Raw genomic sequence first — 55,289 nt, 5'->3', positions numbered from 1 at the left:
TCGGGGTTGATGCCCGACAGAAGCGCGAGGTCCTCGTTGTCGGAATAGGCCCGCATCGACTTGCCGGTCCGGGTGTGGTTCAGGAACCAGAAGAGCGCCGCCACGACGACGATGGCGGTGAGCACCGTGATGCCCTGGCTCGTGCGGATCGCGAGCCCCTCGTCGAGGCCCGTCATGTCGCGGAAGTCGCGCGCCGAGATGATGAAACGCGCCCCGTCGGCGAAGCGCTGGTCGTCGGGGCCGATGACGAAGCGGGTGAGCCCGTTGTAGACGAACATCACCCCCATGGAGACGATCACGAGGATCACCGGCGTCACGCGCTGCGCCCGGTAGAAGCGGTAGATCACCCGGTCCGTGGCGAGCACCAGCGCCGCGCAGGCGGCGATGCCGAAGGGCAGGGCCAGAAGCGCCGTGGGCAGCGGGCCAAGGCTCACGCCCAGCCCCTGCAGCCACCAGGTGGCAAGGATCACCCCCATCGTGCCGAAGGCCATGGTGTCGCCATGGGCGAAGTTCGAGAAGCGCAGGATGCCGTAGATCAGCGTCACCCCCAGCGCGCCCAGGGCGAGCTGGCTGCCATAGGCGATGGCGGGCACCAGGACGAAGTTGGAGAGCGCCACGAGCGCGTTCAGCAAGTCCATCGTTCAGCCCCCCAGGAAACTGCGCCGCACCTCGGGATCGGCGAGAAGCTCCTCGCCGGTCCCGGTATAGGCGTTCCGGCCCTGCACCAGCACGTAGCCGCGATCGGCGATGGCGAGCGCCTGGCGGGCGTTCTGCTCCACCATCAGGATGCTGATGCCGGTGCGCGCCACCTCGATGATGCGGTCGAAAAGCTCGTCCATCACGATGGGCGAGACGCCCGCCGTGGGCTCGTCGAGCATCAGCACCTTGGGCTCGGTCATGAGCGCGCGGCCCACCGCGACCTGCTGGCGCTGCCCGCCCGAGAGCTCTCCGGCGGGCTGGCGGCGCTTCTCCTTCAGGATGGGGAAAAGCTCGTAGACCTGTTCCATGGTGCCCGAATAGTCGTCCGTGCGGATGAAGGCACCCATCTCCAGGTTCTCTTCCACGGTCATCGAGGTGAAGATGTTGGCGTTCTGCGGCACGAAGCCCATGCCCCGGCGCACCCGCGCCTGCGGCGTCAGCCGCGTGATGTCCTCGCCGTCGAGCCGGACGGAGCCCGTGTGGATGTCAAGCATCCCGAAGACGGCCTTCATCGCGGTGGACTTGCCCGCGCCGTTGGGGCCCACGATCACCGCGATCTGGCCCTTGTCCACGGAGATGGTGCAGTCGTGCAGGATGTCCGCGCCGCGCCCGTAGCCGCCGGTCATCCCGTCCCCGATCAGGAAGGCGTCGCGGCTGTGGACCGGGGTGGCGCCACGGTTGTCGGCCACGTCCGAACCGACGGGCTCGGCAGTCTTCGTGATCGAGCGGTCGCGGTTGCCGCGTCCGTCATAGCCCGCGCCGCTCATGCCTGCGCCCCCGCGGCGGCCTTGTTCTTGAGGCCGGTGCCCAGGTAGGCCTCGATCACCCGCTCGTCGGCCTTGATCTCGTCAAGCGTGCCCTCTGCCAGCACCTTGCCCTCTGCCATGCAGATGACCGGCTCGCAGATGCGGCCGATGAAATCCATGTCGTGCTCGATCACCACGAAGGTATAGCCGCGCTCGGCGTTCAGCCGCTCGATCGCGTCGGCGATGGTGTTGAGAAGCGTGCGGTTCACGCCGGCCCCCACCTCGTCGAGGAAGACGACCTTCGCCTCCACCATCATCGTGCGGCCGAGCTCGAGAAGCTTCTTCTGCCCGCCGGACAGGTTGCCCGCGCGCTCGTCGGCGAGGTGGTCGATCGTCAGGAAGGCGAGCACCTCGTCGGCCTTTTCGCGCAGCGCATGCTCTTCCGCGGCGATGCGGCCGCGACGGAACCAGGTGTTCCAGAGCGCCTCGCCCGACTGCCCGCCCGGCACCATCATCAGGTTCTCGCGCACGGTCATGGAATGGAACTCGTGGGCGATCTGGAAGGTGCGCAGAAGCCCTTTGTGGAAAAGGACATGCGGCGGCAGCCCGGTGATGTCCTCGCCGTCCATCGTCACGCGCCCGGACGTCGGGGAAAGAACGCCCGCGATCACATTGAAAAGCGTGGTCTTTCCGGCCCCGTTCGGCCCGATGAGCCCGGTGATGGACCCCGGGCGGATCCCCAGCGACGCGCCGTCGACGGCGTGAAAGCCGCCGAAGTGCTTGTGCAGGTTCTCGACCTTGATCATGGGAGGTGCCCCTCCGGCCGCGCGGTCGCGGCTCTCGCGTTATTGGAACAGCCCGGAAGCGCAGGCTCCCGGGCTGTCCGTCCGGTTATCAGGCTTTTCGGCTCAGCGGAACTGTACCGTTTCGTAATCGCCGTCGGTCACGGTGTATTCGCGGTAGGTGCCCGCGGCCTCGCCGGGGCCGATCAGCTCCACCGCCGACGCGCCGACATAGTCCACCTCGCCGCCGTCGGCCAGGATCTGCAGACCCTTGGCCAGCTCGCCGGGCAGGATCGGCTCGCCCGGTGCGTTGGCCACATCCATCAGGTTCGCGGCCACGGCCTCGGCGGTCGCCGCGCCGCCGGCCTGCATGGCCAGCGCGATGAGCGCCGCGGCGTCGTAGGATTCGCGGGTGAAGGAGCTTTCGCCGTTGATGCCCGCGGCCTCGGTGATCGCGTTGAAGGCTTCGGTGCCCTCGCCCTCGGCCCACGGCACCGCGCCGAAGGAACCTTCCATGTCCCGGCCGAGATCGTCCATCAGGCTGTCGGCGAACATGCCGTCGCCCATCATGAAGGTGTCGAAGGCACCCGAGTCGAGCGCGGCCTGGATCACGCCCTTGCCGCCCTGGTCGGCGTAGCCCAGCACCGCGAGCACCTCGCCGCCCGCGGAGGCGAGCGCCCCCACTTCGGCCGAGTAGTCGGCCTTGCCGTCCTCGTGGGGCGCGGCCAGCGTGATGGTGCCGCCCGCCTCCTCGAAGGCCGCGGCGAAGGCGTCGGCGAGGCCCTTGCCGTAATCGTTGTTGGTGTAGGTGACCGCGACCTCGGTGATGTCCTTGTCGGCCAGAATGTCGGCGAGGACCTGACCCTGACGCGCGTCGGAGGGCGCGGTGCGGAAGAACAGGCCGTTGTCTTCCGCCGTGGAAAGCGCGGGCGAGGTGGCCGAGGGCGAGACCATCGGGATGCCGTTGGCCACGGCCACGTTGGACAGGATCGCGCCGGTCACGCCCGAACAATCGGCGCCCATGATCGCCACCACGCCGTCGGTGGTGATGAGGCGCTCTGCCGCGGCGGTGGCGGCGGCGCTGTCGATGCAGGTCGAATCCGCGCGCACCGGCACGAGGGTATGGCCGTCGAGGAAGGCGCCGCTCTCGTTGACCTCGGTCATCGCCAGTTCGGCGCTTTCCGCCATGTGAGGGGTGAGCGATTCGATCGGCCCGGTGAAGCCCAGGATCACGCCGATCGGAACATCCTCGGCTGCAGCCGCGCCCGCGGCCAGCGCCGCGGCGGCCGTCGCCATCACAAGCTTTTTCATGTCCGTCTCCCTTGCTGGACCAGTTTGTCCGCGCGCAATCTAGGGACCCTGAAACCAAAAGGAAAGCGGGATCGGCGAGGCGTCCGCCGCCGCGACGACCGGTTGGTCCCGGCGCCGGGCGCGCCTATATCTTCGCGGGCAGGACAGGAGGCTCCCATGCGTCGGACAATCGCCCTTTCCCTCGCCCTCGCTCTGGGCCTCGCGGCCCATGCCGGTGCGGAACGCACCGACACCGCGGCCGGCCCCGCCGACATCGCCCTCGTGGCGGACGGGTTCGGAACGCCCTGGTCATTCGATTTCCTGCCGGACGGCGCGTTCGTGGTGAGCGAGCGCGAGGGGCGGCTCTGGATCATCGGTGCGGACGGAACCCGCCGCGAGGTGACGGGCCTGCCGGAGATCGCGGTGACGGGGCAGGGCGGGCTCCTCGACGTGATGGTGCCGCGTGATTTCGCCCAGACGCGAGAGTTTCTTTTCACCTACGCGGCGCCGCAGCGGGGCGGCGCGGGCACGGCCGTGGGCGCCGGGCGGCTTTCCGAGGACGGCACGCGGCTTGAGGACGTGCGGACTCTGTTCAAGCTTACGCCGGGCAGCAGCGGCGGGCGGCATTTCGGCTCCCGCCTCGTCGAGGCGCCCGACGGGCACATCTTCGTGACCGTGGGCGATCGGGGGGACCGGCCCTCGGCCCAGGATCTGTCCGTCGAGAACGGCTCGGTCCTTCGCATCGCGCGCGACGGCAGCATTCCGGCCGACAACCCGTTCGTCGCGGTCGAGGGCGCGCAGCCCGAGATCTGGTCCTACGGCCACCGGAACCCGCAGGGCGCGTCGCTCGACCTCGACGGCACTCTCTGGGTGCACGAGCACGGCGCGCGGGGCGGGGACGAGATCAACCGCATCGAACCCGGCGCCAATTACGGCTGGCCGGTGATTTCCTACGGGCGGCATTACTCGGGCGCGAGGATCGGCGAGGGCACGTCGAAGCCGGGCATGGAACAGCCCGAATTCTACTGGGATCCCTCCATCGCGCCGTCGGGCATGGCAATCTACTCCGGCGCGCTCTGGCCGGAATGGCGCGGGCACATCTTCGCGGGCTCGCTCAATTCGGACTTCCTGGTGCGCGTGGGCGGCCGCCCGCTCGCCGAGGCGGAGCGCATCGCCACGCCCCAGACGCGGCGCGTCCGCGACGTGACCGAAGGCCCCGACGGCGCGATCTGGTTCATTTCCGAGGCGAACGGCGCCATCTACCGCATGACGCCCGCGCCGGGGGAGTGATCCCGGCAAGGGTGCGTGCCGGGCACGCGCCTCAACGGTTTCAGATCGACAGGCGCGCCGCGTGGGTGCCGCGCTCGCGGTAGGGCGTGGTGTCGTAATGCGCCCGGTAGCATTTCGAGAAATGCGAGGGCGAGGCGAAACCGCAGGCCAGCGCCACGTTGATCACGCTCATGTCGGTCTGCATCAGCAGGTTGCGCGCCTTCTGGAGGCGCAGTTCCATGTAGTAGCGCTTGGGCGAGCGATTGAGGTAGCGCCGGAACAGCCGCTCGAGCTGCCGGGTCGACATGCCGACCTCGCGCGCGAGGAGCGCGGGGCTGATCGGCTCCTCGATGTTGGCCTCCATCATCTGGATGACCTGGCTGAGCTTGGGGTGGCGCACGCCGATCCTGGTGGGGATCGACAGGCGCGGCGTGTCCTGATCGGTGCGGATCGAGGAGTAGATCAGCTGGTCCGCGACCGCGTTGGCCAGTTCCTCGCCGTGATCGTTGGCGATGAGCTTGAGCATCAGGTCGATGGACGCGGTGCCGCCCGCCGTGGTCATGCGGTTGCCGTCGATCACGAAGATCGACTTCGTGAGCGCGACCTCGTCGAACTCCTCGGCGAAGCTGTCCTGGTTCTCCCAGTGGATCGTGGCGCGCTTGCCATCGAGAAGCCCCGCCGTGGCGAGCGTGTAGCTCGCCGTGCAGAGCCCGCCTACAGGCAGGCCCTTGCGCGCCTCCCGGCGCAACCAGTTGAGCAGCCGCCGTGTCGTCGCGTCGCGCACGTCGAGGCCGCCGCAGATCATCACGGTGTCGTCGCGCGAGAGTTCCTCCAGATCGCCCTCGAGCCGGAAGCTGATGCCGGCCGAGCAGGTCACCGCCTCTCCACCCTCGCCGATCACCTTCCAGCTGTAGAGCGTTCGGTTGGCCATGCGGTTGGCGATGCGCAGGCAGTCCACCGCCGAGGAAAAACAGTGCAGCGAGAAATTCTCGAGCGGGACGAAGACGAACCGCCGCGGTTTCGCGGGAACGGTTTCAATCGCAACTATCTGGCGGGACGTCTGCATGATGGCGCTTCGGCTGGTTGGCTGGCGCGACAGCGACTGTCGCGTTCGTCGGTCCAATTGGCCGGTTTCGCGAGCGAGCGTCAAGAGAGGCCCGCCGGATTTCGTCACTGGCCCTGGTGTCACCGGTCATGTAAGTATCCCCAACTGCGATGCAAGCGACGTGGAGAGAGACCATGGCGGACTGGCGGAAATCCGGCTGGCGCGAGAAGCCCCGGGTGCAGATGCCCGACTACACCGATCCCGAGGCGCTGGCCGCGGTGGAGGCGCAGCTCGCGAAATATCCGCCGCTCGTCTTCGCGGGAGAGGCGCGGCGCCTGAAGGCCCAGCTCGGCGCCGCGGCCCGCGGCGAGGCGTTCCTGCTTCAGGGCGGCGACTGCGCCGAGAGCTTCGAGCAGTTCAGCGCCGATCTCATCCGCGACACCTTCAAGGTGATGCTGCAGATGGCCGTCGTGCTGACCTATGCCGCGCGTGTGCCGGTGGTGAAGGTGGGCCGGATGGCCGGCCAGTTCGCCAAGCCGCGCTCCGCGCCGGTCGAGGTGCAGGACGGGGTGGAGCTGCCCTCCTACCGCGGTGACATCGTCAACGAGCTTGCCTTCACGCCCGAGGCGCGGGTGCCCGATCCGCAGAAGATGCTTCAGGCCTACACGCAGGCCGCGGCCACGCTGAACCTGTTGCGCGCCTTCTCGACCGGCGGCTACGCGGACGTGCACCAGGTGCACCAGTGGACCCTTGGCTTCACGGAGTCGGAGAAGTCCGCGAAATACCGCGATATGGCCGCCAGGATTTCCGACGCGCTCGATTTCATGAGCGCCGCGGGCGTGAGCAGCGACCAGGCGCACACGCTGCACACGGTGGATTTCTACACCAGCCACGAGGCGCTGCTGCTGGAATACGAGGAGGCGCTCTGCCGCCAGGATTCGACCTCCGGCAACTGGCTTGCCGGCTCCGGCCACATGATCTGGATCGGCGACCGCACCCGCCAGCCCGACGGCGCGCATGTCGAGTTCGCGCGCGGCGTGCTGAACCCGGTCGGCCTCAAGTGCGGCCCGACGATGACCGACGACGATCTCAAGCGGCTCCTGTGCACGCTCAACCCCGAGAACGAACCCGGCAAGCTGACGCTTATCGCGCGCTTCGGCGCGGGCAAGGTGGGCGAGCACCTGCCGCGCCTCGTCCGGACGGTGGAGGAAGAGGGCGCCAAGGTGCTCTGGGTTTGCGACCCGATGCACGGCAACACCATCAAGTCGGCCTCGGGCTACAAGACGCGCCCCTTCGACGCGGTGCTGCGCGAAGTGCGGGAGTTCTTCGGCGTGCACGCGGCCGAAGGCACCGTCCCCGGCGGGGTGCATTTCGAGATGACGGGCCAGGACGTGACGGAGTGCACGGGCGGCGTGCGCGCGGTGACGGAAAGCGATCTGTCTTCCCGTTATCACACCGCCTGCGATCCGCGGCTGAACGCGAGCCAGTCGCTCGAACTGGCCTTCCTCGTCTCCGAGGAGCTGACCCGCCTGCGCGACCCGGAGCGCGTGCGCGCGGTCTGACGCGGCCTTGGGTGCCCGCGCCGGCCCGCTCTCAGTCCTCGCGCTCTGTCTTGACGAGCCGCAGATGCGGTGCACCGTGGCGTCGCGGCGGCGGGGTGTAGGCGCCCGCGTCTTCCGACAGGCCGTGACCGTCCGCATCCGGCGGGGCGGCTTCGGTCCACGCGTCCGGCGCGGCGGGCGCGGGATCGCCCTCGCGGGGCAGGGGCGTTCCCCCCAGAAGCGGCTCCAGCACGGTGTCGGCGATGTCGAAGCGCCGCGGCGCGCGGCCGATCGCGCCATCGGCCTCCAGGCTGCCGAGCACGCGGCTCGGCGCTCCGAGGTCGCTTTCGAGGGGCAGCAGCCTGAGCTGCGCGTCGAGCCGGGGCCGCCCGAACCCGGCGGCGGACACCAGCGTGACGGTTGCCATGGCCGGCGTGTCCAGCACACGCGCGAGGACGTCGACCAGGGCGGGCCGGGCAGCGGCCGAGAGGAAGCTCGACAGCGGCATGCCGCGCACCTCCATGCCCATGAGGTCGCTCAGATGGCTGCCGGCCACGCGAAGCCGGACATGGCCCGGTGCGATGCGTTCTCCGATGAAGGCGTAATCGAGGGCGTCCTCGATGCCGCGCGGGTCGATCTCGGCCCGGGCGGGCATCACACGGGGCCCGCGCAGGGCCTGCCAGTAGCTTTCGACGATCCCGCCCGCCCGAAACCGTCTTGCCGCGAGAAAACGCTCCATCGAGATCACGTCGCCCGTCTTGCAGTCGTCGCCCGGCATGGCTCCTCCACGGTCGTCCGGAGCGCCGCCAGCGTTCCGGTAAGCTTGTGGTCATAAAGGTTTCCAGAACCTTAACATGCCATGTTTCGACGAAAATTCCCTGCAAATTTGACTCGATTGGTTAACCCCTTCGCGGCGCACCCGTCGCCGCCGTCCGGACGGGGTTGCTCCCGGGCACCGAATTGCCGTAGCTCCGGCGCAGGACGGGCAGGAGGGGTGGATGATACGCTCCATGACAGGCTTCGCCACGGGGCGGGGCGCGGGCGAGGGCCAGGAATGGACCTGGGAGCTTCGCGGCGTGAACGCGCGCGGGCTCGACCTGCGCCTGCGCGTGCCCGACTGGATCGAAGGGCTGGAGCCCGCGCTGCGCGCCCGTCTTTCGGCCGCCATGGCCCGGGGCAGCGTGACGCTCGCGCTTCGGATCGGGCCCGCGCCGGGCCGGGCGGCGGCCCCCGCGCTCGACGCGGCGCGCCTCGATGCGGCGCTCGCCGCGCTGGCCGAGGTGGAGGCGCGGGCGCGGGAGGCGGGCGTCGACCTCGCACCCGCGAACGCCGCCCAGGTCCTCGCCCTGCGCGGCGTGATGGCCGAGCCCGCGCCGGAAAGCGCCGGGCCCGGGCTGCGCCAGACCCTGCTGGCCGATTTCGAGGCGGTGCTGGATGCCTTCCTGGCGATGCGCGCGGCCGAGGGGCGGGAGCTCGAGACGGTGTTGCGCCGGGAGATCGACGAGATCGCCCGGCTGACGGAGGCCGCCGCGGGCGCGGCAGAAGCCCGGCGCGAGGACGCGGCGCGCGGCCTGAAGGACGCGCTCTCCCGCGTCGCGGAAGCGGTGGATATGGACGAGGGGCGCGTCGCGCAGGAACTCGCGCTGCTCGCGGTCAAGGCGGACATCACCGAGGAACTCGACCGCCTGCGCGCCCATGTGGCCGCGGCGCGCGCCCTTCTGGACGAGGACGCGCCCGCCGGCCGCAGGCTGGATTTCCTGACGCAGGAATTCAACCGAGAGGCGAACACCGTCTGCTCCAAGTCGGGTCACCCGGACCTCACCCGCATCGGGCTCGAACTGAAGGCGGTGATCGACCGGATGCGCGAGCAGGTCCATAACGTGGAGTGAACGACATGGACGACCGGCGCGGCCTTCTGATCATCCTCTCCTCGCCCTCGGGTGCGGGCAAGTCCACCCTCGCCCGGCGCCTGCGCGCCTGGGATCCGTCGATCATCTTCTCCGTCTCGGCAACCACGCGCCCGCCCCGCGAGGGAGAGGTCGACGGGCAGGACTATCACTTCCTGTCCGAGCGCGACTTCAAGTCCGATGTCGCCGAGGGCGGGATGCTGGAGCACGCGCATGTCTTCGGGAACTTCTACGGCTCTCCGCGCGCCCCCGTGGAGGCCGCGATCGCGGAAGGCAAGGACGTGCTCTTCGACATCGACTGGCAGGGCGCGCAGCAGATCCGCAACTCGGGGCTCGGCCAGCACACGCTGTCCATCTTCCTGCTGCCGCCCTCCATCGCCGAGCTGCGCCGGCGGCTCGAAAGCCGCGGCAAGGATTCCCACGACACCATCGCGGGGCGGATGCAGAAAAGCTGGGACGAGATCAGCCACTGGGACGGCTACGACTTCGTGCTGGTCAACGATGATCTTGACGCGACCGAGGAAAAGCTGCGCACCATCGTGACCGCGACACGGCTGCGCCGCACGCAGCAGCCCGGGCTCACGGATCATGTGCGCCGCTTGCAGTCGGAATTCGAGGAGCGCCGATGACACTCTACTCTCTCGACGGCCACGCGCCGCAGATCGCCGCCGATGCATGGGTCGCGCCCGACGCCAACCTGATCGGCAAGGTCATCGTGGAGGATGCCGCCTCCGTCTGGTTCGGGTGCACGCTGCGGGGCGACAACGAACCGATCACCGTCGGCGCCGGCTCGAACGTGCAGGAGAACTGCGTCTGCCATACCGACATGGGCTATCCGCTCACCATCGGGGCGGGCTGCACGATCGGCCACAAGGTGATGCTGCATGGCTGCACGATCGGGGAGAACACGCTGATCGGGATGGGCGCGATCTTGCTGAACGGCGCGCGCATCGGCCGCGACTGCCTGATCGGCGCGGGCGCGCTGGTGACCGAGGGCAAGGAGATCCCCGACGGCAGCCTGGTGATGGGCGCGCCCGGCAAGGTGGTGCGCGCGCTCGACGATCAGGCCATCGCCGGCCTGCGGGCCTCGGCCCTCCACTACCAGGAGAACATGCGCCGCTACCGCGAGCGGCTCACCCGGATCTGACGGACCGCCGGGGGCAGGGGGCTGCCCGATCCGAGACAGACGGCGCCCCGCGCCGACAGGAGACAGATGCCATGCGCGATCCCAAAGCGACCCTGATCCGCCCCGAGCCGCTCGCGGGCGGGGAAAGCGCCCCGGTGGGCGCCCCCATCATGCCCTCCGTCGTCTACGAAACGGAGGACCCCGACGCGCTGGACGCCCAGTACGAAGGGCGGCGCGAAGGGTTCGCCTATGCCCGCGAGGGGCACCCGAACGCGGCAGCGCTGGCGCGGCGGATCGCGGCGATGGAAGGGGTGGGCGCGGGCGTCACCGTGGGCTCGGGCATGGCGGCGGTGAGCGCCGCGCTTCTGGGCCTTCTCCGGGCCGGCGACCACATCCTGGGGGGCGACCAGCTTTACGGCCGCTCGCTTCGGCTCTTGTCCGAGGACCTGCCCCGGCTGGGGATCGCGACGGGCTTCGTCGACGCGGGCGACGCGGCGGCGGTCGAAGCCGCGCTGAGGCCCGAGACGCGGATGATCCTGATCGAGGTCGTCTCGAACCCGACGCTGCGCGTGGCGGACCTCGAAGGCATCACGCGGCTCGCGAGGGCGCGCGGCATCCTGCTGGCGGTGGACAACACCTTCACCACGCCGCGCGCGATCCGGCCCGCCAAGCACGGCGCCGACATCGTGATCCAGTCGGTGACCAAACTGCTGTCGGGCCACTCCGACGCCACGCTCGGCTGGGTGGGCGCACGCGACGCGGCGCTTCTGCGGCGCATGGAGGCCTTCGCGGTCACGGCGGGCATGACGGCGAGCCCCTTCGACTGCTGGCTGGCCGAGCGGGGCCTTGCCACCTTCCCGCTGCGCTTCGACCGGGCGGAGGCGACGGCGGCCGCGGTCGCGGACGCGCTGGCCGCGATGCCGGGCGTGCGCCGGGTGATCTATCCGGGCCGGGACGATCATCCGGACGCGGCGCGCGCGCGGGCGCTCCTCGGCGCGCGCTTTTGCAACATGGTCACCTTCGAGATCGAGGGCGGACGCGCCGCCGCGAACGCCTTCGTGCGCGCGGCCGACGGGATCGCCTTCGCGCCGACGCTGGGCGACGTGGGCAGCACGCTTTCGCATCCCGCCTCCTCCTCCCATCGGGGGCTCGGCCCGGAAGCGCGCGCCGCGCTCGGGATTTCCGAGGGCACGTTCCGCCTTTCGGTCGGGCTCGAGGAGCCGGATGCGCTGACCGGAGCGCTTGCCGCCGCAGCCGACGCCGCGCGGCGCGCGGCGGCCTGACGGGGCGCCGGCTTTACTTTCGGGCGGGCGTCGGCAAGGCTTCGCCCGCCCGATCAAGGGCGCGTGTGCCGCGCGGAACTGTCCTGTCCCTATGCCTGACGCCGTGATCTCCTCGATGGTCGATGCGCTGCCGATGCCGGCGGTGGCAATCGCGCGCGAGGCGCGCATCGTCGCCGCCAACGCCCCCGCGCTCAACCTGCTGGGCGACGGGATCGAGGGGCGCCATTTCGCCACCGCGCTGCGCCAGCCCCAGCTTCTGGACGCGATCGAGGCCTGCCTTGCCGATCGGAAGCGGCGGATCGCGCAGTTCGTCGCCAACGAGCGCGGGCAGGACGTGATGTTCCGCGTGAGCCTCGCGCCCGCGCTCTTCCGCCCGGGCGAGGCGCCGGGGCTGCTGGTGGTCTTCGAGGACGTGACGCATCTCGAGATGGCGGGCCAGATCCGGCGCGACTTCGTGGCGAATGTCAGCCACGAGCTGCGCACCCCCCTGACCGCGCTGCTGGGCTTCGTAGAGACGCTGCGAGGGCCCGCGCGCGATGATGCCGCCGCGCGCGAGCGGTTCCTGGAGATCATGGAGGCCGAAGCCGGACGCATGAACCGCCTCGTGGGCGATCTTCTGTCGCTGAGCCGGGTGGAGGCGGACGAGCGGATGCGGCCCGCCGATCGCGTCGCGCTGCCGGATCTTCTGCGCTCCACGCTGCGCGGGCTCGCGCCGCTCGCGGAGGAGGCGGGGGTGACGCTGCACGCCGATCTTCCGGCGGAGGCCGGGGACATCACCGTGCCGGGGGACGAGGACCAGCTTCGCCAGGTCTTCACGAACCTTGTGGAGAACGCGATCAAGTATGGCGGCCGGGGCTGCGAGGTGACGGTGCGCCTCGACCGCACCGCGCATGAGCCGAGGCTGCGCGTGCCCGGCGTCGAGGTGACCGTGGCCGACACCGGCCCGGGGATCGACGAGCTTCACCTGCCGCGCCTGACCGAGCGGTTCTACCGGGTGGACAATCACCGCTCGCGCGAGATGGGCGGCACGGGGCTTGGCCTCGCCATCGTGAAACACATCCTGAATCGCCACCGCGGCCGGCTGCGAATCGAAAGCACGCCGGGGCAGGGAAGCCGTTTCAGGGTGATCTTGCCGTTCGACTGACCCTCGCGCAGTGGCGCTGCCGTGACGTCAGGGCCGCGCGGAACGCCGACAAATCGAAGGTGTCATAAAACCGTTACCTACCTGTCACAAAAGCATTGCGGGGCGAACGTAGGTGGCGCTCAAGGATGCGTGATGCGCGTCCTGAAACCCGATATCAGGAGCTTATCCATGAATTTCGTGAAACTGACCGCCTCTTCCCTGGCGATCGCTGCCGTTTCCGCGACCGCTGCCGCCGCGCGCGACGAAATCCGCATCGTCGGCTCGTCCACCGTGTTCCCCTACACCCAGGCGGTGTCGGAGCAGTTCGCAAACGCAACCGAGTTTCCGTCCCCGATCGTCGAATCGACCGGCACGGGCGGTGGCATGCAGATCTTCTGCGCCGGCATCGGCGAGCAGCATCCGGATATCACCGGCGCATCGCGCGCGATGAAGATGTCCGAATGGGAACTCTGCCAGGAAAACGGCGTGACCGACATCACGCAGGCCAATATCGGCTCCGACGGCCTGTCGATCGCCATCTCGAACGCCAACGACTACGACTGGGATCTTTCGCTGTCCGAGATCTACCTGGCGCTGGCCGCCGAGGTGCCGGTTGACGGCGAGTGGGCCGAAAACCCCTACAGCACCTGGTCCGAAATCGATTCGCGCCTGCCCGACACCGAAATCGTCGTCCTCGGGCCGCCGCCGACCTCCGGCACCCGTGACGCCTTCGTCGAGCTGGCGATGGTCGAAGGCTGCCTCGAGCTGGACTACGTCGCGCAGAACCACGACGGCGACTGGGCCGAAGAGAACTGCGCGCGCATGCGTACCGATGGTCCCTTCATCGAAGCCGGCGAGAACGACAACCTGATCGTTCAGCGCCTGAACTCCGACCAGAACGCGATGGGCATCTTCGGCTACTCGTTCCTGTTCGAGAACCTGGATACCCTGAAGCCGGTCTCGATCGATGGTGTCGACCCCGACCCGGACACCATCGCCGACGGTGCCTACCCGATCTCGCGCCCGCTGTTCTTCTATGTCAAGAACGCGCATCGCGGCGTGATCCCGGGTCTGAACGAGTTCATCGCAGAGTACATGTCCGAAGACGCCATGGCGCCCGGCGGCTACCTGACCGAGCGTGGCATGGTCGCTCTCGGCGATGCGCGCCGTGCCGTGGTTCAGGACGCCGTTCTGAACGGCAAGTCCATGGAAGCACCGGAATAATTCCGGCTTCTCCACGACCCGCCCGGGCAAAGGCCCGGGCGGGTCATTCCGTCTCAAGACGAAAGTCTCGCCATGACCCTCGCGGCCGTTGTCATCCTCCTCGCGGCGACCATCGTCGGGTATCTGCTCAACCGGCCGGCGGCGCGCGCGATCCGCGCCGGCGGCACGCGCCTGCATTCGCTGGAAAACTTCCATGGCCTGTTTTCCGCCCTGCTGATCGTGGTTCCGGTTCTGGTCGTGCTGCTTTTCTGGCTCGCGCTCGAGGGGCCGGTCATCGACAGCCTGGTGATGTCCGGTTTGCCGGAGGGCACGCTCGACGATCTGGGGACTGGCGCGATCCAGCTCATTCTCGCCGAGATCAAGTCGATCAGCCGAGATAACGTGTTCGGCACGCCGGAGGACTGGAAATTCGCCGCCGCCGACAGGCTCTTGCGCCTTCACACGCTCAGCGACTGGCTGCTCGTGATCGTCGTCGCCACGGGATCGATTGCGTTGATGATCTACGCCCGCCGCAGCGTGTCTCCCGGCTTCCGCGCCCGGCAGCGGGTGGAGCGCATCACCTCGGGGCTGATGATCTTCTGTTCGACAGTGGCGATCTTCACCACCGTGGGCATCGTCGCCGCGCTGGCGTTCGAAACGGCCAAGTTCTTCTCGATGGTCCCCTTCACCGAGTTCCTGTTCGGGATCAACTGGGAGCCGCAGATCCCGATCCGCGAAGACCAGATCGCGGCCGAGGGCGCCTTCGGCGCGATCCCGGTCTTCCTCGGCACGATCGTGATCGCGACCGTGGCGTTGACGGTCGCGGTCCCCGTCGGCCTGCTGACGGGCATCTACCTCAACGAATTCGCGCCGCATCGGGTGCGCCGCACGGTAAAGCCGGTGCTCGAGATCCTGGCGGGCGTGCCCACGGTGGTCTACGGCTTCTTCGCCATCCTCGTCGTGGCCCCCGCGCTGCGCACGTTCGGGCAGAACCTCGGCCTCGACGTTTCGCCCAACACCGCGTTGGCGGCGGGCAGCGTGATGGGCATCATGCTGATCCCGTTCATCTCGTCCTTCGCCGACGACGCGCTTTCGGCGGTCCCGCAAAGCCTGCGTGACGGCTCGCTCGCCCTGGGGGCGACGCGTGCGGAGACGATGCTTAACGTGCTCTTTCCCGCCGCGATCCCCGGCATCGTGGGCGGTGTGCTTCTGGCCGTCAGCCGCGCCATCGGCGAGACGATGATCGTGGTGATGGCCGCCGGCCTGATCGCGAAGATGACGATCAACCCGCTCGACAGCGTGACGGCGGTGACGGTGCAGATCGTCACGCTGCTGATCGGCGACACGGCCTTCGACAACCCCAAGACGCTGGCGGCCTTCGCGCTGGGCATGGTGCTCTTCGTCGCGACGCTGCTGATCAACGTCCTCGCCTTGCGGATCGTCCGCAAGTATCGTGAAATCTACGACTGAGGCCCGCGCACCCATGACCGACACAACGCCTGACAGCGGCGCCGGCCCGCGCCCGATCAACGCCACCACGGATGCGGTGCGCAAGAGCCTCTCGCGACGCAACCGCAAGCAGCTCATCCTGCAGGGGCTCGGCATCGCCGCGATCTCCTCCGCGATGCTGATGCTGGTGATCCTGATCGGCTCTCTCATCAGCACGGGCTACCAGGCTTTCACCCAGACGCATGTCGAGCTCGAGGTCTATGTGGACCCCGACGAGATCAGCGAGGACAACCTGCCCCGCGGCGGGTTCCGGGACGTGCTGAGCGACTCCATGGGGCAGTATTTCCCCGACGTGGACATGTCGGACCGCGTGGCGGCCCGCGAGGTCTCGTCGATCCTGTCGAACGGGGCACAGTTCACCCTGCGGGACAGGATCGTGGCCGACCCGTCGCTGATCGGAGAGACGATCACGTTGAATGTGCCGGTTTCGGACCCCTACGACCAGCTCGCCAAGGGCCGGGTGAAGCGCGACACGCCCGAGGCGAACCGGCGGCTCGACGACGCCGCGATCGAGCGGTTCGACCGGCTGGACGAGCTGGGGATGGTGTCGAAACCCCTCAATACCGGACTGATCACCAATGCCGACTCGCGCTTCCCCGAACTCGCGGGGCTGAAGGGCGCGCTGGTCGGTTCCTTTTGGGCGCTGCTCACCTGTTTCCTGATTTCCTTCCCGCTGGGCATCGGCGCGGCGATCTATCTGGAGGAATTCGCGCCGAAGAACCGCGTCAGCGACTTCATCGAGGTCAACATCAACAACCTCGCCGCGGTGCCCTCGGTGGTGTTCGGCCTGCTCGCGCTCGCCGTCTTCATCAACTGGTTCGGCCTCCCGCGCTCGGCCCCCTTCGTGGGCGGGCTGACGCTGGCGCTGATGACGCTGCCGACGATCATCATCGCGACCCGTGCGGCACTGAAGGCGGTGCCGCCGTCGATCCGCGAGGCGGCGCTCGGCGTGGGCGCCTCGAAGCACCAGGTCGTCTTCCAGCACGTCCTGCCGCTTGCCATGCCGGGCATCCTGACGGGCACGATCATCGGGCTGGCGCAGGCCCTGGGCGAGACGGCGCCGCTTCTGCTGATCGGGATGAACGCCTTCATCACCTCGGCGCCCACATCGCCCTTCGACAGCGCCACCGCGCTGCCCACGCAGATCTTCATCTGGGCCGACAGCCCGGAGCGGGGCTTCGTCAGCCGCACCTCGGCGGCGATCCTCGTGCTGCTGACATTTCTCATTTTCATGAATGCGATCGCAATTTATCTCCGCAACAAGTTCGAGCGGAAGTGGTGACAGGACCCATGGCCATGTACGACGCACCCACACCGAGACATTCCGACGTGCAGGAAACCCACGAGATCAAGATCGCGGCCCGCGACGTCCAGGTCTTCTATGGCTCCACGCACGCCATCAAGGACGTGGACGTGGACATCGAGGACAAGACGGTGACCGCCTTCATCGGCCCCTCGGGCTGCGGCAAGTCCACCTTCCTGCGCTGCCTGAACCGGATGAACGACACCATCGACGTGGCGCGCGTGGAAGGGGACATCCGGCTCGACGGAGAGGATATCTACGATCCCGATATCGACCCGGTGCAGTTGCGCGCCCGCGTCGGCATGGTGTTCCAGAAGCCCAACCCGTTCCCGAAGTCGATCTACGACAACGTGGCCTACGGGCCCAAGATCCACGGCCTTGCGACCACCAAGGCCGATCTCGACGAGATCGTCGAGCGGTCGCTGCGCCGCGCCGCGCTCTGGGACGAGGCCAAGGACCGGCTCGACGCGCCGGGCACCGGTCTTTCGGGGGGGCAGCAGCAGCGCCTGTGCATCGCGCGCGCCGTTGCGACAGAGCCCGAAGTGCTGCTGATGGACGAGCCCTGTTCGGCCCTCGATCCCATCGCCACGGGCCAGGTCGAGGAACTCATCGAGGAGCTGCGCCGGGACTACTCGGTGATCATCGTCACGCACTCGATGCAGCAGGCCGCCCGCGTGAGCCAGAAGACGGCCTTCTTCCACCTGGGCAACCTCGTTGAATATGGCGAGACGGGCAAGATCTTCACCAATCCCGAGGATCCCCGGACCGAAAGCTACATCACCGGACGGATCGGATAACCCCATGAGCATGCTGGAAGGTCCCCACATCGCGTCGGTCTTTGACCGCGATCTCGAGACGATCCAGGCGCGGATCATGAAGATGGGCGGCCTTGTCGAGGCCGCCATCATGAGCGCCGCCAACGCGCTGGAAGCGCGGGACGAGGAAATGGCCGACGAGGTGCGCGAAGGCGACGTCGCCATCGACGCGCTCGAGGAACAGATCAACGACGAGTCCGCGCGCCTGATCGCGTTGCGCGCCCCCACCGCGGTGGATCTGCGCGTCATCCTGTCGGTGATGAAGATCGCCGGCAACCTCGAGCGGATCGGCGATTTGTCGAAAAACATGGCCAAGCGCACCACCGTGCTCCTGCAGATGCACAGCATCGACGGCGCCGCCTCGGCGCTGCGCCGCATGGCGCGCGAGGTGGAACTGATGCTCAAGGACGCGCTCGACGCCTACATCCAGCGCGATGCCGCTCTCGCCGAGGACGTGATCGCCCGGGACCGCGACGTCGATCAGATGTACAACGCGCTTTTCCGCGAGTTCCTGACCTTCATGATGGAGGACCCGCGCAACATCACCGCCTGCATGCACCTGCATTTCATCGCCAAGAACATCGAGCGCATGGGCGATCACGTCACCGGAATCGCCGAGCAGGTGGTTTTCCTCGTGACGGGCGAGATGCCCGAAGAGCTCCGGCCCAAGGCCGACCGCACCTCGGTCGATCCGAAATTCTCGCCCACGCCCGGAGACGACGTCGACGACGACGAGGCCGGGGATTGAGACCATGCACGCCGATCAACCGATGGTGCTGGTGGTCGAGGACGAACCCGCGCAGCGCGAGGTTCTGTCCTACAATCTGGAGGCCGAGGGCTTCCGCGTCGCCCGGGCCGCGAATGGCGAGGAGGCGCTTCTCGTCGTCGAGGAGCAGTCGCCCGACATCATCGTGCTGGACTGGATGCTGCCCAACGTCTCCGGCATCGAGGTCTGCCGCCGCCTGAAATCGCGTCCCGAGACGCGCGCCGTACCGGTCATCATGCTGTCGGCCCGCTCCGAGGAGGTGGACCGCGTGCGCGGGCTGGAAACCGGGGCGGACGACTATGTCATCAAGCCCTATTCGGTGATCGAACTCATGGCGCGGGTGCGCGCGCAGTTGCGGCGCACGCGCCCGGCCACGGTGGGCCAGCAACTGGTCTTCGAGGACATCCTCCTCGATTCCGAGACGCACAAGGTCTTCCGCGACGACAAGCCCCTGAAGCTGGGCCCGACCGAATTCCGCCTGCTCACGACCTTCATGGAAAAGCCGGGCCGCGTCTGGACGCGCGAACAGCTTCTCGACCGGGTCTGGGGGCGGGACATCTACGTCGACACCCGCACGGTAGATGTGCATATCGGCCGGCTGCGCAAGGCGCTCTGCCAGCATGGCGGGCCGGATCCGCTGCGCACGGTGCGCGGCGCGGGCTACGCGCTCGGCTGATCCGGCGCGTGCGATTTTTCCCCGCGCCGGAACGGCTTGCCGGGCTTTCCCGACGCGTCCCGGACCTCCGCGTTCACGCCGAAGGGGGTTGAGCGCCCGGTGATCATCGGGTTCACTCGCCGCGCCACGCATCCGGACGGGAGGACCCTTGGGCAATCTCTGGGAAGAGACCGCGGGCGAGCCGGCGCTCGACGCGCCGCCCCTTCAGGCGGAGGTCGAGGCCGATCTCGCGATCATCGGCGGCGGCTTCACCGGCGCGGCGGCCGCGTTGTGGGCTGCGGGGCAGGGCGCGCGTGTCGTGCTGCTCGAGGCAGCGCGCATCGGTCACGGCGGGTCGGGCCGCAATGTCGGGCTGGTGAACGCGGGCCTCTGGCTGCCGCCGCAGGACGTGATGGACACGCTCGGGGCGGAGGCCGGCGCAAGGCTCAACGCGGCGCTCGCCGGTGCGCCGGAGCTCGTTTTCGGCCTGGCGGAGCGCCACGGGATCGCCTGCGAGCCCGTCCGCGCCGGAACGCTGCATTGCGCCCACGCGCCAGCCGGGCTGGCCGAGCTGCGGCGCCGCGCGGGACAGCTGCACGCCGTAGGCGCGCCGGTGCGCCTGATCGGGGCCGAGGACACCGCCGCGCGCACCGGCGCGTCCGGGCTGGCGGGCGCGCTGCACGACCCGCGCGCCGGGACGGTGCAGCCGCTGGCCTATGCCAGGGGCCTTGCACGCGCGGCGCGAGACCGTGGCGCGCACATTCACGAAAACGCGCAAGTCACGTCTTTGGATAAACAAAAAGGCGCCTGGCATGTCGGGACCGCGGCGGGCAAGGCGGTCGCCCCACGGCTACTGGTGGCCACCAACGCCTACCATGTGCCGTTTCCCGGCATGGCCGTGCCGCGGACCGCGCGGCTCAGCTACTTCCAGCTCGCCACCGCGCCGCTGGGCGCGGCAGAGGGCGCCGCGCTCTTGCCCGGCGGCGAAGGATGCTGGGATACCGGCCTCGTGATGACCTCGTTCCGCCGCGACGCCTCGGGGCGGCTGATCCTCGGCGCGATGGGGCTGCCGGAGCGTGGGGGCAGGGCGCTGCACCACGACTGGGCCCGCGCGAAGCTCGCCCGGCTTTTCCCCGCGCTGTCGGGCGCAGCGTTCGATCACGCCTGGTCGGGCTGGATCGCCGTGACCGAGGATCACGTCCCGCGCATCCTGCGTCCCGCGCAGGGCGCGCTCGCCGTCTTCGGTTATTCCGGGCGCGGCATCGCGCCGGGCACGCTTTTCGGGCAGGCCGCGGCGCGGGCGCTGCTCGACGGGGACGAAAGCGCGCTGCCGGTCACGCCGGTGGCGCGCTATGGCGAAAGCGCGACCCTGACGCGAAGCCTCTATTACGAGACGGGGGCGCGCCTCGTGCATGCCTGGCAGCGCCTGGGGGGCGCCTGACGGCGTATCAGGATAAGGCGCATAATATATATTATGTTAAATATAGAAACCCGAACAAAGCCATGTGATCGCCAAGGTTTTCTGGTTCTCTTTGGCTGACTGATGATGGATAGTTGCATTCGATGAGCAGAATTCTTCTTCTGAACGGGCCGAACCTCAACCTGCTGGGCACGCGCCAACCCGAGATCTACGGCGCCGACACCCTGCCGCAGATCGAGGCACGCTGTGCGGAGCGCGCGGCCGGTCTGGGCTTCGATCTCACCGCGCGCCAATCCAACCACGAAGGCGCGCTGGTGGACGCGATACATGACGCGCGGTCCGATTGCGCCGGCATTGTCCTGAACGCCGGCGCCTATACCCACACCTCCGTCGCGCTGCGCGACGCGATCGCCTCCGTGGCCCTGCCCACGGTCGAGGTCCATCTGTCCAACATCCACGCGCGCGAACGCTTCCGGCACCGCTCGCACATCGCGCCGGTCGCGATCGGCCAGATCTCCGGGTTCGGCCCGCTGGGCTACCTGCTCGCCCTCGACGCGCTGGCGGCGCATATCGAGGGAGCGACCGGATGATCCGCGAGCATCTCACCAGGATCCTGAACAGCCCCAGCGTCGAGGATCTCTGGGAGCTGCACAGCAGCAAGATGGCCGAATACGGCTTCGACCGGCTGCTTTACGGTTTCACCTATTACCGCTCGGGCGCATCGCTTGGCGATCCGGCCGACTTCATCCTTCTCACCAACCACGCCCGCGCCTATACGGATGTCTTCGTCGGCGAAGGCCTCTATTTCCACGCGCCCATGGTTCGCTGGGCGCTGGAGAACGAAGGCGCGTGCAGCTGGTCGATCCTCGCCGAGATGATCGATCGCTCGGCCCTGAGCCCGCAGGAACGCCGCGTTCTCGAGTTCAACCGGTCCATGGGCGTCACGGCGGGATATTCGATCAGCTTCAAGGCCATCACGCAGCGGTCCAAGGGCGCGATCGCGCTGACGGCCCGGTCCGGCATGACGCAGTCCGAGGTCGATGCGATCTGGCGGGAGCACGGCGACGACATCCTGGTGATGAACAACGTCGCGCATCTGAAGATCCTCACCCTGCCCCGCACGGCGCCCGGCCGCAGCCTGACCCGGCGCCAGCGGGAAGTCCTCGAATGGGTGGGCGACGGCAAGACCATCCAGGACATCGCGCAGATCCTCGGCCTGACGCCCGCGACCGTGGAAAAGCACCTGCGTCTGGCCCGCGAGGCGCTCGACGTCGAGACGACCGCGCAGGCCGTCCTCAAGGCCGCGTTCCAGAACCAGATGTTCGTGCTGGAAGCCTGAGCGGCAAGATTTTGATTCCGAGCGATTTTCCGGTGCGGCCGACGCAAGGTCAGGTTTTCCCGACTATGCTGCGGCGCCCCGATGGCGCACTGTGAGGGCGTTCGGGACGAGTTGGATCCGGTAGGATCACACCGACGGAGGCGCGCCACCACCCGTTCACCGGGGATGGCGCGCCCTCCGAAGGCCGGGGGATCGGTTACCGATGCACCGGGCGCACGAAAGGCCCGGACACGGCCTGTGGGAGCTGTCCTCGCTTCATCCCCGTTTCAGGGGGCAGCACCCGGAAGCGGTGCCGGATGGCGGCGCCGCTTCCACCTGTCGACATCGCTGGAATGGCAGGCTCTTTTCGCGGCATGAAAAAAGGTGGGCGCGGCTGCCCGCACCCACCCTGAAGACGCTCGATCCGATGGACGGTTGCGTTCAGCCCTGCGCGGCCTTCGCGACCTCGGCGGCGAAATCCTCTTCCTTCTTCTCGATCCCCTCGCCCACTTCGAGGCGGAGGTAGCCGAGGATCTCCGCGCCGGCATCCGTCGCGGCCTCTTCGACGGTCTTGTCGGGATCGATGACGAAGGCCTGGCCGAGAAGCGTCACCTCGCCGAGGAACTTCTTCATGCGCCCCTCGATCATCTTCTCGATCACCTGCTCGGGCTTGCCGGATTCGCGGGCCTGCTCGCTCAGCACGGTGCGCTCGCGCTCCACCAGCGCCGGGTCGAGCTCGTCGGCATTCAGCGCCTGCGGCGACGCGGCGGCGATGTGCATCGCGACCTGGCGGCCGAAAGCCTCGTCACCGCCGGAAAGGGCCACGAGCACGCCGATCTTGCCCATGCCGTCCGCGGCGGCGTTGTGGACATAGGACACGACCACCGGGCCCTCGACCTTGGCCATCCGCCGCAGGGTCATGTTCTCGCCGATGGTGGCGATCTTGTCCGTGAGCGTCTCGGCCACGGTCTTGCCGCCAAGGTCGGCCGACGCCAGCGCGTCGATATCCGGCGCGTCGAGCGCGGCCTCGGCCACCTTGCCGACGAAGTCCTGGAATTCGGCGTTCTTCGCGACGAAGTCGGTTTCGGAGTTCACCTCCACCGCGACGCCCTTGCCATCGGCGACCTTGACGGCCACGAGCCCTTCGGCGGCGGTGCGGCCCGACTTCTTCGCGGCCTTGGCAAGACCCTTGGTGCGCAGCCAGTCGATCGCCTGCTCCATGTCGCCGCCCGTCTCGGTCAGCGCCTTCTTGGCGTCCATCATGCCCGCGCCGGTCATCTCGCGCAGTTCTTTCACCTGGGAAGCGGTGATTGCCATGTCGGCTTCTCCTTGCTCATATCCGGTTCAGGGCGCGATACCCGCGCCCTGTATCAGTCTTGCGACACTGTGCCCTGCGGGCGGGCGGCGCGCGCCTCAGCTTTCCGCGGGCTGCTGGCCTGCCGGCGCGCTGTCCTCGCCGGCCTCGGCCAGCGCCTCTTCCGCCGGCGCCTCGGCGAGCGCGCCCACGTCGACGCCCGCGGCGCCAAGCTGGGCCGACATCCCGTCAAGCGCCGCGCGGCTCACCAGGTCGCAGTAGAGCGAGATGGCGCGGGCGGCGTCGTCGTTGCCCGGGATGATGTAATCCACGCCGTCGGGCGAGCAGTTGGTGTCCACGACCGCGACGACCGGGATGCCGAGCTTGTTGGCCTCGGCCACGGCGAGCGCTTCCTTCTTCACGTCGATGACGAAAAGCATGTCGGGGACGCCGCCCATCTCGCGGATGCCGCCAAGCGAGTCGTTGAGCTTCTGCTGCTCGCGCTCCATGCCGAGGCGCTCTTTCTTGGTCAGGCCCTCGAAGCCACCCTCGGCCTGCTCGTCGATGGATTTCAGGCGCTGGATCGACCGGCTGACGGTCTGCCAGTTGGTCAGCGTGCCGCCGAGCCAGCGGTGGTTCATGTAATACTGGGCGCATTTTTCGGCCGCTTCGGCGATCGGGCGCTGCGCCTGGCGCTTGGTGCCCACGAAAAGCACGCGGCCGTTCTTGGCCACCGTCTCGCGGATCGCGTTGAGCGCCGCGTCGAGCATCGGGACCGTCTGCGTCAGGTCGACGATGTGGATGCCGTTGCGGGCCCCGTAGATGAACGGCGCCATGCGCGGGTTCCAGCGCTGGGTCTGGTGGCCGAAATGCACGCCAGACTCGAGCAGCTGACGCATGGAGAACTCGGGAAGAGCCATGTCTTCATTCCTTTCCGGTTTGTCCTGGGCAGCGGCAATTCAGGGCATCTGCCCCAACCGGTGGACGCGCAGGGATGTCTCCCCTGCCCGCCCGGCCCCTGCCTGCGGGATTTGACGCCGCGCACATACCCCCTCGCGGCGCGTCGCGCAAGGGGCCACCGCGTGCTTGCGCGGGAATGCGCCATGGGCCAATAGACCGGCCATGAGCGCCGCGCGTCCCGACATCCTTTGCATCGGCTCCGTCCTCTGGGACGTGATCGGCCGCACGGCAAGCCACATGGCGCCGGGGTCCGACCTTCCCGGACGGATCGCCCGGGTGCCGGGCGGCGTGGCGCTCAACATCGCGGCGACGCTGGCCCGGCTGGGGCTGCGCCCGGCGCTGCTGAGCGCGGTGGGCCGGGATCCGGACGGCGACGCGCTGATCGCCGAATGCGCGGCGCTCGGCCTCGAGACGCAGCACGTCTACCGCTCCGACGATCTGCCCACCGATCGCTACATGGCGATCGAGGGCGCGAACGGCCTCGTTGCGGCCATCGCGGATGCGCACTCGCTCGAGGCCGCGGGCGACAAGATCCTGCGCCCGCTTCTCGCCGGGCCCCTCGGGCGCGCAGAGGCGCCCTGGTCCGGCATGGTGGCAATCGACGGCAACCTGACGCAGGCGCTTCTGGAACGCATCGCCACCGATCCCGCCTTCGCCGCGGCCGATCTTCGCGTGGCGCCCGCCTCGCCCGGCAAGGCCGAGCGCCTCCTGCCCTTCCTGTCCCATGGCGGCGCGGCGCTTTACCTCAACCGGAGCGAGGCGGAGATCCTGGACGGACGCGCCTTCGCATCGGCCGAAGAGGCCGCGCTGCGGCTGGTCGCGCGCGGCGCGCGGCGCGTCGTCGTGACCGACGGGGCGCGGCCCGCCTGCGCCGCGTCGGCGGAGGCGGTCGTCGTCGCATCCCCGCCCGCGGTGATGGTCACCCGCGTCACCGGGGCGGGGGACGCCTTCATGGCCGCGCATATCGCGGCCGAACGCGCGGGCGCGGACGACGCGGCGGCGCTGGACCGGGCGCTCGGGGCGGCCGCCCTTCACGTCGCCGGGGAGACACCGCTGTGAGACATCCCGACATCGCCCCCGAGGTGGCCGCGGCGCTCGAGACCCGCCGCCCGGTCGTCGCGCTCGAAAGCACGATCGTGACCCACGGGCTGCCGCGTCCGCGCAACCTCTCCCTCGCGCGCGAGGTCGAGGCTACGGTGCGCGCGGAAGGCGCGGTGCCCGCAACCGTCGCCGTGCTGGACGGCCGGCTCAGGGTCGGGCTGTCGGACGCAGAGCTTGCCCGGCTCGCCCGGTCGGAGGGGGTGGCCAAGCTCTCGCGCGCCGATCTTGCGGCCTGCATGGCCACCGGCGGCACCGGCGCGACGACGGTCGCGGCCACCATGATCGCCGCGGCCCGGGCGGGCATCGCCGTCTTCGCCACGGGGGGCATCGGCGGCGTCCACCGGGGGTGGGAGAGCAGCCTCGACATTTCCGCCGACCTGCAGGAACTGGCGCAAACCCCGGTGACCGTCGTGGCCGCCGGCGCGAAGGCGATCCTCGATCTGCCGACCACGCTGGAGGTGCTCGAAACCCTGGGCGTGCCGGTGATCGCCGTGGGCCAGGACGAGTTTCCGGCCTTCTGGTCGCGCCGGTCGGGCCTCTCCGCGCCGCTGCGCATGGACGATCCCGCCGCGATCGCCCGCGCGCATCGGACCCGCGCCGCGCTCGGCCTCGCCGGCGGGCAGCTCGTGGCCAACCCGGTGCCGGATGAGGCGGAAATCCCCGCCGAGGAGATCGCGCCCCTCATCGCCCGGGCGGCCGCCGAGATCGCGGCGCGCGGGGTGACCGGCAAGGCGGTGACCCCTGCCCTGCTCGCCCGCCTGCTCGAGCTGACCGACGGGCGCACGCTCGAAGCCAACGCCGCGCTCGTGCTGAACAACGCACGCCTGGGCGCCCGGATCGCCCGGGAATTGACCGGGATGGTCTGAAATGGTTCCCCACTGCCCCGCCCGGCATTGTCCGCAACGGCGAAAGTGCCTAGCTTCGCGTTGCATGCGCGCAGCCGGGTCACAGCGATGAAGACGCCGTTCGAAGAAGAGCTTCAGCCAAAGCCGCGCAAGCCGGGCTTCTTCGCCAGCTTGCGGGCCAGTTTCCTCACGGGCATCGTGGTGATCGCGCCGATCGGGCTGACTGTCTGGCTGATCTGGACCGCGATCGGCTGGGTCGACAGTTTCGTGCTGCCCTTCGTGCCCGACGCCTACCAGCCCGAAGAGTTCTTCAAGCGTATCTTCGGCCCGGAGACCAACATAAACGTCCGCGGCATCGGCGTGGTCGTGTTCCTGCTTTTCACGGTCTTCGTGGGCTGGATCGCCAAGGGCGTGATCGGGCGCGCGCTGATCCGCTGGGCCGAACATCTCGTGCACCGGATGCCGGTGGTCCGTTCGATCTATTCCGGCGTCAAGCAGATCGCAGAGACGATCTTCGCCCAGTCCGAACGCAGCTTCGAGACCGCCTGCCTGGTGCAGTATCCGCGCCGGGGGATCTGGGCGATCGGCTTCATCTCGACCTCCACCAAGGGCGAGGTGGCGCAGAAGGCCGAGACGGGCGGCGACCTTCTGTCGGTGTTCGTCCCGACGACGCCGAACCCCACCTCCGGGTTCCTCCTGTTCTTCCCGAAGGAAGACGTCATCGAGCTCGACATGTCGATCGAGGATGCCGCGAAGCTCGTGATCTCGGCCGGCCTCGTCTACCCCCACGCCAAGGATCCCACGCGCCCGGCGCGTACCGCGCCGGAGCCCGCGCCCCGCGCCGCGGAGTACCCCCCCCGTTCGGGGGCCGTCCCGCGCGCGCCTCAGCTGCCGTACATCTTCTCGAGCTCGACCGTCTGGCGGCGGTTCAGATCGTCCTTGTGACGGGCCAGGAAATCGTCGGCCGCGATCCGGCCCGCCGCCTTGAGCTCGGCGATGACCGCGGGCAGCGGCACCATCTTCGTCGCCACCGAGAGCCGGTTCATCAGCGCGTCGTCCGCGATCATGTGCACGAGCACCCGCTTCATGCGGCCCTCGGGCATCCGCCCCTCCTCGATGAGGCGCTGCACGAAGGCGATGGCGCGCAGTTCCCTCAGAAGCGAGGAGTTGAAGCTGATCTCGTTGATCCGGTTCTGGATCTCCTGCGCCGAGCGCGGGATCGTGTCGCGGTTGAGCGGGTTGATGTTGATGCCCACGACGTCGTCCGGCAGGGCCGGGTCGAAGAGCGGGAAAAGCGCCGGGTTGCCGGTATAGCCGCCATCCCAGAAATGTTCTGGCTCTCCCGTTTCCGGGTCGACGACCTCGACCGCCTGAAAGAGCGTCGGCAGGCAGGCCGAGGCGAGGATCGACTCGGTCGAGATCCCGTCGCCGGTGAAGACCCGCACCTTGCCCGTCCGCACATTCGTCGCGCAGACGCACAGCTGCGGGCCGCTTTGGGCGCAGACCTCCTCGTAGTCGAATTTCTCCACGATCGACCGCAACGGGTTGGCGTAGAAGGGCCCCAACGCGTAGGGAGAGATCACGCGCGACCAGCTTTCGAGCGCCGAGAAGGGCAGCGAGTTCGCCATGAGCCGGGCGGAGACCCCGGCATCCGGCAGGAAGCCCTGCATCCAGGCCGGCATGCGGAAGTCGCTGACCGCGCCGAGCCGGCCCCAGAGCCAGGCAAGCATGTCCTTTGCGCCCTCGCGCCCGCCCTCCAGCAGCCCGGATTTCAGCGCGGCCCCGTTGAGCGCGCCCGCCGAGGTGCCCGAGATGCCCGCGATCTCGATGTCCCGTTCTTCGAGAAGCCGATCGAGCACACCCCAGGTGAAGGCGCCATGCGCGCCGCCGCCCTGAAGCGCGAGGTTGATCCGTTTGATATCGCCTGCCATGCCCCGCCGGCGGGCGTGGCGCATTGCCCGTCCCGCCTCTGTCCTCGTCGTCCTCGGTCTCCGGCCAGATGGACCGTTTCAGAGCGCCGTCCAGCCCCCGTCCACGCTGATCGTGGTGCCCGTGATCTGCGCCGCGGCGTCCGAACACAGGAAGACGGCCGTGCCGCCCAGCTCTTCCACGGTGGCGAATTCCTTCGAGGGCTGCCGCTCGAGCATCACCTGCTCGATCACCTCCTCCCGGCTCATGTCGTATTCCTTCATGGTGTCGGGGATCTGGTCCTCGACGAGGGGGGTGAGCACGTAGCCGGGGCAGATCGCGTTGGCCGTGATCGGCTCGCGCGCGGTCTCGAGTGCGGTGACCTTGGTAAAGCCCACCATCCCGTGCTTGGCCGCGACATAGGCGCCCTTGTAGGGCGAGGCCGTCAGCCCGTGGGCGCTGGCGATATTGATGATGCGCCCCCAGCCGGCCTTGCGCATCAGGGGCAGCGCCGCGGCGGTCGTGTGGAACGTCGAGCTGAGATTGATCGCGATGATCGCGTCCCACTTCTCCACCGGAAACTCCTCGATGGCGGCGACGTGCTGGATGCCGGCGTTGTTCACCAGGATGTCGCAGGCGCCCGCCGTCTCGACCAAGCCCCGGCACTGGTCGGGCTTGGCCATGTCGGCGCTGACGTAGCGCGCCGTCACGCCGAACTCCTCGCCGATCTCGCGTGCGAGGTCGTGATCCTCCTCCCGGTCGGTGAAGGAGTTGAGAATCACCGAGGCGCCGGCGCGGGCGAGTTCCCGCGCGACGCCGAGGCCGATTCCCGAGGTCGAGCCCGTCACGATCGCCGTCTTTCCGTTCAGCGACATCCCAATGCCCTCCGTGTGGTTTTGCGCGCGCAGCATGCCACGCGGCGCCCCGGATACAAGGGCCCGCGGCGCAGGGCGGGACATGACGGACGCACAAAAAAAAACGCCGGCACGAGGCCGGCGTTCAGTTATTGAGGCAGGTTTCATACAGGCAAGAAACCTATCGAGCAGTGCCCTCTGTATATTCAATTTCGCGCCGGCGTCCAAGCTAAAAGTTTGAAAACCCATCGAAGCCCGGCTACCTTTGGCGCCAAGAAAACAAGGGCAGAGCAGGATTGTCCACGAAATGGACCCGAATTCTTTCCGGGCACTGAGGTACTGCGCGGCCGTCGTCGCGGTCGCAGCCGGGATCGGTGGGGCCGCGGCCGAGCCGACCCATGGCATAGCTATGTATGGAGAGCCCGCGCTCCCACCCGATTTTGTGTCGCTGCCCTACGCCAACCCCGACGCGCCCAAGGGGGGGCGCATCGCGTTCGGAGAGACCGGGGGGTTCGACACGCTCAATCCGTTCACGCTGAAGGGCACCGCGCCCTGGCAGCTGCGCTTCCTGGCCTACGAGTCCCTCATGGGGCGAAACTGGGACGAGCCGTTCTCCCTTTACGGGTTGCTCGCCGAATCGGTCGAGGTCGGACCGGACCGGGGCTGGGTGGAATTCACGCTTCGGCCCGAGGCGCGATTCTCCGATGGAAGCCCCGTCACGGTGGAGGATGTGCTCTGGTCCTACGAAACGCTCGGGACGGAGGGGCACCCGCGCTACCACGGATTCTGGAGCCAGGTGGCCCGGGCCGAGGCGACGGGGTCGCGCACCGTGCGCTTCACCTTCACCGCCGACAACCCGGAACTCGCCCTGCTCGCCGGTCTGCGCCCGATCCTGAAGAAGGCGCAATGGGACGGCAGCGATTTCGCCGCGGCGCGACTGGACGAGATCCCCCTCGGCACCGCGCCTTATCGGGTCACCGATTTCGAGCCGGGCCGCTACGTCGTGCTGTCGCGCGATCCCGACTACTGGGGCCGCGACCTGCCCTTCCGCCGCGGCACCGACAATCTGGACACCATCCGGCTGGAGTATTTCGGCGACGACACCGCCCTTTTCGAGGCGTTCAAGTCGGGGCTGCTGAACGTCCACCGGGAGTTCAACGCCGAGACGTGGGAGGCGCAATACGACTTTCCCGCCGTCCGGCGCGGCGATGTGGTGAAATCCGTCATCCCGCACGAACGCCCCTCGGGCATGACCGGTTTCGTTATGAACACCCGGCGCGAGATCTTCGCGGACTGGCGCGTGCGCGAGGCGCTGATCACCGCCTTCAACTTCGAGGCGATCAACGACACGATGACCGGCGGGCGCCAGCCCCGGATCACCTCCTATTTCTCGAACTCCGAGCTTGCCATGCGCCCGGGCCCGGCCGAGGGGCTCGTGCGCGACTATCTCGCGCCCTTCGCCGGCGCGCTTCCGCCCGGCACGATCGAGGGCTACGCCCTGCCCGTCTCGGACGGCACGGCGCGCAACCGGTCGGGGCTGCGCCGCGCCGGGGCGCTGCTCGACGAGGCGGGATGGACGGTGGGCGGCGACGGGGTCCGCCGCAACGCGGACGGAGATCCCTTTCGCTTCGAGGCGCTGCTGCGCCAGGGCGGCCAGGAGCATCAGTCGATCATGGACATCTACGCCCGCGCGCTCGAGCGTCTGGGCATCGCGGTGGACATCGTCGCCGTGGACGACGCGCAGTATACCCAGCGCACGACCGGCTTCGACTTCGACATGACGCCCTACCGCGTGGGCCTGTCGCTCTCGCCCGGGACCGAACAGCGGCTCTACTGGTCGTCCGAGGCCGCCGACACGCCCGGGTCCCGGAACTGGATGGGAATGCGCTCGCCGGCCGCGGAGGCCACGATCGAACGGCTTCTGAACGCCGGGAGCCGCGAGGAATTCCTCGCGGCGACCCGCGCGCTCGACCGGATCCTGACGGCCGGGCGTTACGTGATCCCGCTCTACCAGTGGAACGTGAGCCGGATCGCCCACGCGAGCGACCTGCATTACCCCGAAACGCTGCCGATCTACGGGGACTGGGCGGGCTTCCTGCCCGATGTCTGGTGGTACGAAGAGGTGGAGTGATGACACGACTGATCGCCCTGGCCGCCCTTTGCGCGGCGCTTGCGGGATGCGGCACGATCGACGGAGTCGGGCAGGACATCTCGGGCGCGGCGCGCACCGTCGAGGGCTGGATGCGGTGACCCGCTGACGCGACACTCAACCAAGCGACGTGACCCACAGGATGGTCGCGTCCTCGGGGCTTGTCGACACCACGTTGTGCCCCATGGCCGCGTCGTAATAGGCGCTGTCGCCGCGGCGCATCTCCACCGGTTCGTAGAACTCGGTGTAAAGCCGGATGACGCCGGTCAGCACGTAGAGGAACTCTTCCCCGTCGTGGCGCACCCAGCCATCGAACTCTTCCATCGCGCGCGCCCGGATGCGCGCGCGGTAGGGCAGCATCGCCTTGTTCCGCAGCGGCTCGGCGAGAAGCTCGTGCTCGTAGGTCGTGGTGGCCTGCGCCTGCCCCTCGCCCGCCCGCGTGAGCGCCATGCGTCCCGTCACCTGGTCGTGCCGCGGCGGCGTGAAGAGCTGCGGCACGGAAATCCGGAGCCCGGTGGCCAGCTTCTTGAGCGCGTCGTAGGTGGGCGACATCTGCCCGTTCTCGATCTTCGAGAGGGTGGAGCGGGCGAGCCCCGCCTGCCGCGCCGCCTGCTCGAGCGTCCATCCCTGCGCGGTCCTGAGCTCCCGCACGCGCCGGCCGAGGTCGAGCGGTTCGGGCACGTCCTCGGCCCCGCGCTCGCGGGCGATCCGGATCAGCGCGCGGGGGTCGGACGGCGGCATGGACGCTCTATAGGGCCGCGCCCGGATGCTTGCAACCGGACCGGGCCGCGCTTACCCAATGAGGGATGCTTTCGCTTTGCGATCAGGGGCCCTGGCCCGCGTGTCCCGCGCCCTTCAACCTGGCGGACCATGTGCTCGCGGGCGGGCTGGCGGCGCCCGACAAGATCGCGCTCGCGGTGCTGGGGGCGTCGCGCGCCGAACGCTGGAGCTTCGCGCGGCTCCGCGCGGCGGCGCTCGGCACCGGGACGGGGCTGCTGGAGGCGGGGCTCGCCCCCGGCGACAGGGTTCTCCTCCGGCTCTCCAACACCGTGGATTTCCCGCTCGCCTTCCTGGGCGCGGTGGCGGTGGGGATCGTCCCGGTGCCGGTCTCGGCCGCGCTGACGGCGGGCGAGGTGGCGCGCATCGCCCGGACGGTCGGGCCCGCCGCGATGCTCGCCGACCCCGCTCTGCCCTGCCCCGAGGACGGACCGCGCCGGATCGGCCTCGAGGCGCTCCGCGCCATGCGCGCGCGGCCCGAGGCTGCGCCGGTCAAGGGAGACCCGGAGCGGCTTGCCTACATCGTTTTCACCTCGGGCACCTCGGGCGCGCCGCGGGCGGTGATGCACGCCCATCGCGCCGTCTGGGCGCGCGGCATGATGCGCGAGGGCTGGTACGGGCTCACGCCGCGCGACCGGTTGCTGCACGCGGGCGCCTTCAACTGGACCTACACGCTGGGCACCGGGCTCCTCGATCCCTGGGCCGCGGGCGCCGCCGCCCTCATCCCCGAGGCGGGCACGGCGCCCGAGGCGCTGCCGCTCCTGATCCGCCGCCATGACGCGACGATCTTCGCTGCATCTCCGGGGGTTTACAGGAAACTTCTGAAGCATTGGCCGGAGGACGCACCCGCGCCGCGATTGCGTCACGGACTGTCGGCCGGCGAGAAACTGACCGCGGCGACCCGCACCGCATGGGAGGCCGCCACCGGCACCGCCGTGCACGAGGCGTTCGGGATGTCGGAATGCTCCACCTTCATCTCGGGGGCGCCGGGCGTGCCTGCGCCTCCCGGCACGCTGGGACGGCCTCAGCCGGGGCGCCGGGTCGCCATCCTCGGGCCCGACGCGGCGCCCGTGGCGATGGGCGAGACGGGCACCATCGCCGTCTCGCGCCGCGATCCGGGGCTCATGCTCGGCTACCTGGGCGCCAAGGCCGAGACGGAGGCGCGGTTTTCCGGCGAGTGGTTCCTGACCGGCGATCTGGGCGTCATGGGCGCGGACGGCTCCATCACCTGTCACGGCCGGGCCGACGACCTGATGAACGCGGGCGGGGTGCGCGTGGCCCCGCAGGAGGTCGAGGCCGCGCTCGCCGCCTTCCCCGGCGTCGATGCGCTCGCCGTCACGGATGTCGCGCTCAAGGACCAGGTGCGGGTCATCGCCTGCTTTTACACTGCGCGCGATCCGATTGACGAAAAAGCCTTTTCGGCCTTCGCCGCCGAGCGCCTTGCGCGCTGGAAACAACCCCGGCTCTATGTCCGCCGGACCGATCTTCCGACCGGACCGAACGGCAAGCTGAGCCGCAAGGCGCTACGCGCCGAATGGAGGACATCCGATGGTCAAGCTTGACATCATTTCAGATCCCGTCTGCCCCTGGTGCTATATCGGCAAGGTGCAGCTCGACCGTGCGCTCGAGGCCGCGCCCGACCACCCCTTCACGGTGGAATGGCACCCCTTCCAGCTCAATCCCGACATGCCGGCCGAGGGGATGGACCGGCGCGACTACCTGCGGGCCAAGTTCGGTGGCGAGGAGGGCGCCGCCAAGGTTTACGCCGAGGTCGCCGATGCGGCGGAAGCCGCTGGCCTCGCGCTCGATCTCGGCGCGATCCGGCGCCAGCCCAACACGCTCGACGCGCACCGGCTGATCCATTGGGCGGGGATCGAGGGCCGGCAGACGGCGGCCGTCTCGGCCCTCTTCGCCGCCTATTTCAAGGAAGGCCGGGACATCGGCGACCGGGAGACCCTGGCCGATATCGCCGACCGGATCGAGATGGACGCCTCCGTGGTGCACCGGCTGCTGGAGTCCGGCGCCGATGTCGAGGAAACGCGCGCCCGCGAGCGCGCCGCGCGCGAGATGGGCGTGACCGGCGTTCCGACCTTCATCGTCGGCGGTCAGCACGCCGTCCCGGGCGCGCAGCCGCCCGAGCTCTGGGCGCGGGTGATCGCGGAGCTGGGAGCCGAAGGGGCGCGGGAAGGTTGAGGGCCGGAAGTCTCTTCACGCTGCTTCTGACGCTGGCCGCGGTGATCGCCGCGGGCACGGTCGTCTTTCGCTACGTCGAGGGGTGGAGCTGGGTCGACAGCTACTTCTTCACCGTGGTGACGCTGTCGCCCGTGGGCTACGGGTCGCTGGTGCCGCAGACCGTCCTGGGCAAGATCGCCACCACGGTCTTCATCTTCGTGGGGCTGGGCATCTTCGCCGTCGCGATCCAGCGCATCGGCAGCTACGCGCTGGACATGCGCCACCGCAACGCCGAATGGCTGGTCGCGCGGCTCGACCATCACGACCACCATGCGCGCCGGGACGGCAAGCAGCACCTGGCGGAGGACGAGCGCGACACCGCGAACCTGTCGAGCGCCCCGCCGGCCGACAGCCCCGCCCGTGGCCCCGATGCCCCGCCGCCCCGCGCCCCCGACAAGGAGGACTGAGGCGCATTGCGGCGTTGAGCCGCGCCATGGCGGCTGGCGGCCTCTCGCACGCCATGCTAGCGGCCATCGCCATGCCGCCGAGCCGCCTGCACCCTGTCGAGTTCATCGCGCTGATGGCGATGATTTTCGCCACCGTCGCCTTTTCCGTCGACGCGATGCTGCCGGCCATGCCCGAGATCGCCGCCACGCTCAGCCCTGAGGCGCCGAACCTCGCCCAGCTCGTCGTCACCGCCTTCGTTCTGGGCATGGGGCTGGGCACCTTCGTGACCGGCCCGCTGTCCGACAGCTACGGGCGCAAGCCGGTGATCCTGGCCGGCGCCGGGCTCTACATCGTGGGCGCCGCGCTGGCCTGGGCCGCGCCCACGATCGAGCTGCTTCTGGCCGCGCGGCTCGTGCAGGGGCTCGGCGCGGCCGGGCCGCGCGTGGTCACGCTCGCCATCATCCGAGACCTCTACTCCGGCGAACGCATGGCGCGAACGATGAGCTTCGTGCTGATGGTCTTCGCCGTCGTGCCCGCGCTCGCGCCGCTTCTCGGGGCCGGGATCATCGCGGTCGCGGGCTGGCGCGAGATCTTCGCGGCCTTCATCGCGTTCGCCGCCGTTTCGTCGCTGTGGATGCTTCTGCGGCTGCGCGAGACGCTGCCGCGCGACCGGCGCCTGCCCTTCCGGCGCGAAAGCTTCGCGCGGGCGCTCTCGGAGATCGCGGGCAACCCCCGTGTCCGTCTCGCGATCCTCGTGCAGGGGCTCTGCTTCGGGATGCTCTTCACGATGCTCTCGACGGTGCAGCAAGTCTACGACCTGACCTTCGGCCGGGCCGACAGCTTTCCCTACTGGTTCGCCGCGATCGCCGTCGTGGCCGCCGGCGCGAACCTCGCCAACGCGGCGGCGGTGATGCGGCTGGGGATGCGCAGGCTCATCACCGGGGCGCTTGCCGCGCAGGTGGTGCTGTCGGGCGCGATGATCCTGCTCGGTCTCTTTCCGCCGGCGGAGCCCGTGTTCTTCGGCGCGTTCGTGATCTGGCAGGCGTCGATCCTGGTGCAGACCGCGCTGACCCTCGGCAACGTCAACGCGCTCGCCATGGAACCGCTCGGCCATATCGCGGGCGTCGCGTCGAGCGTGATCGGCGCCGTGGCGACCGTGGTCGCGGTGACGCTGGCGGTGCCCACGGGGCTACTTTTCGACGGCACGCCGTTGCCGATCGCGGCGGGGATTTTCGTCATGGCGTCGGTCGCGCTGGGGCTCATGGTCCGGATCCGGACGCTCGAGGCGCGCATGTGCGCCTGACGGCGGACGCCACGCATGTATACACTGGCATACTGTCTGGCCAGCGCACGGCCGATGCGCTAAGAGGCGGGCAAACGACTCGGCACCCGGAAGGAGGGACACATGGCCAAGATCAAGGTGGACAACCCCGTCGTGGAGCTCGACGGCGACGAGATGACCCGCATCATCTGGGATTTCATCAAGAAGAAGCTGATCCTGCCCTACCTCGATATCGATCTGCTCTACTACGATCTCGGCATCGAGGAGCGCGACCGCACCGAGGACCAGATCACCGTCGACGCCGCCGAGAAGATCAAGGAGATCGGCGTCGGCGTGAAATGCGCCACCATCACCCCCGACGAGGCCCGGGTGGAGGAGTTCGGCCTCAAGAAGATGTGGCGCAGCCCCAACGGCACGATCCGCAACATCCTGGGCGGGGTGGTGTTCCGCGCGCCCATCATCTGCCGCAACGTCCCCCGCCTGGTGCCGGGCTGGACCCAGCCCATCGTGATCGGCCGCCACGCCTTCGGCGACCAGTACCGCGCCACCGATTTCCGGATGCCCGGTCCCGGCAAGCTCACGATCCGCTTCGAGGGCGAGGACGGCGAGGTGATCGAGCGCGAGGTCTACCAGTCGCCCGGCGCCGGCGTGGCGATGGCGATGTACAACCTCGACGACTCGATCCGCGACTTCGCGCGCGCCTCGATGAACTACGCGCTCGACATGGGCTGGCCGCTCTACATGTCCACCAAGAACACCATCCTCAAGGCCTATGACGGCCGCTTCAAGGACCTCTTCCAGGAGGTCTTCGAGCAGGAGTTCGAGGCGAAGTTCAAGGAAAAGGGCATCACCTACGAGCATCGCCTGATCGACGACATGGTCGCCTGCGCCATGAAGTGGAACGGCGGCTTCGTCTGGGCCTGCAAGAACTACGACGGCGACGTGCAGTCCGACACGGTGGCGCAGGGCTTCGGCTCGCTCGGGCTGATGACCTCGCAGCTGATGACGCCGGATGGCAAGATCGTGGAGGCCGAGGCCGCCCACGGCACGGTGACCCGCCATTACCGCCAGCACCAGAAGGGCGAGGAGACCTCCACGAACTCCATCGCCTCGATCTTCGCCTGGACCGGCGGGCTCAAGCACCGCGCCAAGCTCGACGGCAACGAGGAGCTGCGCCACTTCGCCGAAACGCTGGAACGCGTGGTGATCGAGACGGTGGAGGCGGGCCACATGACCAAGGACCTCGCCCTGCTCGTCGGGCCCGACCAGGGCTGGCTCACCACGATGGGCTTCCTCGAGAAGGTGGACCAGAACCTCGACAAGGCGCTCGGCGCCTGACCGGGTAAGGGCGGCGGCCGGGCCCGTGACGGGCCCGGTCAGCCCGCGCCCGACTTCCGGGCTTTCGCCTGTCGCTGCGCGCGCTCGGCTTCGAGCGCCGCGTTCAGGATCTTCTTGATATAGGTCATGCTGACCAAGGTGCCGGGGCGCAGGATCTCCGAAGCGTGCGGCGTGGCGCTCCAGTGGCCCCGCGCGTCCTTCTGCGCGACCTTCATCTCCTTGAGCCTGGCGAGCTTCCGGCGCACGGTTTCGTGGGGGATGCCCATGGACAGCACGATCAACAGCGCGTTCGCCGGGGGTGTGGGTGCCCCGCCCCTCGGCGGTGTCGAGCAGCGTATTGCGCCATTCGTCCCGTTCCAAATCCGCGGCGACGGCGGCGAGCACCAGCATCGCGTCGAGATCGCCGCCGAAGAGCGCGCGGAGCTCCGTGAGCAGCCGCACGAAGGCCGCGACGTGCTTGGGGTGAAGCGTGTCGAGCCGTTCCTCGACCCAGTCGCGCGTGATCTTCGCTGGCAGCATGCACGTCCCCGGCCATGGTCAGAATGGGCACTGTCTGACGCAGGGTAAGCGACCTCCACTACACACTGGCTGCGCCAAAGGTGGAGAATCGGATGCGGTCTTTTGCGACAGCGCTTTTCCTCTGCGCTGCGACCGCCGCGGCGCTGGGTCCCGCCGCCTTGTCCACCCCCGCCCTGGCGCAGGACGTCTCGACGGCGGATCCCTATGTCAACCAGACGATCGAGGCCGTGCGCATCCGCATCGCGAACCCGAGCCGCGACCCGGGCGTGAACGCGCGGGTCGAGGAGGCCTATGTCGGCATCATCGGCGGGCGCACCGACGCGGCGGGCAACCGGTTTTCCTACAACCTGTCGGCCGGGCGGCAGCGCTTCACGCTGGCGAACGGCTTACTGATCGCCAACACCGCCTCCAACGGCGAGGAGCGCGCCGCGCTCCAGGCCAACGCGCGCTGGGGCGGCGGACATGCTCGCCCTCGCGCAGTTCCACTACAACGAGGCCAAACGCGAGTTCTTCTATCTCGACCCCGACGAGCTGCGCGTGATCGACAACGAGACGCGCTACCTCGGCGCGAACCTGGAGCTGCGCCCGCAAGACGGGCTGGATCTCGGCCTCAGCTACCTGACGGTGCCCGAGTCGAACTCCAGCTACTTCGGGCCGCTCGGCGCGCCCGTCGGCACCCGCGAAGGGCTGCAGGTCTACGACGCGCGCTTCACCTTCCGGCCCAATGCCGCGACCGAGGCGGGCCCCTTCTTCGGCGCGGAATACGCGGTGCAGCGCAACCGCAACTTCGACATGGACGCGCGCGCGGGTTGGGCGGAAATCGGCTACAGCTGGCCGCAGGCGGCATGGTCGCCCAGCGTGAGCTACCGGTTCGCGCGCTTCTCCGGGGACGACCCCGACACCGCCACCTACGAGCGGTGGGACCCGATGCTCTCGGGCGGCACGGGGGAACAATGGGTGCAGGGCGCCAACCACTTCAAGGTCGTCCAGGACAGCAACGTGATCGCCCACCGCATCCAGGTGCGCTTTCGCCCCAGCCCGAAGGTCGAGATCGTACCGCAGCTCTGGGCCTTCTACGCCGACAGCGAGACCTATATCGGCGGCAACCCCGCGCTCAGCTTCCTCGACGGCACGGAATACGGCTTCGAAGCGAACGCGACCGCCAAGTGGTTCGTGAGCCGCAACATATACGTGCACGGCACATCGCGCACACCGTGCCCGGCGAGGCCACCAAGCGGGCGCTGGGCAGCACGGCGAAATCCTGGACGAGCGTCATGCTGTTCGTCCGCCACTCCTTCTGATCCACCAGGCGCCATGCGCGCCGCAACTCCCGGAGACTGTCATGCACCGCAGAAACCTGCTGAAATCCCTCGGCCTCGCCGCGGCGGGCGGCGCCGGCGGCCTCACGCTGAGCCGGGCCGAGGCGCAGCAACTGAACGAAGGACTGGGCCTAACCCTGGGATCCGCAGGATCCGGAGGTGCCCGGCCGCATGAACCTCGCCCGCGTGCCGGAGGATTACTTCATGCCCGACCGCTTCGCGGGCAAGACCGTCATCGTCACGGGCGCGGCGCGCGGCATGGGCGCCGACGCCGCCCGCCGCCTCGCGCGCGAAGGCGCGAACGTCGTCGGCAACGACATCCTCGAGGAGTTCGGCGCCGAGACCATCCAGTCGATCCGCGACGAGGGGCTGACCGCGACCCTCGTCGGCGGCGACATCACCGACGAGGCGGTCTGCGAGGAGATGGTGCGGGTCTGCGTGTCCGGCTACGGCAGCCTCGACGCCGCCATCAACAACGCGGGCGTCATGGATGCGCTGCACCCCGACGAGCCCATCGACTACGTCAACCAGCGCGACCGGCTGATGGCGCGCATCCACGAGGCCGGCAACGAATACTGGCGGCGCGTGATGGACGTGAACGTCACCGGCACCTTCTACTGCCTGCGCTACCAACTGCGGCAGATGATGGAGCAGGGCACCGGCGGCTCGATCGTCAACGTTGCCTCGGTGGCCGGCATCCGGGGCTTCGGCGGCACGCCGCCCTACGTCGCGTCGAAGCACGCCATGCAGGGCCTGACCAAGAACGCGGCCATCGACTACGCGCCCTTCGGCATCCGCGTGAACTCGGTCGGGATGGGCACCACGATCACCCCGATGTTCGAACGCGCCTTCGAGATCATCCGGCAGCGGCTGGCGTCGGGCTACAAGGATACCGGCATCTCGCTGGCCAAGATCAACAGCCTGTTGCAACCGAGCGACCAGAACGGCACCGGCTCCACCCCGGCCGAGCAGGTGGCGATCATGCTCTTCCTGCTTTCGCCGGAGGCGTCGAACATCACCGGGGCGACCTACAACACCGACGGCGGCTTCACGATCTTCTGAAATCGAAGCAAACTGTCGTCGCCAAGCCAGTCACGGGGGAGCTAGGAATGCCGAACCAGATCAACATATCCCGGTACGCCGCGGGGGCTCTCGTCGTCGCGGCGGGCCTCGCCGCGACGGCGGCCCCGGCCCAGGAGACGCTCGACGCGCGCCGATCCGATCCGCGGGTCATGGGATGGATGCAGGGCTTCCCGCCCCCGCCCGACAAGCTGATCACGCAGCCGGATTCCAACTATTTCAGCTTTCCGAAGCTGCGCTGGTCGGTCTGCCACCTCCGTGAATTCCTTCCCACCGAGCAGATCAGCCGCGGCCTCGGCGCACCGAAGCCGCTCGACTACCCGCCGCCGCATGAATTCGCCGCGATGCGCGCGGAGATCGACGCGCTGACCTTCCTGCCGATGGACAGCGACGAAGAGATGACGTGGGTAGACTCGCTCTACGCCAACTACACCGACGGGATGCTCATCATCCACGAGGGCCGCGTCGTCTACGAACGCTACTTCGGCTGCCTCGAGGAGGACGGCAAGCACGCGGCCATGTCCATGACGAAATCAGTCACCGGGTTGCTGGCCGAGATCATGGTCGTCGAGGGTGCGCTGGACGACACGGCGCTCGTGCGCGACATCATCCCCGAGATCGGCGAAAGCGCCTTCGCGACGGCGACGGTCCGCCAGGTCATGGACATGACGACGGGCGTGCAATATTCGGAGGATTATTCCGATCCGAACGCCGACATCTGGCGCTATTCCGCCGCTGCGAGCCCCCTGCCGAAACCCGAGGGCTCCGAAGGGCCTGACGGCTACTGGGAATACCTCCAGCAGGTGAAGCCCGAGGGCGCGCACGGCGACGCCTTCCATTACAAGACGATCAACTCCGACATGCTCGGCTGGATCATCAGCCGCGTCTCGGACAAGTCCGTGACCGAGCTCGCGTCGGAGCGGCTCTGGCGGCCGATGGGCGCCGAGCAGGACGCCTATCAGACGGTGGACGGCAAGGGCGTGCCCTTCGCCGGCGGCGGGCTCACCGCCGGTCTGCGCGACCTCGGGCGGCTGGGCCTTCTGATGTTGAACGAGGGCGAGATCTTCGGCGCGCGTCTGTTCCCGGCCGAGGTGGTGACGAATATCCGCGCCGGCGGCGACCCGGCCAGATTCCGGGGTTTCCCGACGATTCCGAACGGCAGCTACACCAGCCAGTGGTGGGTCTTTCACAACGAGAACGGGGCCTTCGCCGCACGCGGCGTGCACGGTCAGACGATCTATGTCGACCCGAGGGCGGAGATGGTGCTCGTCCGCTTCGCGTCCTTTCCGCAAGCGCAGAACGGGTTCATCGATCCGACATCGCTGCCCGCCTACCAGGCCGTCGCAGACCATCTCATGGCACGATGAGCCGCCACGCGAGTGCCGTCGCCCCCGATCTTACCGAAAAGGCCCCCTTCGCGATGGCCGCGGGGCTGTTCGGCTCGGTTCTGGCGGTCACCTGTGCCAAGGCCTTCGCGGAAGTCGTCTCGGGGGAGATCGGGCGCGGCGGAAAGGGCCCGAGGGCGAGCGTCCGGTCGGCCTGGCGTCACGCCCGCGCGACCCTCGTCGCGGCGAACCTGCCGAGCCTCCTGTTGCGCGCGGCCGGTTTCGGCGGCATCGGCTGCGCGCCCGCCGGGATGCAATACATCCTCTACTGAGCGCGGCGCAGCGGACGTCCGAGAGCCCTACCGGCAGGGCCCACCGTTGCCCGCGATCAATGCGGGGCCCGCCGGGCGGGTCTAGCCTTCGGCCCTGATCGCGCCTGAGGGAGCCCACCATGACCACGACCGGACTTGCCACGATCGACACCGCGCCGCAGGTGTTCGCCGAGTGGCTGAACGCCCTTTGCCACGATCTCGGCTGGCGCGAAAATGGCCGCGCCTACCTGCTCTTGCGCAGCACGCTTCACGCGCTTCGCGATTTCCTGACCATCGACGAGGCGGCGCAGCTCGCCGCGCAGCTTCCCGTGCTGGTGCGCGGGGTCTACTACGACGGGTGGGATCCGTCGGGAACGCCGGTCAAGCCGCGCAACAAGTCCGATTTCCTGGCCCGGATCGAGGCGCATTTCGACAAGACGCCGCTCGACGACACCGAGCGCGCGGTCATGGCCGTCTTCGACCTGCTGGAGCGTCGGGTGTCGGAAGGCGAGATCGCGCAGGTGCGCCATGCGCTGCGCAGGCCGCTGCAGGAGCTTTGGGACTGAGCCGGCAGGAAAAAGGGGGACCCGAAGGCCCCCCGTGAGTTTCGCAGTCCAGGCTTGTATTCACCGCTCGGATTTCTCGCCTGTCGCCTGAACGCCGGACGGGACGGGCACCGCCGCGCCCCGGAAACCCGCTGTCGCGGGTATCAGCTGCACCCGGAGGTCGCCCCGCAGGTGTTGCATTTCATGCAGGTGCCGTTGCGCACCAGCGTGTAGTTGCCGCATTCGCCGCACGCCTCGCCCTCGTAGCCCTGCATCCGCGCGCGGGTGGCGGCGTCGAGGGGAGCGGCGGTTTCCATCATCGCCGTCGCCGCCATCACCGTGGCGCTGGTGCGGGTCGTCTCGGGCGCGAGGGTCTGCAGCGGGGCCGCCGCGTCGTCGGGCCGGGCGAAGCCCCGGGCCGAGGGCTGGCCGCCCTGCAGCACCACCAGTTCCTGCGGCAGGCGCTTGCGGAGATAGCCGGTGGAGCTGATCTGCTTGAGCACCTCCAGCGACTTCGACGCCGTGCTTTCCGACAGTTCCCTGACGTTCGACACGCCTTCCTCCTCGCCGCGGCCGAGGTCGTCGAAGGTCGCGCCCTCCGGCTTGACGTGGGCGAGATCCGTCCGGTCGAGATAGCTCACGGCAAGCTCGCGGAAGATGTAGTCGAGGATCGAGGTCGCGTTCTTGATCGAGTCGTTGCCCTGCACCAGCCCGGCGGGCTCGAACTTGGTGAAGGTGAAGGCATCGACGAACTCCTCGAGCGGCACGCCGTATTGCAGGCCAACCGAGACCGCGATGGCGAAGTTGTTCATCATCGCGCGGAAGCCCGCGCCCTCCTTGTGCATGTCGATGAAGATCTCGCCAAGCTGGCCGTCCGCGTATTCGCCGGTGCGCAGATAGACCTTGTGGCCGCCCACTATGGCCTTCTGCGTGTAGCCCTTGCGACGTTCCGGCAGCTTGCTGCGCGCGGCGCGGGAGATCTCCTTGACCACGATCTTCTCGACCACCTTCTCGGCCAGCACCTGCGCCTTTTCCTGCGGCGTGCCGCTTTCCAGCACCTCGGCGGCCTCGTCGTCGTCCTCCACGAGCGCGGCGGCGAGCGGCTGCGACAGCTTGGAGCCGTCACGGTAGAGCGCGTTGGCCTTCACGCCGAGGCTCCAGGAAAGCTCGTAGGCTTTCTGGCAGTCCTCGATGGTGGCGTCGTTGGGCATGTTGATCGTCTTGGAGATCGCGCCCGAGACGAAGCTCTGCGCGGCCGCCATCATGTGGATGTGGCTCTTGACCGACAGGAACCGCTTGCCCCGCTTGCCGCAGGGGTTCGCGCAGTCGAAGATGGAAAGGTGCTCGTCCTTGAGGTAGGGCGCGCCCTCCAGCGTCATCGTTCCGCAGACGTGGTCGTTCGCGGCGTCGATCTCGGCCTTGGTGAAGCCCAGGTGACGCAGCAGGTCGAAGGAGGGATCGTTGAGCTTCTCGGGCGCGATGCCCAGCCGCTCGCGGCAGAACTCCTCGCCCAGCGTCCACTGGTTGAAGACGAAGCGGATGTCGAAGGCCTGCCCGAGCGCCGCCTCCACGCGCGCCAGCGCCGCGTCGTCGAAACCCTTGGCGCGCAGCGTCGACACGTTGATCGCCGGCGCCTGACCGATGGAGCCGTGGCCGACGGCGTAGGCGACGATCTCCTCGATCTGGGCCGAGCCGTAGCCAAGCTTCTCGAGCGCGGCCGGCACCGAGCGGTTGATGATCTTGAAATAGCCGCCGCCCGCGAGCTTCTTGAACTTCACCAGCGCGAAGTCGGGCTCGATCCCGGTCGTGTCGCAATCCATCACCAGCCCGATCGTGCCGGTGGGCGCGATGACGGTGGCCTGCGCGTTGCGGTAGCCGTGCTTCTGGCCGAGCGCGAGCGCCTCGTCCCAGGCCGCCATGGCGAGCTCCACCAGCCGCGCGTCGGGGCAGTTCGCATGGTCGAGCGGCACCGGCTTCACCGCGAGATCCTCGTAGCCGTGGCCGTTTCCGTGGGCCGCGTTGCGGTGGTTGCGGATGACGCGGAGCATGTGCGCGCGGTTGCGCTCGTAGCCCGCGAAGGGGCCGACCTCGCTCGCGATCTCGGCGGAGGTGGCATAGGCCACGCCCGTCATGATCGCGCTGAGCGCGCCGCAGAGCGCGCGGCCCTCGTCCGAATCGTAGCCGTAGCCCATCTGCATGAGCAGCCCGCCGATATTGGCGTAGCCCAGCCCGAGCGTCCGGAACTCGTAGGAGAGCTGCGCGATCTCCTTCGACGGGAACTGCGCCATCAGCACGCTGATCTCGAGCGTGAGGGTCCAGAGCCGGGAGGCGTGGATGTAGTCGTCCGCCTGGAACACGCCGTCCTCGAGGAAGCTCAGCAGGTTCATCGAGGCCAGGTTGCAGGCGGTGTCGTCGAGGAACATGTATTCCGAGCACGGGTTCGAGCCGCGGATCGGCCCGTCCTGGGGGCAGGTGTGCCAGGCGTTCACGGTGTCGTGGAACTGGATGCCGGGATCGGCGCAGGCCCAGGCGGCGTGGCCGATCTGCTCCCAGAGCTCGCGCGCCTTGACGGTCTTCGCCACCTCGCCGTCGGTGCGGCGGTAGAGTTCCCAGTCGGCGTCGTCGCGCACCGCCTGCAGGAAGGCGTCGGTCACGCGCACCGAGTTGTTGGAATTCTGGCCGGAGACGCTGGCATAGGCCTCGCTGTCCCAGTCGGTGTCATAGGTCGGAAACTCGATCGAGGTGTAGCCCTGCCGCGCGTAGTCGAGCACGCGCTTCACGTAGGTTTCCGGGATCTGGCCCTTCTTGGCCGCGCGGATCGCGGTTTTCAGCGACGCGTTCTTCGCCGGGTCCACCGCGTCCTCGACGGCGCCGTCCCAGGCGCCGATCGCCGCGAAGATGTCGTTGAGCCGCGCCTCGTGCATCTTCGAGCCGGCGACGATGGAGGCAACCTTCTGCTCCTCGATCACCTTCCAGTTGATGAACGCCTCGATGTCGGGGTGGTCGACGTCGCAGATCACCATCTTCGCCGCGCGGCGCGTGGTGCCGCCCGACTTGATCGCGCCCGCCGCGCGATCGCCGATCTTCAGAAAGCCCATGAGGCCCGAGGACTTGCCGCCGCCCGAGAGCTTCTCGCCCTCGCCGCGCAGCTGGCTGAAATTCGTGCCGGTGCCCGAGCCGTACTTGAAGAGCCGCGCCTCGCGCACCCACAGATCCATGATGCCGCCCTCGTTCACGAGGTCGTCGGCCACCGACTGGATGAAGCAGGCATGCGGCTGCGGATGCTCGTAGGCCGACTTCGCCTTGGTGAGCTTGCCGGTCCTGTAATCCACGTAGTGATGGCCCTGGCTCGGCCCGTCGATGCCGTAGGCCCAGTGCAGGCCGGTGTTGAACCACTGCGGAGAGTTGGGCGCGGCGCGCTGGGTCGCCAGCATGTGGCGCATCTCGTCGTAGTAGGCGCGCGCGTCTTCCTCTGTCGTGAAGTAGCCGCCCTTCCAGCCCCAATACGCCCAGGCGCCCGCCAGCCGGTCGAAGACCTGCCGCGCGCGCGTCTCGCCGCCGAATCCGTCATTGTCGTCCGCCGGCACCGAACGCCACAGGAATTCCGGCACGTCCTTTTCGCGCACCTTCTTCAGCTTGTTGGGCACGCCCGCCTTACGAAAATATTTCTGCGCGATCACGTCCGAGGCGACCTGGCTCCAGGAGGCCGGAACCTCCACCTCGTCGAGCCGGAACACGACGGTGCCGTCGGGGTTGCGGATCTCGGAGGCCGTGGTGACGAAGTCGAGCCCGGTATACGCGTCCTGTCCTGCCTTCGTGAATTTTCTGTCGATCTTCATGTGCCCGCAATCCCCGTGTCGGTCGTTCCATTTCCGGACGGCGGCGCCATCCGGCCGGGCCGCCGCCTGTTGGCCGCCCTGCTCTGTCCGGGGATCCGTCGGACCCCCGGCCGCGCGCCCGGCGGACGCGCCNNNAACTGGCGTAATTGGGCGGTGACCGTCAACGGAATTTTTAACGTTGCGCGCGGCTTTTTGGCCTTGACCCGCGCGTTTTTCCGTAGCCCGCCCTGCCCCGCTCCGGAGTCGCTGCCAGCAAAACGGACGCTACGTCAGCCCGTTACGCGCGCAACCTCGATACCGGCGCGGTCCGAGGCTGCGCGGGGCGCGTTTCGTGCAGTGTTGCGGAGGGGCCGCAGAAGTCCGGGGAAAGGCCTTCGTGGTCGGGGCGGCGAGATTCGAACTCACGACCTTCTGTACCCAAAACAGACGCGCTACCAAGCTGCGCTACGCCCCGACTGGCGCTTCAATACCCGCGAGCGGGCCGGGTGAAAAGCCCTACTCGCAGGGCCAGGCGGCGTCGTCTCCGAAGGCGGGGTGGCGCATCTCGGTGCCGGGTGCGATTCCCATCGCCTCGGCCTTACCGCCATTGATCTCGAGCACCGCGAAGATCTCGCGCCCGCCGGGAATCGGGGTGCGGTCGCCCGGCACGGCATTCGAATGAACGCGGCGGACCGTGCCGCTGACGTCGGCGAAGATCATGTCGAGCGGGATGAGCGTGTTCTCCATCCAGAACGCCACCGGCTGCGGACGCTCGTAGACGAAGAGCATCCCCGCGGTTTCGGGCAGGCTTTCGCGGAACATTAGGCCCTGCGCGCGCTCCTCGGGGTCGTCGGCGACCTCGACGGTGAACCGTGCCTCGCCCCAGTCGCCGCGCAGCCATACGACGTCCTCGCGGCACGCGCCCGCGGACGCGGCGCCGCCCGCGACGGCCAGGGCGAGCGTCAGCGCTTTTCCGAGAGCGCGGCTTCCCATGCCAGCACCTCCGTCGCCATGAAGCCGCGCTTGCCTTCGATCACGCGCACCGCCAGCGCCTCTCCGGGCTGCAGATCGGCAAGCCCGGAGCGCCGCAGGACCTCGATATGAACGAAGACGTCCTCGCTCCGGCCGAAGACGTTGGCGAAGCCGAAGCCCTTGGCCGTGTCGAACCATTTCACGCGGGCGGGCTCGAGGGGCGCGGCGCGCAACTCCTCGGGGTCGTAGCCCTCGAAATCCGCGAGGGTCGCGGGACCGGTGCCTTCGGGCGGCTTTATGTCGAGCACCGCGACCGCCTGCATCCCGCGCGCGGTCTGCTGCGCCGTGATCTCGACCTGCGCCCCATCGGCGATCGAACTCTGCCCGAAGTTCCGCAAGACATTGGCATGAAGCAGGATGTCGGGGCCGCCCTCTTCAGCAACCACGAACCCGAAACCCTTCGCAGGGTCGAACCACTTCACATGGCCCCGCAAGCGGCGCGGCTCTTCGATGGAGTCCGTCACTCCGCATCCAATCAATTTCATCCCCATGGCAAGTGTTGCGCCAAAGCGGCGTGCGATTGCAAGTTAATTAAGGCGCAACGTTTCAACCGCTTACCAGCGTGCCGAATGCGGCGACACCCGTCGCGTCGGGTCAATTCAGGGGTTGAGCCGGGCAATGTCCCACGCCGCGTCGGCGCCCGCGCGGCGCCAGCGGAAGCGGTCATGCAACCGAAAGGCGCCGTCGGCCCAGAACTCGATCTCGAGAGGCGTGATGCGGAATCCGCCCCAATGCGGCGGCCGCGCGGGCGCGGTGCCGCTGCGCGCCGCCACGCGGGCCACCTCCGCCATGAGCGCCGCGCGGCTTTCGAGCGGCTCGGACTGGCGCGAGGCCCATGCGCCGAGCCGGCTCTTGATCGAGCGGGAGGCGAAATAGGCGTCGGCCTTGGGCCCGTCCTCGCGGCTGACCGTGCCGCGCACGCGGATCTGCCGGCGCAGGCTTTTCCAGTGGATGACGAAGGCGGCCTTGCCCGCCGCGGCGATCTCGCGGCCCTTGGCGCTGTCGTAGTTGGTGTAGAAGACGAAGGCGTCGGCCTCGATCTCCTTGAGCAGCACCATGCGCACGTTGGGCAGGCCCGCCTCGTCCACCGTCGCGAGCGCGATGGCGTTGGGATCGTTGATCTCCTGCGCCTCGGCCTCGGCCAGCCAGGCCCGCGCGATGGCGAAGGGATCGTCGCCCTCGAAGATGCCGGTTCGGTCGCTCATCGCCTTCTCCTTCCTCGCGCCGTGCAGGGGCGCTGTCCGGGCCGCACTTGATGCCCCCAAGTCGATCGCCTAAAGGACGGCGAGGCGCGGGACAGGCAGGAGACAGCCCATGACGAATACCCTGATGGCGGGCAAGCGCGGACTAATCATGGGGCTGGCGAATGACAAGTCCATCGCCTGGGGCGTCGCGCGCGCCTGCGCCGGCGCCGGGGCGGAGCTTGCCTTCTCCTACCAGGGCGAGGCGCTCAAGAAGCGCGTGGGCCCGCTGGCCGCCCAGCTCGGCAGCGATATCGTGCTGCCTTGCGACGTGGGCGACGAGGCCTCCATCGACGCGCTCTTCGCCGAGCTGAAGGAGCGCTGGGACCGCCTCGATTTCATCGTTCACGCCATCGGCTTTTCCGACAAGGGCGAACTGCGGGGCCGCTACGTGGACACGAGCCGCAAGAACTTCGCCACGACCATGGACATCTCGGTCTATTCCTTCACCGCGGTCGTTGCCCGCGCGGAAAAGATGATGAGCGAAGGCGGCTCCTGCCTCACGCTGACCTATTACGGCGCCGAGCGCGTGATGCCGCATTACAACGTCATGGGGGTGGCCAAGGCCGGGCTCGAGGCCAGCGTGCGCTATCTCGCCGAGGATCTGGGCAAGGACGGCATCCGCGTGAACGCGATCAGCGCCGGCCCGATCAAGACGCTTGCGGCCTCCGGCATCGGCGATTTCCGCTACATCATGAAGTGGAACGAGTACAATTCACCCCTGCGCCGCAACGTGACGCTGGAGGATGTCGGCAAGTCGGCGCTCTACCTGCTGTCGGATCTCGGCTCCGGCGTCACCGGGGAGGTGCATCACGTGGACGCGGGCTACCACGTCGTCGGCATGAAGGCCGTGGACGCGCCGGACATCACCAAGGGCTGAGGCAATGGACAGACTTCCCCACGAAAAGGGCTTCCACGTCAGCTGGGATCAGCTTCACCGCGACGCCCGGGCGCTGGCCTGGCGGCTCGACGGGCACGGGCCCGGCGACGGCGGCTGGCGGATGGTGGTGGCGATCACGCGGGGCGGCATGGCGCCGGCGATGATCGTCGCGCGGGAGCTCGACATCCGCACGGTCGACACGATCAGCGTGAAATCCTACAACCACCAGGAGCGCACCGAACCCCGCATCATCAAGGCGCCCAACATGGACCTTGTGGGCGACGGCACGGGCGTGCTGATCGTGGACGATCTCGTGGACACGGGCCGCACCCTAGAGGTGGTGCGCGCGACGATGCCCAATGCGCATGTCGCCACCGTCTACGCCAAGCCGATGGGCCGCGGCCAGGTGGACACCTTCATCACCGAGGTGAGCCAGGACACCTGGATCTTCTTTCCCTGGGACATGGCGCTCCAGTATGTCGAACCCTATCGCGGCACAGACTGATCCCGTGGCGGCTGCAGCATGACCAGCCGCACCGCCGCCACTTTCGCGCCCCCGGTGATGGAGGCGCGGCGCTGGCTCGAGGGGGCAGAGATGCCCCCGGGCCGGCCGCTTCTGAACGTGAGCCAGGCCGCGCCCGTCGATCCCCCGCCGGAGGCGCTCCGCGCCGAGATGGCGCGGCTCGTCCAGGAAGAGCCGGAGGTGCATCTTTACGGCCCCGTGCTCGGCCACCCTGAGCTGCGCGCCGAGATCGCGCGGCGCTGGGGCGCGGGGTATGGCGGGCAGATCGCGGCCGAGCAGGTGGCGATCACCGCCGGCTGCAACCAGGCCTTCTGCGCCGCGATCGCGGCGCTTGCCGGCGAGGGGGACGAGGTGATCCTTCCGACCCCGTGGTATTTCAACCACAAGATGTGGCTCGACATGGCCGGCGTCGCCGCGGTGCCGCTGCCGACGGGCGCCGGGCTGCTGCCGGATCCCGAGCGCGCCGCCGCGCTTGTCACGCCGCGCACCCGCGCCATCGTGCTGGTGACGCCCAACAACCCCTGCGGCGTGGAATACCCTCCCGAACTCGTCATGGAGTTCTACGCGCTGGCGCGGTCGCGCGGCCTCGTGCTCATCCTCGACGAAACCTACCGGGATTTCGACGTGCGCACCGGTCCGCCGCACGCGCTTTTCACCGACCCGGACTGGCCGGAAGCCTTCGTCCACCTCTACTCGTTCTCCAAGGCCTACCGCCTCACCGGGCATCGCACCGGCGCACTCGTCGCGTCGCGCACGATCCTCGCCGAGGCCGAGAAGTTCCTCGACACCGTGGCGATCTGCGCGCCCCAGCTTGGCCAGCGCGCTGCGCTCTGGGGGATGCGGAACCTCGCGCAGTGGCTCGCGGGCGAGCGGGCCGAGATCCTCGACCGCCGTGCGGCGATCGGCGACGGCATGGCCCGGCTCGAGGACCGGGGCTGGCGGCTGCACGGCGTGGGCGCCTATTTCGCCTGGCTCGAACACCCGTTCGAGATGCCCTCGGACGCGCTCGCCCCCGCGCTGGTGCGCGAGGCGGGCGTCCTCGCCCTGCCCGGGACGATGTTCACGCCGGCCGACGACGCCTCCGGCGCCCGCGCGCTCCGCATCGCCTACGCCAACGTCGACCGGGCCGGCATCGACGCGCTCTTCGAGCGGCTGGCGGCGCTTCCGTTCCCGCTTGCGAGCGCGCCGGGCGGCCACTAGACAACCCGAGCCAGGTTCCGAAGGGAGACGTCATGTCCGCGCGCGCCAGCATCTCGAAAACCCTCGTCTGGATCCTTCTGGGGCTTCTCATCATCGGCCTCGCGGGGTTCGGCGCCACGAACCTGTCGGGCACGATCCGCACCGTGGGCACCGTGGGCGACAAGCCGATCTCGGTCGATGCGTATGCCCGCGCGCTGCAGGACGAGCTGCGCGCGATAAGCGCCGAGACGGGCCGCGCCGTCACCTTCCAGGAGGCGCGTGCCGCGGGGCTCGACCAGCAGGTGCTGGCGCGGCTGATCACGACCGCCGCGCTCGACCACGAGACCGCGCGGCTCGGTATCTCGGTGGGCGATGCGACGCTCGCCGGCCAGCTTCGCGAAATCCCCGCCTTCCAGGGCCCCGACGGCACGTTCGACCGCGAAGCCTACCGCGTCAGGCTGGACAGCGTGGGCCTGACGGAGGCCGAATTCGAGGAAGATCTGCGCGAGGAGACCGCGCGCACGCTGGTGCAGGGCGCGGTGCTTGCCGGCACCCCCGCCCCCGACGCGCTGAGCGATCGTCTTCTGGGCTATCTGGGCGAGCGCCGGGATTTCACCTGGGCGACCCTGGCCCCAGAAGACCTCGCAACCCCGCTGCCCGAGCCCACCGAGAGCGATCTTCGCGCCTACTACGAGGCCAACATCGACGCGTTCACGGCGCCCGAGACGCGGGCCATCACCTACGCGTGGCTCACGCCCGAGATGATCCTCGACACGGTGCAGGTGGACGAGGCGGCGCTGCGCGAGCTTTACGAGGAGCGCTCGGAGCAGTTCAACCAGCCCGAACGGCGGCTGGTGGAGCGTCTGGTCTTCGCCGACGAGACCGCCGCTGCGGAGGCGATGGCGCGGCTCGAGGCGGGAGAGACCGATTTCGACGCGCTCGTCGAGGAGCGCGGCCTGACGCTGTCGGACGTGGATCTCGGCGATGTGTCGCGCGACGAGCTCGACGCGGCGGCGGGCGCGGTCTTCGACGCCGGCACCGGCGACGTGGTGGGCCCCGCCCCCTCCCCCCTCGGCCCCGCGCTCTACCGCGTCAACGCCATCCTGAACGCACAGGAGACGAGCTTCGAGGAGGCGCGTGAGCTTCTCCGCGAGGAACTGGCGATGTCGCGCGCGCGGCGCGTGGTCGAGAACCAGGCCGAGGGGATGGACGACCTGCTCGCCGGCGGCGCCACGCTCGAGGATCTGGCCGCCGAGACGGAGATGCGTCTCGGGCAGATCGACTGGCACCCGGGCGTCGAGGACGGGATCGCCGCCTACGAGGACTTCCGCACCGCCGCCGCGCGCGTCGGAGAGGACGACTACCCGGCGGTGGAGACCTTGGGCGACGGCGGGATCTTCGCCCTGCGCCTCGACGACACGCTGCCGCCCGCGCCGCGCCCCTTCGACGAGGTCGAAGAGCAGGTGCGCGCCGGATGGGAGCGTGCCCGCGCGCTCGAGGCGCTCGCCGCCGAGGCCGAGGAGATCGCGACCGCGCTCCGCGAGGGGCGGCGCTTCGCGGCCATGGGCCTGCGCGACGCCACCGTGACCGAGGGCGCCACGCGGTCGGGCTTCGTGCCGGACGCGCCGGAGCGTCTGCTCGAGACCGTGTTCGAGATGGACACAGGCGAGGTGCGCGTGATCGAGGGCGACGGGCGCGTCGTCATCGCCCGGCTCGACGCCGCGACGCCGCCGGACCGCGACGACCCCGCCACCGCCGAGCTTGCCGAGGCGATCGAGCGGCAGGTCTCCGGCGGGATCGCGCAGGACCTGTTCGAGGCCTATCTCCGCGAGATCCGCGCCCGTGCCGGCGTGCAACTCGACCAGGCCGCGATCAACGCCGTTCACGCCCAGTTCCAGTAAGGTCGGCCAGATGAGCATCACTCCGGATTTCGCCGCGTTCGAAACGGGATACGAGGCGGGGCTCAACCAGCTTGTCTGGATCCGGCTCGCGGCCGACCTGGATACGCCCGTCTCGCTGATGCTGAAGCTCGCCGGCCCGTCGCGCGACGCGTTCATGCTCGAATCCGTGACCGGCGGCGAGGTGCGCGGGCGCTATTCGATCATCGGCATGAAGCCCGATCTCGTCTGGGAGTGCCGCGGGACGGAAAGCCGGATCAACCGCACCGCGCGCTTCGACCCCGATGCCTTCGAGGTGGAGGCTGGCGACCCTCTGGCGAACCTGCGCGCGCTCATCGCCGAAAGCCGGATCGACATGCCCGACGACCTGCCCCGCGCGGCGGCAGGGCTCTTCGGCTATCTGGGCTACGACATGATCCGCCTTGTCGAACGGCTGCCCATGGTGAACCCCGATCCGCTGGGCGTGCCCGACGCGGTGCTGCTACGCCCGTCGGTGGTGGCCGTGCTCGACGGGGTAAAGGGCGAGGTCACGGTGGTGGCGCCCGCCTGGGCGGCATCGGGCCTTTCGGCGCGGGCGGCCTATGCGCAGGCCGCCGAACGCGTGATGGACGCGGTCCGCGACCTCGAGCGCGCGCTGCCGCAGGCGAGCCGGGAGATGGGCGACGCGGGCGTGATCGCGGAGCCGGTGTCGAACTTCTCCAAGAGCGACTATCTCGCCGCGGTCGAGACGGCGAAGGACTACATCCGCGCCGGCGACATCTTCCAGGTGGTTCCCTCCCAGCGCTGGACCCAGGAGTTCCCGCTGCCGCCCTTCGCCCTCTACCGCTCGCTGCGGCGCACCAACCCCTCGCCCTTCATGTTCTACTTCGACTTTGGCGATTTCCAGGTCGTGGGGGCGAGCCCGGAAATCCTCGTGCGGGTCTTCGACCGCGAGGTGACGATCCGGCCCGTCGCCGGCACCCGCCCGCGCGGCGCCACGCCCGAGGAGGACCGCGCGCTGGCCGAAGAGCTTCTGGCCGACGAGAAGGAGCGCGCCGAGCACCTGATGCTTCTCGATCTGGGCCGCAACGACGTGGGGCGGGTGGCGAAGATCGGCACCGTGCGCCCCACCGAGCAGTACACGATCGAGCGCTATTCCCACGTCATGCATATCGTCTCGAACGTGGTGGGCGAGCTTTCGGAGGATCAGGACGCGCTTTCGGCGCTCCTTGCCGGGCTGCCGGCGGGCACGGTCTCGGGCGCGCCGAAAGTGCGCGCGATGGAGATCATCGACGAGCTCGAGCCGGAAAAGCGCGGCCTTTACGCAGGCGGCGTGGGCTATTTCTCGGCCGGCGGCGACATGGATATGTGCATCGCGCTGCGCACCGCGGTCGTGAAGGACGGCAAGCTCTACATCCAGGCCGGCGGCGGGGTCGTGCATGACAGCGACCCCGAGGCCGAATGGCAGGAGACGGTGAACAAGAGCCGCGCCATCCGCAGGGCGGCCGAGGCCGCCGCGCGGTTCACCGGATCCGGAACCGCCTGAAGCCGGGCGCTGCCAAGGGCCTTCGAAGGCCCTTGCGCGCCATCCCGAACGTGGTCTCGACGGCGATGCCGGATGCACGGGCGGGGCGAGCATCGGCCCGTCTTTGTCTGGGCCCGACGAGGCGCCAGGCTACTCGGCGTCCTGTCCGCGCATCAGCACCTTCGACACCGGCACGAGCGTCACGTTGCGCTCCCGATCCTGAAGCCCCCAGAGCAGGAGCGCGCTGATCGTTTCCGCGCGCAGCCGTCCCAGCATGACCGAGGCGCCCTCGGTGCGTGCCCGGAACGCCGCCTGATCGAGGTTGCGGCGGATCGCGTTGCTGTCTTCGCCCTCGGCGTCGATCTCCCGGAAGATCGTGACCGTGGGCACGCCCGCCCTCGCCGCGAGCGCCGCGCCGGTGTCGAGCCCTTGCGAGTGCAGGACCAGCCCGTGGCCGGTATCGGCGAGAATGGCGCCGATCTGCTCGGACAGGGCGCGGCTGCCTTGCAGCGTACCCACCTCGGCCTCGAGGACGGCCACCGCTTCGGGCACCGCGCGCGCCCATGCCTGCATCGCGACTTCGGCGTCACGGGGGCCCGCGCTGTCGGGCAGCGCGCCGAGCACCGCGACCTCGATCCCCTGCGCGCGATAGCCCCGCATCGCCGCCTCCGCCCCCTCCCAGTCGGGATCGACGGCCACCGTCAGGGGAAAGGGGAAGCCCGCGAGCGCCTCCGGGCCGAACGGGCCCGGGCCGTCGTCGAGCAGAACGATCGCCATGAGCGGCGCGCCGGCGGGCGCGTCGGACGGGACGGCGAAGCGCTCGAGCGGCGCGCGCGGGGCGGGTGCCGTTTCCGTCTCCGTCTCGCGCGCATCCGCGCCGGGCAACCGGTTGATTCGCACCTCGGGCGCAAGGTTTCCGATCGTGCCCGCCTGCCGGCCGAGCCCGGCGCGACCGTCTTCGGCCGCCGTCTCTTCGTCCGTCGGCAAGGCGGGTGCCTCCGGGCCATCCGGAGCGGCGAAATCGCTGTCGCTCGCGGGGGCGTCGGGTGCGACCGGATCGGACGTCTCGGCGGGCGGCGCGGGCCGGGACGGTGCCGCCTCGGGGGCGCGCGGCGCCTCGCCGTCGGTGGCCGGCGCGGCGAGGTCGGGCGCGGGCGCGGCCTCGGGGCGCGCGCCCCCGGCCGTCTC

General features: G+C 69.0%; 54 protein-coding genes and 1 tRNA gene (1 of these 55 cut by a window edge). 37 read left to right on the top strand and 18 right to left on the bottom strand.

All coding sequences use genetic code 11. The features are described 5' to 3' along the window. The 4 genes from AB6A65_RS10930 to AB6A65_RS10915 all read right to left on the bottom strand — a co-directional run. Positions 1–638: the 5' portion of a branched-chain amino acid ABC transporter permease gene (locus AB6A65_RS10930; protein WP_371038417.1), read on the bottom strand. Its footprint begins 373 nt before the window's first position; 638 of the gene's 1,011 nt are visible here — the first part of the coding sequence; its start codon is at positions 636–638; the stop codon falls past the left edge of the window. 3 nt (positions 639–641) lie between these two features. Then, positions 642–1,466 (bottom strand): ABC transporter ATP-binding protein, encoded by an 825-nt coding sequence (locus tag AB6A65_RS10925; protein ID WP_371038416.1) that lies wholly within the window; start codon positions 1,464–1,466, stop codon positions 642–644. After that, the gene (locus AB6A65_RS10920) at positions 1,463–2,251 is read right to left on the bottom strand and encodes an ABC transporter ATP-binding protein (RefSeq protein ID WP_371038415.1); all 789 of its coding nucleotides are present in this window, start codon (positions 2,249–2,251) and stop codon (positions 1,463–1,465) included. Before AB6A65_RS10920 ends, AB6A65_RS10925 begins: the two co-directional genes overlap by 4 nt. A 102-nt stretch (positions 2,252–2,353) precedes the next feature. Then, positions 2,354–3,538 (bottom strand): ABC transporter substrate-binding protein, encoded by a 1,185-nt coding sequence (locus AB6A65_RS10915; protein ID WP_371038414.1) that lies wholly within the window; start codon positions 3,536–3,538, stop codon positions 2,354–2,356. A gap of 156 nt (positions 3,539–3,694) precedes the next feature. On the opposite strand from AB6A65_RS10915, the gene AB6A65_RS10910 reads away from it, so the two are divergent. After that, positions 3,695–4,807, top strand: coding sequence for a PQQ-dependent sugar dehydrogenase (locus AB6A65_RS10910; protein ID WP_371038413.1), 1,113 nt, complete (start codon positions 3,695–3,697; stop codon positions 4,805–4,807). Between the two features lie 40 nt (positions 4,808–4,847). On the opposite strand, the gene AB6A65_RS10905 is transcribed toward AB6A65_RS10910, so the two are convergent. Further along, positions 4,848–5,852 carry a GlxA family transcriptional regulator gene (locus AB6A65_RS10905; RefSeq protein WP_371038412.1) on the bottom strand — a complete coding sequence of 335 codons (1,005 nt, stop codon included), beginning with the start codon at positions 5,850–5,852 and terminating at the stop codon, positions 4,848–4,850. 173 nt (positions 5,853–6,025) lie between these two features. Here AB6A65_RS10905 and AB6A65_RS10900 point away from each other — a divergent pair, with 173 nt between their 5' ends. Next, positions 6,026–7,393 carry a class II 3-deoxy-7-phosphoheptulonate synthase gene (locus tag AB6A65_RS10900; protein WP_371038411.1) on the top strand — a complete coding sequence of 456 codons (1,368 nt, stop codon included), beginning with the start codon at positions 6,026–6,028 and terminating at the stop codon, positions 7,391–7,393. A gap of 31 nt (positions 7,394–7,424) precedes the next feature. Here AB6A65_RS10900 and AB6A65_RS10895 read toward each other — a convergent pair whose 3' ends face one another. Then, positions 7,425–8,150, bottom strand: a complete 726-nt coding sequence (locus AB6A65_RS10895; protein WP_371038410.1) for a PAS domain-containing protein — start codon at positions 8,148–8,150, stop codon at positions 7,425–7,427. A gap of 220 nt (positions 8,151–8,370) precedes the next feature. Here AB6A65_RS10895 and AB6A65_RS10890 point away from each other — a divergent pair, with 220 nt between their 5' ends. From AB6A65_RS10890 to AB6A65_RS10825, 14 genes are all read left to right on the top strand, one after another. Next, on the top strand, positions 8,371–9,261 hold the full coding sequence (locus tag AB6A65_RS10890) for a YicC/YloC family endoribonuclease (RefSeq protein WP_371038409.1): 891 nt from the start codon (positions 8,371–8,373) through the stop codon (positions 9,259–9,261). A gap of 5 nt (positions 9,262–9,266) precedes the next feature. Further along, a complete protein-coding gene (gene gmk, locus AB6A65_RS10885) occupies positions 9,267–9,908 on the top strand; it encodes a guanylate kinase (protein WP_371038408.1) in 642 nt (213 codons plus the stop codon). Next, positions 9,905–10,426: a gamma carbonic anhydrase family protein gene (locus AB6A65_RS10880; protein ID WP_371038407.1), complete on the top strand. Its 522-nt coding sequence runs from the start codon at positions 9,905–9,907 to the stop codon at positions 10,424–10,426. Before gmk ends, AB6A65_RS10880 begins: the two co-directional genes overlap by 4 nt. Before the next feature lie 71 nt (positions 10,427–10,497). Next, entirely contained in the window at positions 10,498–11,688 is a 1,191-nt protein-coding gene (locus tag AB6A65_RS10875) for a PLP-dependent aspartate aminotransferase family protein (protein WP_371038406.1), read from the top strand. Positions 11,689–11,779: 91 nt separating this feature from the next. Further along, positions 11,780–12,832: an ATP-binding protein gene (locus AB6A65_RS10870; RefSeq protein ID WP_371038405.1), complete on the top strand. Its 1,053-nt coding sequence runs from the start codon at positions 11,780–11,782 to the stop codon at positions 12,830–12,832. A 168-nt stretch (positions 12,833–13,000) separates the two neighbouring features. Beyond that, the gene (locus AB6A65_RS10865; protein ID WP_371038404.1) at positions 13,001–14,035 is read left to right on the top strand and encodes a substrate-binding domain-containing protein; all 1,035 of its coding nucleotides are present in this window, start codon (positions 13,001–13,003) and stop codon (positions 14,033–14,035) included. Positions 14,036–14,107: 72 nt separating this feature from the next. Beyond that, complete coding sequence (gene pstC, locus AB6A65_RS10860; RefSeq protein WP_371038403.1) at positions 14,108–15,484, top strand: phosphate ABC transporter permease subunit PstC; 1,377 nt, start codon at positions 14,108–14,110, stop codon at positions 15,482–15,484. Between the two features lie 13 nt (positions 15,485–15,497). After that, on the top strand, positions 15,498–16,805 hold the full coding sequence (gene pstA / locus AB6A65_RS10855) for a phosphate ABC transporter permease PstA (RefSeq protein WP_371038402.1): 1,308 nt from the start codon (positions 15,498–15,500) through the stop codon (positions 16,803–16,805). A gap of 14 nt (positions 16,806–16,819) precedes the next feature. Further along, positions 16,820–17,623: a phosphate ABC transporter ATP-binding protein PstB gene (gene pstB / locus AB6A65_RS10850; RefSeq protein WP_371038401.1), complete on the top strand. Its 804-nt coding sequence runs from the start codon at positions 16,820–16,822 to the stop codon at positions 17,621–17,623. Between the two features lie 10 nt (positions 17,624–17,633). Continuing rightward, positions 17,634–18,389, top strand: a complete 756-nt coding sequence (gene phoU / locus AB6A65_RS10845) for a phosphate signaling complex protein PhoU (RefSeq protein WP_371038484.1) — start codon at positions 17,634–17,636, stop codon at positions 18,387–18,389. A 4-nt stretch (positions 18,390–18,393) separates the two neighbouring features. Continuing rightward, positions 18,394–19,083 carry a phosphate regulon transcriptional regulator PhoB gene (gene phoB / locus AB6A65_RS10840; protein WP_371038400.1) on the top strand — a complete coding sequence of 230 codons (690 nt, stop codon included), beginning with the start codon at positions 18,394–18,396 and terminating at the stop codon, positions 19,081–19,083. Positions 19,084–19,231: 148 nt separating this feature from the next. Continuing rightward, a complete protein-coding gene (locus tag AB6A65_RS10835; RefSeq protein ID WP_371038399.1) occupies positions 19,232–20,503 on the top strand; it encodes an NAD(P)/FAD-dependent oxidoreductase in 1,272 nt (423 codons plus the stop codon). A gap of 122 nt (positions 20,504–20,625) precedes the next feature. Beyond that, positions 20,626–21,072 carry a type II 3-dehydroquinate dehydratase gene (gene aroQ / locus AB6A65_RS10830; RefSeq protein ID WP_371038398.1) on the top strand — a complete coding sequence of 149 codons (447 nt, stop codon included), beginning with the start codon at positions 20,626–20,628 and terminating at the stop codon, positions 21,070–21,072. Next, positions 21,069–21,821 carry a LuxR family transcriptional regulator gene (locus AB6A65_RS10825; protein ID WP_371038397.1) on the top strand — a complete coding sequence of 251 codons (753 nt, stop codon included), beginning with the start codon at positions 21,069–21,071 and terminating at the stop codon, positions 21,819–21,821. Before aroQ ends, AB6A65_RS10825 begins: the two co-directional genes overlap by 4 nt. 420 nt (positions 21,822–22,241) lie before the next feature. On the opposite strand, the gene tsf is transcribed toward AB6A65_RS10825, so the two are convergent. Next, a complete protein-coding gene (gene tsf / locus AB6A65_RS10820; RefSeq protein WP_371038396.1) occupies positions 22,242–23,117 on the bottom strand; it encodes a translation elongation factor Ts in 876 nt (291 codons plus the stop codon). Between the two features lie 96 nt (positions 23,118–23,213). After that, complete coding sequence (gene rpsB, locus AB6A65_RS10815) at positions 23,214–24,014, bottom strand: 30S ribosomal protein S2 (RefSeq protein ID WP_371038395.1); 801 nt, start codon at positions 24,012–24,014, stop codon at positions 23,214–23,216. A 202-nt stretch (positions 24,015–24,216) separates the two neighbouring features. On the opposite strand from rpsB, the gene AB6A65_RS10810 reads away from it, so the two are divergent. The 3 genes from AB6A65_RS10810 to AB6A65_RS10800 all read left to right on the top strand — a co-directional run bounded on the left by AB6A65_RS10810 (position 24,217) and on the right by AB6A65_RS10800 (position 26,945). Then, positions 24,217–25,113, top strand: coding sequence for a PfkB family carbohydrate kinase (locus AB6A65_RS10810; RefSeq protein ID WP_371038394.1), 897 nt, complete (start codon positions 24,217–24,219; stop codon positions 25,111–25,113). Further along, a complete protein-coding gene (locus tag AB6A65_RS10805) occupies positions 25,110–26,021 on the top strand; it encodes a pseudouridine-5'-phosphate glycosidase (RefSeq protein WP_371038393.1) in 912 nt (303 codons plus the stop codon). The genes AB6A65_RS10810 and AB6A65_RS10805 overlap by 4 nt, the downstream gene beginning before the upstream one ends. Before the next feature lie 87 nt (positions 26,022–26,108). Continuing rightward, on the top strand, positions 26,109–26,945 hold the full coding sequence (locus AB6A65_RS10800; protein ID WP_371038392.1) for a DUF502 domain-containing protein: 837 nt from the start codon (positions 26,109–26,111) through the stop codon (positions 26,943–26,945). Here the strand turns inward: AB6A65_RS10800 and AB6A65_RS10795 are convergent. Together AB6A65_RS10795 and AB6A65_RS10790 are read right to left on the bottom strand one after the other, a co-directional pair. Further along, positions 26,885–27,931 carry a patatin-like phospholipase family protein gene (locus AB6A65_RS10795; protein ID WP_371038391.1) on the bottom strand — a complete coding sequence of 349 codons (1,047 nt, stop codon included), beginning with the start codon at positions 27,929–27,931 and terminating at the stop codon, positions 26,885–26,887. The genes AB6A65_RS10800 and AB6A65_RS10795 overlap by 61 nt on opposite strands. Positions 27,932–28,009: 78 nt before the next feature. Then, the gene (locus AB6A65_RS10790; RefSeq protein WP_371038390.1) at positions 28,010–28,783 is read right to left on the bottom strand and encodes a 3-hydroxybutyrate dehydrogenase; all 774 of its coding nucleotides are present in this window, start codon (positions 28,781–28,783) and stop codon (positions 28,010–28,012) included. A 286-nt stretch (positions 28,784–29,069) separates the two neighbouring features. Between AB6A65_RS10790 and AB6A65_RS10785 the strand changes: the two genes are divergently transcribed. Next, positions 29,070–30,893: an extracellular solute-binding protein gene (locus tag AB6A65_RS10785; protein ID WP_371038389.1), complete on the top strand. Its 1,824-nt coding sequence runs from the start codon at positions 29,070–29,072 to the stop codon at positions 30,891–30,893. Continuing rightward, entirely contained in the window at positions 30,893–31,012 is a 120-nt protein-coding gene (locus AB6A65_RS10780) for an entericidin EcnA/B family protein (RefSeq protein WP_371038388.1), read from the top strand. Before AB6A65_RS10785 ends, AB6A65_RS10780 begins: the two co-directional genes overlap by 1 nt. A 16-nt stretch (positions 31,013–31,028) precedes the next feature. On the opposite strand, the gene AB6A65_RS10775 is transcribed toward AB6A65_RS10780, so the two are convergent. Continuing rightward, positions 31,029–31,652, bottom strand: a complete 624-nt coding sequence (locus AB6A65_RS10775; protein ID WP_371038387.1) for a helix-turn-helix domain-containing protein — start codon at positions 31,650–31,652, stop codon at positions 31,029–31,031. 65 nt (positions 31,653–31,717) lie between these two features. Between AB6A65_RS10775 and AB6A65_RS10770 the strand changes: the two genes are divergently transcribed. The 5 genes from AB6A65_RS10770 to AB6A65_RS10750 all read left to right on the top strand — a co-directional run bounded on the left by AB6A65_RS10770 (position 31,718) and on the right by AB6A65_RS10750 (position 36,927). Then, positions 31,718–33,250, top strand: a complete 1,533-nt coding sequence (locus AB6A65_RS10770; protein WP_371038386.1) for a class I adenylate-forming enzyme family protein — start codon at positions 31,718–31,720, stop codon at positions 33,248–33,250. Beyond that, positions 33,237–33,881 (top strand): DsbA family protein, encoded by a 645-nt coding sequence (locus AB6A65_RS10765; protein WP_371038385.1) that lies wholly within the window; start codon positions 33,237–33,239, stop codon positions 33,879–33,881. Before AB6A65_RS10770 ends, AB6A65_RS10765 begins: the two co-directional genes overlap by 14 nt. Beyond that, positions 33,878–34,327, top strand: a complete 450-nt coding sequence (locus AB6A65_RS10760) for a potassium channel family protein (protein WP_371038384.1) — start codon at positions 33,878–33,880, stop codon at positions 34,325–34,327. Before AB6A65_RS10765 ends, AB6A65_RS10760 begins: the two co-directional genes overlap by 4 nt. A 26-nt stretch (positions 34,328–34,353) precedes the next feature. Next, on the top strand, positions 34,354–35,610 hold the full coding sequence (locus AB6A65_RS10755) for a multidrug effflux MFS transporter (protein ID WP_371038383.1): 1,257 nt from the start codon (positions 34,354–34,356) through the stop codon (positions 35,608–35,610). Between the two features lie 102 nt (positions 35,611–35,712). Next, positions 35,713–36,927 carry an NADP-dependent isocitrate dehydrogenase gene (locus AB6A65_RS10750; RefSeq protein ID WP_371038382.1) on the top strand — a complete coding sequence of 405 codons (1,215 nt, stop codon included), beginning with the start codon at positions 35,713–35,715 and terminating at the stop codon, positions 36,925–36,927. A 38-nt stretch (positions 36,928–36,965) separates the two neighbouring features. Here AB6A65_RS10750 and AB6A65_RS10745 read toward each other — a convergent pair whose 3' ends face one another. Next, positions 36,966–37,142, bottom strand: coding sequence for a hypothetical protein (locus tag AB6A65_RS10745; RefSeq protein ID WP_371038381.1), 177 nt, complete (start codon positions 37,140–37,142; stop codon positions 36,966–36,968). Positions 37,143–37,191: 49 nt separating this feature from the next. Between AB6A65_RS10745 and AB6A65_RS10740 the strand changes: the two genes are divergently transcribed. The 6 genes from AB6A65_RS10740 (at position 37,192) to AB6A65_RS10715 (ending at position 42,047) form a co-directional block, all read left to right on the top strand. Further along, a complete protein-coding gene (locus AB6A65_RS10740; RefSeq protein WP_371038380.1) occupies positions 37,192–37,494 on the top strand; it encodes a hypothetical protein in 303 nt (100 codons plus the stop codon). Positions 37,495–37,908: 414 nt separating this feature from the next. Continuing rightward, positions 37,909–38,940, top strand: a complete 1,032-nt coding sequence (locus AB6A65_RS10735; protein WP_371038379.1) for a hypothetical protein — start codon at positions 37,909–37,911, stop codon at positions 38,938–38,940. Further along, positions 38,925–39,827, top strand: coding sequence for an SDR family NAD(P)-dependent oxidoreductase (locus AB6A65_RS10730; protein ID WP_371038378.1), 903 nt, complete (start codon positions 38,925–38,927; stop codon positions 39,825–39,827). Before AB6A65_RS10735 ends, AB6A65_RS10730 begins: the two co-directional genes overlap by 16 nt. A gap of 47 nt (positions 39,828–39,874) precedes the next feature. Then, positions 39,875–41,212: a serine hydrolase domain-containing protein gene (locus AB6A65_RS10725; RefSeq protein ID WP_371038377.1), complete on the top strand. Its 1,338-nt coding sequence runs from the start codon at positions 39,875–39,877 to the stop codon at positions 41,210–41,212. Beyond that, complete coding sequence (locus tag AB6A65_RS10720; RefSeq protein ID WP_371038376.1) at positions 41,209–41,502, top strand: hypothetical protein; 294 nt, start codon at positions 41,209–41,211, stop codon at positions 41,500–41,502. The genes AB6A65_RS10725 and AB6A65_RS10720 overlap by 4 nt, the downstream gene beginning before the upstream one ends. A gap of 119 nt (positions 41,503–41,621) precedes the next feature. Beyond that, a complete protein-coding gene (locus AB6A65_RS10715) occupies positions 41,622–42,047 on the top strand; it encodes a DUF2267 domain-containing protein (protein WP_371038375.1) in 426 nt (141 codons plus the stop codon). A gap of 143 nt (positions 42,048–42,190) precedes the next feature. Here AB6A65_RS10715 and AB6A65_RS10710 read toward each other — a convergent pair whose 3' ends face one another. From AB6A65_RS10710 to pdxH, 5 genes are all read right to left on the bottom strand, one after another. Then, a complete protein-coding gene (locus AB6A65_RS10710; protein ID WP_371038374.1) occupies positions 42,191–45,865 on the bottom strand; it encodes a vitamin B12-dependent ribonucleotide reductase in 3,675 nt (1,224 codons plus the stop codon). A 377-nt stretch (positions 45,866–46,242) separates the two neighbouring features. Then, positions 46,243–46,319 (bottom strand) — tRNA-Pro (locus AB6A65_RS10705). 41 nt (positions 46,320–46,360) lie between these two features. Continuing rightward, positions 46,361–46,837: a DUF192 domain-containing protein gene (locus AB6A65_RS10700; protein ID WP_371038373.1), complete on the bottom strand. Its 477-nt coding sequence runs from the start codon at positions 46,835–46,837 to the stop codon at positions 46,361–46,363. After that, the gene (locus AB6A65_RS10695) at positions 46,807–47,340 is read right to left on the bottom strand and encodes a cold-shock protein (protein WP_371038372.1); all 534 of its coding nucleotides are present in this window, start codon (positions 47,338–47,340) and stop codon (positions 46,807–46,809) included. Before AB6A65_RS10695 ends, AB6A65_RS10700 begins: the two co-directional genes overlap by 31 nt. Positions 47,341–47,475: 135 nt before the next feature. After that, entirely contained in the window at positions 47,476–48,081 is a 606-nt protein-coding gene (pdxH, locus tag AB6A65_RS10690) for a pyridoxamine 5'-phosphate oxidase (protein WP_371038371.1), read from the bottom strand. Positions 48,082–48,190: 109 nt separating this feature from the next. Between pdxH and fabI the strand changes: the two genes are divergently transcribed. Genes fabI through trpE form a run of 5 tightly spaced genes read left to right on the top strand, consistent with a single transcriptional unit; the run spans position 48,191 to position 54,122 of the window. After that, positions 48,191–48,997, top strand: a complete 807-nt coding sequence (fabI, locus tag AB6A65_RS10685) for an enoyl-ACP reductase FabI (RefSeq protein ID WP_371038370.1) — start codon at positions 48,191–48,193, stop codon at positions 48,995–48,997. A 4-nt stretch (positions 48,998–49,001) separates the two neighbouring features. Next, the gene (gene gpt, locus AB6A65_RS10680) at positions 49,002–49,502 is read left to right on the top strand and encodes a xanthine phosphoribosyltransferase (protein ID WP_371038369.1); all 501 of its coding nucleotides are present in this window, start codon (positions 49,002–49,004) and stop codon (positions 49,500–49,502) included. Between the two features lie 18 nt (positions 49,503–49,520). Then, positions 49,521–50,720, top strand: a complete 1,200-nt coding sequence (locus AB6A65_RS10675; protein WP_371038368.1) for an aminotransferase — start codon at positions 49,521–49,523, stop codon at positions 50,718–50,720. Between the two features lie 32 nt (positions 50,721–50,752). Next, the gene (locus AB6A65_RS10670) at positions 50,753–52,600 is read left to right on the top strand and encodes a peptidyl-prolyl cis-trans isomerase (RefSeq protein ID WP_371038367.1); all 1,848 of its coding nucleotides are present in this window, start codon (positions 50,753–50,755) and stop codon (positions 52,598–52,600) included. 10 nt (positions 52,601–52,610) lie between these two features. After that, positions 52,611–54,122: an anthranilate synthase component I gene (gene trpE, locus AB6A65_RS10665; RefSeq protein WP_371038366.1), complete on the top strand. Its 1,512-nt coding sequence runs from the start codon at positions 52,611–52,613 to the stop codon at positions 54,120–54,122. 129 nt (positions 54,123–54,251) lie between these two features. Here trpE and AB6A65_RS10660 read toward each other — a convergent pair. Beyond that, positions 54,252–55,289, bottom strand: a 1,038-nt coding sequence (locus AB6A65_RS10660) for a divergent polysaccharide deacetylase family protein (protein WP_371038365.1), incomplete at its 5' end; no start/stop codon positions are given.

It is taken from the genome of Rhodosalinus sp. FB01, from assembly GCF_041365715.1.
In the GTDB taxonomy this organism is placed as follows: domain Bacteria; phylum Pseudomonadota; class Alphaproteobacteria; order Rhodobacterales; family Rhodobacteraceae; genus Rhodosalinus.
This window is presented reverse-complemented; position numbering and strand designations above follow the sequence as displayed.

Bases quoted from the DNA above. Each gene is read 5' to 3' on its own strand.
- AB6A65_RS10925 (WP_371038416.1), bottom strand. From the start codon at position 1,466: ATGAGCGGCGCGGGCTATGACGGACGCGGCAACCGCGACCGCTCGATC.
- AB6A65_RS10920 (WP_371038415.1), bottom strand. From the start codon at position 2,251: ATGATCAAGGTCGAGAACCTGCACAAGCACTTCGGCGGCTTTCACGCC.
- AB6A65_RS10915 (WP_371038414.1), bottom strand. From the start codon at position 3,538: ATGAAAAAGCTTGTGATGGCGACGGCCGCCGCGGCGCTGGCCGCGGGC.
- AB6A65_RS10910 (WP_371038413.1), top strand. From the start codon at position 3,695: ATGCGTCGGACAATCGCCCTTTCCCTCGCCCTCGCTCTGGGCCTCGCG.
- AB6A65_RS10905 (WP_371038412.1), bottom strand. From the start codon at position 5,852: ATGCAGACGTCCCGCCAGATAGTTGCGATTGAAACCGTTCCCGCGAAA.
- AB6A65_RS10900 (WP_371038411.1), top strand. From the start codon at position 6,026: ATGGCGGACTGGCGGAAATCCGGCTGGCGCGAGAAGCCCCGGGTGCAG.
- AB6A65_RS10895 (WP_371038410.1), bottom strand. From the start codon at position 8,150: ATGCCGGGCGACGACTGCAAGACGGGCGACGTGATCTCGATGGAGCGT.
- AB6A65_RS10890 (WP_371038409.1), top strand. From the start codon at position 8,371: ATGATACGCTCCATGACAGGCTTCGCCACGGGGCGGGGCGCGGGCGAG.
- gmk (WP_371038408.1), top strand. From the start codon at position 9,267: ATGGACGACCGGCGCGGCCTTCTGATCATCCTCTCCTCGCCCTCGGGT.
- AB6A65_RS10880 (WP_371038407.1), top strand. From the start codon at position 9,905: ATGACACTCTACTCTCTCGACGGCCACGCGCCGCAGATCGCCGCCGAT.
- AB6A65_RS10875 (WP_371038406.1), top strand. From the start codon at position 10,498: ATGCGCGATCCCAAAGCGACCCTGATCCGCCCCGAGCCGCTCGCGGGC.
- AB6A65_RS10870 (WP_371038405.1), top strand. From the start codon at position 11,780: ATGCCTGACGCCGTGATCTCCTCGATGGTCGATGCGCTGCCGATGCCG.
- AB6A65_RS10865 (WP_371038404.1), top strand. From the start codon at position 13,001: ATGAATTTCGTGAAACTGACCGCCTCTTCCCTGGCGATCGCTGCCGTT.
- pstC (WP_371038403.1), top strand. From the start codon at position 14,108: ATGACCCTCGCGGCCGTTGTCATCCTCCTCGCGGCGACCATCGTCGGG.
- pstA (WP_371038402.1), top strand. From the start codon at position 15,498: ATGACCGACACAACGCCTGACAGCGGCGCCGGCCCGCGCCCGATCAAC.
- pstB (WP_371038401.1), top strand. From the start codon at position 16,820: ATGTACGACGCACCCACACCGAGACATTCCGACGTGCAGGAAACCCAC.
- phoU (WP_371038484.1), top strand. From the start codon at position 17,634: ATGCTGGAAGGTCCCCACATCGCGTCGGTCTTTGACCGCGATCTCGAG.
- phoB (WP_371038400.1), top strand. From the start codon at position 18,394: ATGCACGCCGATCAACCGATGGTGCTGGTGGTCGAGGACGAACCCGCG.
- aroQ (WP_371038398.1), top strand. From the start codon at position 20,626: ATGAGCAGAATTCTTCTTCTGAACGGGCCGAACCTCAACCTGCTGGGC.
- AB6A65_RS10825 (WP_371038397.1), top strand. From the start codon at position 21,069: ATGATCCGCGAGCATCTCACCAGGATCCTGAACAGCCCCAGCGTCGAG.
- tsf (WP_371038396.1), bottom strand. From the start codon at position 23,117: ATGGCAATCACCGCTTCCCAGGTGAAAGAACTGCGCGAGATGACCGGC.
- rpsB (WP_371038395.1), bottom strand. From the start codon at position 24,014: ATGGCTCTTCCCGAGTTCTCCATGCGTCAGCTGCTCGAGTCTGGCGTG.
- AB6A65_RS10810 (WP_371038394.1), top strand. From the start codon at position 24,217: ATGAGCGCCGCGCGTCCCGACATCCTTTGCATCGGCTCCGTCCTCTGG.
- AB6A65_RS10800 (WP_371038392.1), top strand. From the start codon at position 26,109: ATGAAGACGCCGTTCGAAGAAGAGCTTCAGCCAAAGCCGCGCAAGCCG.
- AB6A65_RS10795 (WP_371038391.1), bottom strand. From the start codon at position 27,931: ATGGCAGGCGATATCAAACGGATCAACCTCGCGCTTCAGGGCGGCGGC.
- AB6A65_RS10790 (WP_371038390.1), bottom strand. From the start codon at position 28,783: ATGTCGCTGAACGGAAAGACGGCGATCGTGACGGGCTCGACCTCGGGA.
- AB6A65_RS10785 (WP_371038389.1), top strand. From the start codon at position 29,070: ATGGACCCGAATTCTTTCCGGGCACTGAGGTACTGCGCGGCCGTCGTC.
- AB6A65_RS10780 (WP_371038388.1), top strand. From the start codon at position 30,893: ATGACACGACTGATCGCCCTGGCCGCCCTTTGCGCGGCGCTTGCGGGA.
- AB6A65_RS10775 (WP_371038387.1), bottom strand. From the start codon at position 31,652: ATGCCGCCGTCCGACCCCCGCGCGCTGATCCGGATCGCCCGCGAGCGC.
- AB6A65_RS10770 (WP_371038386.1), top strand. From the start codon at position 31,718: ATGCTTTCGCTTTGCGATCAGGGGCCCTGGCCCGCGTGTCCCGCGCCC.
- AB6A65_RS10765 (WP_371038385.1), top strand. From the start codon at position 33,237: ATGGTCAAGCTTGACATCATTTCAGATCCCGTCTGCCCCTGGTGCTAT.
- AB6A65_RS10755 (WP_371038383.1), top strand. From the start codon at position 34,354: ATGGCGGCTGGCGGCCTCTCGCACGCCATGCTAGCGGCCATCGCCATG.
- AB6A65_RS10750 (WP_371038382.1), top strand. From the start codon at position 35,713: ATGGCCAAGATCAAGGTGGACAACCCCGTCGTGGAGCTCGACGGCGAC.
- AB6A65_RS10745 (WP_371038381.1), bottom strand. From the start codon at position 37,142: ATGAAGGTCGCGCAGAAGGACGCGCGGGGCCACTGGAGCGCCACGCCG.
- AB6A65_RS10740 (WP_371038380.1), top strand. From the start codon at position 37,192: ATGGACAGCACGATCAACAGCGCGTTCGCCGGGGGTGTGGGTGCCCCG.
- AB6A65_RS10735 (WP_371038379.1), top strand. From the start codon at position 37,909: ATGCTCGCCCTCGCGCAGTTCCACTACAACGAGGCCAAACGCGAGTTC.
- AB6A65_RS10725 (WP_371038377.1), top strand. From the start codon at position 39,875: ATGCCGAACCAGATCAACATATCCCGGTACGCCGCGGGGGCTCTCGTC.
- AB6A65_RS10720 (WP_371038376.1), top strand. From the start codon at position 41,209: ATGAGCCGCCACGCGAGTGCCGTCGCCCCCGATCTTACCGAAAAGGCC.
- AB6A65_RS10715 (WP_371038375.1), top strand. From the start codon at position 41,622: ATGACCACGACCGGACTTGCCACGATCGACACCGCGCCGCAGGTGTTC.
- AB6A65_RS10710 (WP_371038374.1), bottom strand. From the start codon at position 45,865: ATGAAGATCGACAGAAAATTCACGAAGGCAGGACAGGACGCGTATACC.
- AB6A65_RS10700 (WP_371038373.1), bottom strand. From the start codon at position 46,837: ATGGGAAGCCGCGCTCTCGGAAAAGCGCTGACGCTCGCCCTGGCCGTC.
- pdxH (WP_371038371.1), bottom strand. From the start codon at position 48,081: ATGAGCGACCGAACCGGCATCTTCGAGGGCGACGATCCCTTCGCCATC.
- fabI (WP_371038370.1), top strand. From the start codon at position 48,191: ATGACGAATACCCTGATGGCGGGCAAGCGCGGACTAATCATGGGGCTG.
- gpt (WP_371038369.1), top strand. From the start codon at position 49,002: ATGGACAGACTTCCCCACGAAAAGGGCTTCCACGTCAGCTGGGATCAG.
- AB6A65_RS10675 (WP_371038368.1), top strand. From the start codon at position 49,521: ATGACCAGCCGCACCGCCGCCACTTTCGCGCCCCCGGTGATGGAGGCG.
- AB6A65_RS10670 (WP_371038367.1), top strand. From the start codon at position 50,753: ATGTCCGCGCGCGCCAGCATCTCGAAAACCCTCGTCTGGATCCTTCTG.
- trpE (WP_371038366.1), top strand. From the start codon at position 52,611: ATGAGCATCACTCCGGATTTCGCCGCGTTCGAAACGGGATACGAGGCG.